53 protein-coding genes are annotated in these 48,384 nt (G+C 64.4%); 23 read left to right on the top strand and 30 right to left on the bottom strand.

Features of this window, described 5'->3' with window-relative positions:
• From MOV74_RS04015 to MOV74_RS03980, 8 genes are all read left to right on the top strand, one after another.
• A partial coding sequence (locus tag MOV74_RS04015) for a xanthine dehydrogenase family protein subunit M (RefSeq protein ID WP_246918125.1) occupies positions 1-569 on the top strand: 569 nt, incomplete at its 5' end.
• The gene (locus tag MOV74_RS04010) at positions 566-1,090 is read left to right on the top strand and encodes a 2Fe-2S iron-sulfur cluster-binding protein (protein WP_309486778.1); all 525 of its coding nucleotides are present in this window, start codon (positions 566-568) and stop codon (positions 1,088-1,090) included. The genes MOV74_RS04015 and MOV74_RS04010, both read left to right, overlap by 4 nt.
• On the top strand, positions 1,087-3,462 hold the full coding sequence (locus tag MOV74_RS04005; protein WP_246918123.1) for a xanthine dehydrogenase family protein molybdopterin-binding subunit: 2,376 nt from the start codon (positions 1,087-1,089) through the stop codon (positions 3,460-3,462). The genes MOV74_RS04010 and MOV74_RS04005 overlap by 4 nt, the downstream gene beginning before the upstream one ends.
• Positions 3,463-3,485: 23 nt before the next feature.
• Complete coding sequence (locus MOV74_RS04000) at positions 3,486-4,727, top strand: ABC transporter substrate-binding protein (protein WP_246918121.1); 1,242 nt, start codon at positions 3,486-3,488, stop codon at positions 4,725-4,727.
• Between the two features lie 10 nt (positions 4,728-4,737).
• Positions 4,738-5,613: a branched-chain amino acid ABC transporter permease gene (locus MOV74_RS03995; RefSeq protein ID WP_246918119.1), complete on the top strand. Its 876-nt coding sequence runs from the start codon at positions 4,738-4,740 to the stop codon at positions 5,611-5,613.
• Entirely contained in the window at positions 5,610-6,608 is a 999-nt protein-coding gene (locus tag MOV74_RS03990) for a branched-chain amino acid ABC transporter permease (protein ID WP_246918117.1), read from the top strand. The genes MOV74_RS03995 and MOV74_RS03990 overlap by 4 nt, the downstream gene beginning before the upstream one ends.
• Positions 6,605-7,360 carry an ABC transporter ATP-binding protein gene (locus MOV74_RS03985; protein WP_246918115.1) on the top strand — a complete coding sequence of 252 codons (756 nt, stop codon included), beginning with the start codon at positions 6,605-6,607 and terminating at the stop codon, positions 7,358-7,360. The genes MOV74_RS03990 and MOV74_RS03985 overlap by 4 nt, the downstream gene beginning before the upstream one ends.
• Positions 7,353-8,072 carry an ABC transporter ATP-binding protein gene (locus tag MOV74_RS03980; RefSeq protein ID WP_246918113.1) on the top strand — a complete coding sequence of 240 codons (720 nt, stop codon included), beginning with the start codon at positions 7,353-7,355 and terminating at the stop codon, positions 8,070-8,072. Before MOV74_RS03985 ends, MOV74_RS03980 begins: the two co-directional genes overlap by 8 nt.
• 2 nt (positions 8,073-8,074) lie before the next feature.
• Here the strand turns inward: MOV74_RS03980 and MOV74_RS03975 are convergent, their stop codons facing one another.
• The 3 genes from MOV74_RS03975 to MOV74_RS03965 form a co-directional block, all read right to left on the bottom strand.
• Entirely contained in the window at positions 8,075-10,084 is a 2,010-nt protein-coding gene (locus MOV74_RS03975) for a bifunctional diguanylate cyclase/phosphodiesterase (protein ID WP_246918111.1), read from the bottom strand.
• A 392-nt stretch (positions 10,085-10,476) separates the two neighbouring features.
• Complete coding sequence (locus tag MOV74_RS03970) at positions 10,477-10,758, bottom strand: Plug domain-containing protein (protein ID WP_246918107.1); 282 nt, start codon at positions 10,756-10,758, stop codon at positions 10,477-10,479.
• Positions 10,759-10,822: 64 nt separating this feature from the next.
• Complete coding sequence (locus MOV74_RS03965; RefSeq protein ID WP_246918105.1) at positions 10,823-12,100, bottom strand: hypothetical protein; 1,278 nt, start codon at positions 12,098-12,100, stop codon at positions 10,823-10,825.
• 199 nt (positions 12,101-12,299) lie between these two features.
• On the opposite strand from MOV74_RS03965, the gene MOV74_RS03960 reads away from it, so the two are divergent.
• Positions 12,300-12,635, top strand: coding sequence for a hypothetical protein (locus MOV74_RS03960; RefSeq protein WP_246918104.1), 336 nt, complete (start codon positions 12,300-12,302; stop codon positions 12,633-12,635).
• A gap of 61 nt (positions 12,636-12,696) precedes the next feature.
• On the opposite strand, the gene MOV74_RS03955 is transcribed toward MOV74_RS03960, so the two are convergent.
• A complete protein-coding gene (locus MOV74_RS03955) occupies positions 12,697-12,999 on the bottom strand; it encodes a hypothetical protein (protein WP_246918102.1) in 303 nt (100 codons plus the stop codon).
• Positions 13,000-13,161: 162 nt separating this feature from the next.
• Between MOV74_RS03955 and MOV74_RS03950 the strand changes: the two genes are divergently transcribed.
• The gene (locus MOV74_RS03950; protein WP_246918101.1) at positions 13,162-13,971 is read left to right on the top strand and encodes an extracellular solute-binding protein; all 810 of its coding nucleotides are present in this window, start codon (positions 13,162-13,164) and stop codon (positions 13,969-13,971) included.
• Here MOV74_RS03950 and MOV74_RS03945 read toward each other — a convergent pair.
• The 3 genes from MOV74_RS03945 to MOV74_RS03935 all read right to left on the bottom strand — a co-directional run bounded on the left by MOV74_RS03945 (position 13,945) and on the right by MOV74_RS03935 (position 16,181).
• The gene (locus MOV74_RS03945) at positions 13,945-14,643 is read right to left on the bottom strand and encodes an ABC transporter permease (protein WP_246918100.1); all 699 of its coding nucleotides are present in this window, start codon (positions 14,641-14,643) and stop codon (positions 13,945-13,947) included. The genes MOV74_RS03950 and MOV74_RS03945 overlap by 27 nt on opposite strands.
• A gap of 239 nt (positions 14,644-14,882) precedes the next feature.
• Positions 14,883-15,938 (bottom strand): phosphate ABC transporter substrate-binding protein PstS, encoded by a 1,056-nt coding sequence (pstS, locus tag MOV74_RS03940; RefSeq protein WP_246918099.1) that lies wholly within the window; start codon positions 15,936-15,938, stop codon positions 14,883-14,885.
• Positions 15,939-16,028: 90 nt separating this feature from the next.
• Positions 16,029-16,181 carry a hypothetical protein gene (locus MOV74_RS03935; protein ID WP_246918098.1) on the bottom strand — a complete coding sequence of 51 codons (153 nt, stop codon included), beginning with the start codon at positions 16,179-16,181 and terminating at the stop codon, positions 16,029-16,031.
• Positions 16,182-16,340: 159 nt separating this feature from the next.
• Between MOV74_RS03935 and MOV74_RS03930 the strand changes: the two genes are divergently transcribed.
• From MOV74_RS03930 to MOV74_RS03915, 4 genes are all read left to right on the top strand, one after another.
• Positions 16,341-17,192: a 3-hydroxybutyryl-CoA dehydrogenase gene (locus tag MOV74_RS03930; protein ID WP_246918096.1), complete on the top strand. Its 852-nt coding sequence runs from the start codon at positions 16,341-16,343 to the stop codon at positions 17,190-17,192.
• 267 nt (positions 17,193-17,459) lie between these two features.
• On the top strand, positions 17,460-17,924 hold the full coding sequence (locus MOV74_RS03925) for a group III truncated hemoglobin (protein ID WP_246918094.1): 465 nt from the start codon (positions 17,460-17,462) through the stop codon (positions 17,922-17,924).
• 263 nt (positions 17,925-18,187) lie between these two features.
• Positions 18,188-18,841 carry a ubiquinol-cytochrome c reductase iron-sulfur subunit gene (locus MOV74_RS03920; protein WP_246918092.1) on the top strand — a complete coding sequence of 218 codons (654 nt, stop codon included), beginning with the start codon at positions 18,188-18,190 and terminating at the stop codon, positions 18,839-18,841.
• A gap of 130 nt (positions 18,842-18,971) precedes the next feature.
• Positions 18,972-20,699 carry a methanol/ethanol family PQQ-dependent dehydrogenase gene (locus tag MOV74_RS03915; protein WP_246918130.1) on the top strand — a complete coding sequence of 576 codons (1,728 nt, stop codon included), beginning with the start codon at positions 18,972-18,974 and terminating at the stop codon, positions 20,697-20,699.
• Between the two features lie 257 nt (positions 20,700-20,956).
• Here MOV74_RS03915 and MOV74_RS03910 read toward each other — a convergent pair whose 3' ends face one another.
• From MOV74_RS03910 to xoxF5, 7 genes are all read right to left on the bottom strand, one after another.
• Positions 20,957-21,220: a hypothetical protein gene (locus MOV74_RS03910; RefSeq protein WP_246918091.1), complete on the bottom strand. Its 264-nt coding sequence runs from the start codon at positions 21,218-21,220 to the stop codon at positions 20,957-20,959.
• A gap of 54 nt (positions 21,221-21,274) precedes the next feature.
• Positions 21,275-23,587: a molybdopterin cofactor-binding domain-containing protein gene (locus MOV74_RS03905; RefSeq protein ID WP_246918090.1), complete on the bottom strand. Its 2,313-nt coding sequence runs from the start codon at positions 23,585-23,587 to the stop codon at positions 21,275-21,277.
• Position 23,588: 1 nt separating this feature from the next.
• Positions 23,589-24,041, bottom strand: a complete 453-nt coding sequence (locus tag MOV74_RS03900) for a (2Fe-2S)-binding protein (protein WP_246918089.1) — start codon at positions 24,039-24,041, stop codon at positions 23,589-23,591.
• Between the two features lie 633 nt (positions 24,042-24,674).
• A complete protein-coding gene (gfa, locus tag MOV74_RS03895; protein WP_246918088.1) occupies positions 24,675-25,238 on the bottom strand; it encodes an S-(hydroxymethyl)glutathione synthase in 564 nt (187 codons plus the stop codon).
• Between the two features lie 33 nt (positions 25,239-25,271).
• On the bottom strand, positions 25,272-26,381 hold the full coding sequence (locus MOV74_RS03890; protein WP_246918087.1) for an S-(hydroxymethyl)glutathione dehydrogenase/class III alcohol dehydrogenase: 1,110 nt from the start codon (positions 26,379-26,381) through the stop codon (positions 25,272-25,274).
• 64 nt (positions 26,382-26,445) lie between these two features.
• Complete coding sequence (locus MOV74_RS03885; protein ID WP_246918086.1) at positions 26,446-26,976, bottom strand: c-type cytochrome, methanol metabolism-related; 531 nt, start codon at positions 26,974-26,976, stop codon at positions 26,446-26,448.
• A gap of 71 nt (positions 26,977-27,047) precedes the next feature.
• Entirely contained in the window at positions 27,048-28,853 is a 1,806-nt protein-coding gene (xoxF5, locus tag MOV74_RS03880; protein ID WP_246918085.1) for a lanthanide-dependent methanol dehydrogenase XoxF5, read from the bottom strand.
• Positions 28,854-29,367: 514 nt separating this feature from the next.
• Between xoxF5 and MOV74_RS03875 the strand changes: the two genes are divergently transcribed.
• Entirely contained in the window at positions 29,368-30,336 is a 969-nt protein-coding gene (locus MOV74_RS03875; protein WP_246918083.1) for a helix-turn-helix domain-containing protein, read from the top strand.
• A 64-nt stretch (positions 30,337-30,400) separates the two neighbouring features.
• Here the strand turns inward: MOV74_RS03875 and MOV74_RS03870 are convergent, their stop codons facing one another.
• The 6 genes from MOV74_RS03870 to MOV74_RS03845 all read right to left on the bottom strand — a co-directional run bounded on the left by MOV74_RS03870 (position 30,401) and on the right by MOV74_RS03845 (position 36,298).
• A complete protein-coding gene (locus tag MOV74_RS03870; RefSeq protein ID WP_246918081.1) occupies positions 30,401-30,826 on the bottom strand; it encodes a hypothetical protein in 426 nt (141 codons plus the stop codon).
• A 126-nt stretch (positions 30,827-30,952) separates the two neighbouring features.
• Entirely contained in the window at positions 30,953-31,954 is a 1,002-nt protein-coding gene (locus tag MOV74_RS03865) for a tripartite tricarboxylate transporter substrate binding protein (RefSeq protein WP_246918079.1), read from the bottom strand.
• Between the two features lie 108 nt (positions 31,955-32,062).
• Entirely contained in the window at positions 32,063-33,076 is a 1,014-nt protein-coding gene (locus tag MOV74_RS03860; RefSeq protein WP_246918077.1) for an FUSC family protein, read from the bottom strand.
• 263 nt (positions 33,077-33,339) lie between these two features.
• Complete coding sequence (locus tag MOV74_RS03855) at positions 33,340-34,269, bottom strand: ABC transporter substrate-binding protein (RefSeq protein ID WP_246918075.1); 930 nt, start codon at positions 34,267-34,269, stop codon at positions 33,340-33,342.
• Positions 34,266-34,610 (bottom strand): c-type cytochrome, encoded by a 345-nt coding sequence (locus MOV74_RS03850; RefSeq protein ID WP_404979110.1) that lies wholly within the window; start codon positions 34,608-34,610, stop codon positions 34,266-34,268. The genes MOV74_RS03855 and MOV74_RS03850 overlap by 4 nt, the downstream gene beginning before the upstream one ends.
• 23 nt (positions 34,611-34,633) lie before the next feature.
• Entirely contained in the window at positions 34,634-36,298 is a 1,665-nt protein-coding gene (locus MOV74_RS03845) for a methanol/ethanol family PQQ-dependent dehydrogenase (RefSeq protein ID WP_246918074.1), read from the bottom strand.
• A gap of 329 nt (positions 36,299-36,627) precedes the next feature.
• Between MOV74_RS03845 and MOV74_RS03840 the strand changes: the two genes are divergently transcribed.
• The 5 genes from MOV74_RS03840 to MOV74_RS03820 all read left to right on the top strand — a co-directional run bounded on the left by MOV74_RS03840 (position 36,628) and on the right by MOV74_RS03820 (position 39,179).
• Complete coding sequence (locus tag MOV74_RS03840) at positions 36,628-37,020, top strand: EF-hand domain-containing protein (protein ID WP_246918073.1); 393 nt, start codon at positions 36,628-36,630, stop codon at positions 37,018-37,020.
• A 135-nt stretch (positions 37,021-37,155) separates the two neighbouring features.
• Positions 37,156-37,491 carry a hypothetical protein gene (locus MOV74_RS03835; RefSeq protein ID WP_246918072.1) on the top strand — a complete coding sequence of 112 codons (336 nt, stop codon included), beginning with the start codon at positions 37,156-37,158 and terminating at the stop codon, positions 37,489-37,491.
• A 228-nt stretch (positions 37,492-37,719) separates the two neighbouring features.
• The gene (gene pqqA / locus MOV74_RS03830; protein ID WP_008562446.1) at positions 37,720-37,800 is read left to right on the top strand and encodes a pyrroloquinoline quinone precursor peptide PqqA; all 81 of its coding nucleotides are present in this window, start codon (positions 37,720-37,722) and stop codon (positions 37,798-37,800) included.
• A 24-nt stretch (positions 37,801-37,824) separates the two neighbouring features.
• Positions 37,825-38,727, top strand: a complete 903-nt coding sequence (locus MOV74_RS03825; protein WP_246918070.1) for a hypothetical protein — start codon at positions 37,825-37,827, stop codon at positions 38,725-38,727.
• A gap of 242 nt (positions 38,728-38,969) precedes the next feature.
• Positions 38,970-39,179: a hypothetical protein gene (locus MOV74_RS03820; RefSeq protein ID WP_018320724.1), complete on the top strand. Its 210-nt coding sequence runs from the start codon at positions 38,970-38,972 to the stop codon at positions 39,177-39,179.
• 9 nt (positions 39,180-39,188) lie between these two features.
• On the opposite strand, the gene MOV74_RS03815 is transcribed toward MOV74_RS03820, so the two are convergent.
• The 4 genes from MOV74_RS03815 to MOV74_RS03800 are packed head-to-tail and all read right to left on the bottom strand — an operon-like array spanning position 39,189 to position 42,026.
• The gene (locus tag MOV74_RS03815; RefSeq protein ID WP_246918066.1) at positions 39,189-39,542 is read right to left on the bottom strand and encodes a hypothetical protein; all 354 of its coding nucleotides are present in this window, start codon (positions 39,540-39,542) and stop codon (positions 39,189-39,191) included.
• 46 nt (positions 39,543-39,588) lie between these two features.
• The gene (locus MOV74_RS03810) at positions 39,589-40,299 is read right to left on the bottom strand and encodes an ABC transporter ATP-binding protein (protein WP_246918065.1); all 711 of its coding nucleotides are present in this window, start codon (positions 40,297-40,299) and stop codon (positions 39,589-39,591) included.
• Entirely contained in the window at positions 40,289-41,026 is a 738-nt protein-coding gene (locus MOV74_RS03805; protein WP_246918064.1) for an ABC transporter permease, read from the bottom strand. Before MOV74_RS03805 ends, MOV74_RS03810 begins: the two co-directional genes overlap by 11 nt.
• Before the next feature lies 1 nt (position 41,027).
• The gene (locus MOV74_RS03800) at positions 41,028-42,026 is read right to left on the bottom strand and encodes an ABC transporter substrate-binding protein (protein ID WP_246918060.1); all 999 of its coding nucleotides are present in this window, start codon (positions 42,024-42,026) and stop codon (positions 41,028-41,030) included.
• Positions 42,027-42,113: 87 nt separating this feature from the next.
• Between MOV74_RS03800 and MOV74_RS03795 the strand changes: the two genes are divergently transcribed.
• Entirely contained in the window at positions 42,114-42,473 is a 360-nt protein-coding gene (locus MOV74_RS03795) for a hypothetical protein (RefSeq protein ID WP_212081008.1), read from the top strand.
• Positions 42,474-42,570: 97 nt separating this feature from the next.
• Here MOV74_RS03795 and MOV74_RS03790 read toward each other — a convergent pair whose 3' ends face one another.
• Together MOV74_RS03790 and MOV74_RS03785 are read right to left on the bottom strand one after the other, a co-directional pair.
• Positions 42,571-43,389: a quinoprotein dehydrogenase-associated SoxYZ-like carrier gene (locus MOV74_RS03790; protein WP_246918057.1), complete on the bottom strand. Its 819-nt coding sequence runs from the start codon at positions 43,387-43,389 to the stop codon at positions 42,571-42,573.
• A gap of 54 nt (positions 43,390-43,443) precedes the next feature.
• On the bottom strand, positions 43,444-44,370 hold the full coding sequence (locus MOV74_RS03785; RefSeq protein ID WP_246918055.1) for a quinoprotein relay system zinc metallohydrolase 2: 927 nt from the start codon (positions 44,368-44,370) through the stop codon (positions 43,444-43,446).
• Positions 44,371-44,497: 127 nt separating this feature from the next.
• On the opposite strand from MOV74_RS03785, the gene MOV74_RS03780 reads away from it, so the two are divergent.
• Both MOV74_RS03780 and MOV74_RS03775 read left to right on the top strand, forming a co-directional pair.
• Positions 44,498-45,379 carry a substrate-binding domain-containing protein gene (locus tag MOV74_RS03780; protein ID WP_246918053.1) on the top strand — a complete coding sequence of 294 codons (882 nt, stop codon included), beginning with the start codon at positions 44,498-44,500 and terminating at the stop codon, positions 45,377-45,379.
• A gap of 10 nt (positions 45,380-45,389) precedes the next feature.
• Positions 45,390-45,947 carry a PQQ-dependent catabolism-associated CXXCW motif protein gene (locus MOV74_RS03775; protein WP_246918051.1) on the top strand — a complete coding sequence of 186 codons (558 nt, stop codon included), beginning with the start codon at positions 45,390-45,392 and terminating at the stop codon, positions 45,945-45,947.
• 222 nt (positions 45,948-46,169) lie between these two features.
• Here MOV74_RS03775 and MOV74_RS03770 read toward each other — a convergent pair whose 3' ends face one another.
• The 4 genes from MOV74_RS03770 to MOV74_RS03755 all read right to left on the bottom strand — a co-directional run.
• A complete protein-coding gene (locus MOV74_RS03770) occupies positions 46,170-46,469 on the bottom strand; it encodes a copper-binding protein (protein WP_246918049.1) in 300 nt (99 codons plus the stop codon).
• Between the two features lie 117 nt (positions 46,470-46,586).
• Positions 46,587-47,195: a hypothetical protein gene (locus MOV74_RS03765; RefSeq protein ID WP_246918047.1), complete on the bottom strand. Its 609-nt coding sequence runs from the start codon at positions 47,193-47,195 to the stop codon at positions 46,587-46,589.
• Complete coding sequence (locus MOV74_RS03760; RefSeq protein WP_246918045.1) at positions 47,192-48,040, bottom strand: ABC transporter permease; 849 nt, start codon at positions 48,038-48,040, stop codon at positions 47,192-47,194. Before MOV74_RS03760 ends, MOV74_RS03765 begins: the two co-directional genes overlap by 4 nt.
• Positions 48,037-48,384, bottom strand: a 348-nt coding sequence (locus tag MOV74_RS03755) for an ATP-binding cassette domain-containing protein (protein ID WP_246918042.1), incomplete at its 5' end; no start/stop codon positions are given. The genes MOV74_RS03755 and MOV74_RS03760, both read right to left, overlap by 4 nt.

Here is a 48,384-nt window from a genome sequence, read left to right as displayed (position 1 = left end):
CGCCGGTCGTCGCGCATCCGGCCATCCGCAACCGCGGCACGTTCGGCGGCAGCGTCGCGCTGGCCGATCCGGCTTCCGAATTTCCGGCCATGACCTTGGCGCTGGGTGCCGAGATCGAGATCGCCGGCCCCGCGGGTCATCGTCGCGTGAAGGCCGACGATTTCTTCATCGACCTGTTCGAGACGGCGTTGCAGCCCGGCGAGCTGATCACCGCAATCCACGTTCCGCTGTTCAGGGCAGATCAGCGCTTTGCCTTCGACGAGCTGGCGCGGCGGCGCGGGGATTATGCGCTGGCCGGCTGCGGCATGCTTGCGACCTGTGCCGGCGCGCGCATCGACGACATCCGCATCTCGTTCTTCTCCGTCGGCAATACGCCAACGCGGGTGAAGGGGGTTGAAGCCACCTTGATCGGCGCGCGTCTCGACGCGGAACGCATCGCCGCCGCGCAAGGAGCGCTTGAAGGCGATCTCGCGCCGCCCGACAGTGACGAGGTGCCCCCGGCGATGCGCCTGCATCTCGCCCGCGTGTTGCTTGGCCGCCTGCTCGGACGTCTCGGAGAGGGCGCGTGAGCGGCTTCGACGAAACTCTGCTGGGTGAGGCCGACGAGACGGTGCGGGTCCGCTTCGTCGTCAACGGCCGCAAGGTTGCCTGCGAGGTCGCACCGCGCGACACGCTGGTCGATTGCCTGCGCGACAAGCTTGAGCTGACCGGCACGCATGCCGGCTGCGAGATGGGCGCCTGCGGCGCCTGTCTGGTGCAGATCGACGGCCGCGCCGTGCATTCCTGCCTTGTCTTTGCGGTGCAGGCCGATGGTGCAACGATCAACACCATCGAAGGCCTCACCGAGAGCGGCGTGATCGCCGATCTCCAGGCCGAATTCCATCGACGCAACGCGCTGCAATGCGGCTTCTGCACGCCGGGCATGCTGGTCAACGCCCACGAGTTGCTCTCGCGGGTGGCGCAGCCCGGCCGTGACGAGATCCGCGACGCGTTGTCGGGCAATTACTGCCGCTGCACCGGCTATGAGGCGATCGTCGACGCCATCGCTGCGGTGGCGAAAGCGCGCAGCGAAAGCGGAGGTGCGCCATGAGTGCGCCGCTGACCTCGCTGGACCGCCCGAATTCCTATATCGGCCGTTCGCTGCCGCGGCCCAACGCCAAGCGGCTACTGGCGGGGCGGGGACGCTATGTGAGCGATCTCAAGCTGCCGCGCATGCTGTATGCCGCGTTCCTGCGCAGTCCGCATGCGCATGCGAAGATCGTTGCGATTAATACCGAAGAGGCCCGTGCGCTCGAAGGCGTGCATCTCGTCGCCACGGGCGCCGATCTCGCCAAGATCTGCACGCCCTGGACCGGCACGCTCGATCATTTCAAGGGCATGACCTCGGCGCCGCAATGGCCGCTGCCGCTGGATCGCGTGGTCTGGGCCGGGCAGGCCGTGGTCGCCGTCGTCGCCGAGAGCCGCGCGATCGCCGAAGATGCGCTGGAGTTGATCGAAGTCGACTACGAGGATCTTCCCGTCGTCGTCGATATCGACAGCGCGCGCGAGGCCGGTGGTCCGCTGGTCAACCCCGGCACCGCCAACAATACCTGCTTCCGCAGCCAGCTCGACAGCGGCACCGTCGACGACGCTTTTGCGCACGCCGCCCACGTGGTGGAAGAAGAGTTCACCTTCGGCCGCCATACCGCGGTGACGCTGGAGCCGCGCGCCATCGTCGCCGATTACGATCCTTCCGCCGGCATGCTCACCGTGCACCACGGTACGCAAACCCCGTATCAGTTTCAGGACCTCTATTCACGCCACTACAACATCCCGGAGGCCCGCGTCCGCGTGATCGCGACAGATATCGGCGGCTCCTTCGGGATGAAGCTGCATGTCTATCACGAGGACATGGCGGTGGTCGGCCTCTCGATCCTGCTCGGCCGTCCCGTGAAGTACGTCGCCGATCGCTTGGAGTCCTTCGTCTCCGACATCCACGCTCGCGACCATCGCGTTCGCGCCCGCATGGCGCTCGACGCCAGGGGCGAGATCCTGGCGATGGATGTCCTCGATTTGACCGCGATCGGCGCGTTCTCGACCTATCCGCGCACCAGCGTGGTCGAGGGCAACCAGGTGATCCGCCTGATCGGCGCGCCCTATCGCTTTAGGAATTACCGCGCCACGCTGGAGGTAATCTTCCAGAACAAGGTGCAGACCAGCCAGTATCGCGCCGTCGGTCATCCCATCGCCTGTGCCGTCACCGAGCGGCTGGTCGACATGGCAGCAAGCAAGGTTGGCCTCGATTCCTTCGCCATCCGCGCGCTGAACGTCATCCCCGACGACGCCTATCCGCAGACCTCGCCGACCGGCTACCGCTTCGAGGCGCTGTCGCATCAGGCCTGCCTGAAGCGTCTGCACGAAATCATGGACTACGACAGCTTGCGTGCCGAGCAGGCCGACTTGCGCGAGCGCGGCGTCTATCGCGGCATCGGCATCGCGGCCTTTGTCGAGATCACCAATCCCAGCCCCGCGTTCTATGGTGTCGGTGGTGCGCGCATCTCTTCACAAGATGGCGCGATCCTAAGCCTGACGCCGTCGGGCGAGGTGCGCTGCCTGATCTCGGTCACCGAGCAAGGCCAGGGCACCGAGGCGATCATCAGCCAGATCGTGGCTGATCAGCTTGGCCTCGCGCAGGAGCACGTCAAGGTCATCACCGGCGATACCGAGGTGACGCCGCATGGCGGCGCCACCTGGGCCTGCCGCGGCGCCGGCATTGGGGGGGAGACCGCGCTGCAGGCCACACGCGCGCTCAAGCGCAACATCCTTGAGATCGCCGCACTCATCCTGCAGCAGCAGCCGTCGGCGCTCGACATCGTCGATGGCGAGGTGGTCGACGCCGCGACGCGCAAGGCCCGCTTGCCGATCTCCGAGATCGCGCGCATCGCCTATTTCCGCTCCGACACGCTGCCGCCGGGTACGCAGGCGCAGCTCACCGTGAGCCATCATTTCGCGCCGCAGGGCTATCCCTTTGCCTTCACCAACGGCATTCAGGGCTGCTTGCTGGAGGTCGATGTCGAGACCGGTCTCATCAAGCTCCTGAAGCATTTCATCGTCGAGGATTGCGGCCGCGTCATCAATCCGATGCTGGTCGACGAGCAGCTCCGCGGCGGTATCGTGCAGGGGCTTGGCGCGGCGCTGTTCGAGGAATGCCGTTACAGCGAGACCGGCCAGCTCGTGAACGGCTCGCTCGCCGACTACCTCGTGCCGATGCCGATGGAGATGCCCGACATCGTCATCGCCCATGTCGAGACGCCGACCGCCGACACCGAGCTTGGCGCCAAGGGCGGGGGCGAGGCCGGCACGGCGGCGGCGTCCGCCTGCGTGCTCAACGCCGTCAACGACGCGCTCGCGCCGTTCGATGCGACGATCAATTCGATTCCGATCACGCCCGCCAAAGTCCTGAAAGCCCTGAAGCAATTCTAGAAAAAAGACCATTGGAGGAAATCATGCCCAAATCCGGTTCGACCCCGAGAATATCCCGCCGCACCGCGCTCGCCGGCCTTTCGGCCAGCGCGGCGCTGCTTGCCATGCCCCGGATCGGCCGCGCGGCCGACGAGACGATCCGCATCGGTTTCCCGACTCCACTGACCGGCCCGTTCGCGGCGGAAGCGCGCGATCAGGTCAAATGCGCCGAGCTCGCGGTGAAGCTCGTCAACGACAAGGGCGGGATCGGCGGCCGCAAGGTCGAGCTCCTCGTGCGCGACGACAAGCTCAACGCCGGTGAAGCCGCGACCCGCACGCTCGAGCTGATCGAGAAGGACAAGGTCCATGCCGTGGTCGGCGCGCTCTCCAGCGCGGTGCAGCTCGCGGTCAACGAGGTCACCCGCGCCCGCGGCGTGATCTACGTCTCGATCAGCCAGTCCGACACGATCAACGAAGCCAAGGATTTCAGCAAATATACTTTCCATGAAGCGCTCAATCCGCACATGACGACCGCAGCGGTGGCGCGGCAGACCCTGAAGAAGGGCATGAAGGTCGCCCATCTCGCTGCCGACTATGCCTATGGGCATGAGATGCTGCGCGGCTTCAAGCGTGCGCAGGCCGCGATCGGTGCGGACAATGTCGGCGAGATCCTGCATCCGTTCGGTGCGGCCGACTATTCCACCTTCATGCCGCGCCTGATGTCGATGCGGCCGGACGTGCTCTGCATCTCCAATTTCGGCCGCGACCAGGCCAACGCGATCAAGCAGGCGGTGGATTTCGGCGTCAAGCAGCAGATGAAGATCGTCGTCCCCGTCATCCTGCACAACCAGCGGCTCGCGGTCGGACCCGACGTGTTCGAGGGTGTGGTCGGCGGCGCCAACTATTATTGGGGCTTGGAGTCGCAGAGCAAGTCGGCAGCCGCCTTCAATGCGGCATTCAAGGCCGCCAATGGCGGCGCGATTCCGACCGATTACGGCGCCTATGGCTATTCCGGTGTCGGATCGTTGCTGGCGGCCATGCAGACGGCCGGCGGCACCGACACTGATAAGGTGGTCGATGCACTGGAGAAGCTGCAATATGATCTGACCAAGGGCCCGCAGCACTACCGCAAATGCGACCACCAGTCGGTGCAGTCGGTGCTGGTGCTGGAGTCCAAGAAGAAGTCGGCCATGGCGGGCGAGAACGACCTGTTCGCCGTTGTCGCCAACGAGGCCGGCTCAGACGACATGCTGCGCAGCTGCAGCGAGCTCGGCCACGCCACCTGAAGCCTGACCGATGGACCTGTCGCTGATCATCATGCAGCTTCTCTCCGGGATCGCCCTTGGGGCGGTCCTGGTGATCACTGCGCTCGGACTGACGATCGTGTTCGGCATGCTCGGGGTGGTGAATTTCGCCCATGGCGCGCTGTTCATGATCGGGGCTTATGCGGGACTGTATCTGGCATCGCTCACCGGGAGCTTCTGGTGGGGGCTGCTGCTCGCGCCCATCCTGATCGGCGCCTTCGGCATGCTGATCGAGTTCGTCCTGATCCGCAGGCTCTATGGACGCTCGATCGACGATCCGCTGCTGCTCACCTTCGGCCTCAGCTATGTCCTGGTCGAGGGCGTGCGTATCGTGTTCGGCAGCGATGGCATTCCGTTTCCAACCCCGCCGCAGTTGATCGGCGTGCTCGATCTCGGCATCGGCTTCTTCCCCCGTTACCGCCTGTTCGTCATCGCGCTGGTGGCGGTGGTGCTGCTGGCGCTCTGGCTGGCACTGGAGAAGACCCGCGTCGGCCTGATCGTGCGCGCCGGTGCGCGCGATCCCACCATCATGCAGGTGCTTGGTGTCGACATCGGCCGGGTCTGGCTTGCGATCTTCGGGCTCGGGGTCGGGCTCGCCGCGCTGGGGGGCGCGCTCGCCGGTCCGATGCGGAGCGTCAATCCGGAGATGGGCTCACTGGTTCTGGCCGAGGCCTTCGTCGTCACCGTGATCGGCGGTCTCGGCTCGATCGTCGGCGCGGTCGTCGCCGGCCTCATGGTCGGCATTTCCATCAGCATGGTGGCGCTGTTCGCGCCTGAAATGGCGACCATCGTCATGTTTGCGCTGATGGCGGTGGTGCTTCTGATCCGCCCGCAAGGCCTGTTCGGCGTGAGAGGGAGGACGGCGTGACGCAACCTTCTGGCGGCGAGGTTTTCGCCAAACCTGCGCCGAGCGGGCTCGACCGGATTCTCGACCATCGCGTGCTGCTCTCGATCGTCGTGCTGGCCATATTGCCCTGGCTGCTGCCGTCCAAGGCGCTGGCCGTCAACGTCCTGATCTACGGCGTCGTGGTGATGGGCTACAATCTGCTGTTCGGCTACACCGGGCTATTGTCGTTCGGTCAAGCGGCGTTCTTCGGTGCGGGCGCCTACTTCACCGGCATTGCGATCGGCCGCTACGGCGTACCGTGGTTTGCCGCGGTTGCCGTTGCCGTGCTGCTCAGCACCTGCCTCGCGGCCGTGATCGGCATCATCTCGACGCGCACCCGCGGCATCTACTTCTCCATGGTGACGCTCGCTTTGGCGCAACTGGTCTACTACGTCGCGCTCCAGGCGGCCTCCTTCACCGGCGGCGAGAACGGCCTGCGCGGCTTCACCGTCGACCGCATCAGCCTGTTCGGCCTCCAGGTCAATTTCCTCGACCCCGTCAACAAATACTACGTGCTGATGGCCTTCGCGGCGCTGGCGATGTGGTTCCAGTCGCGCATCCTGAACTCGCCGTTCGGAGCCGTCATCGAGGCGATCCGCGAGAACGAACAGCGCGCGCGGGCCTGCGGCTATGATGTCGAACGCAGCAAGCTGGTCGTGTTCATGCTGTCGGGCGCGATCTCGTCGCTCGGCGGCTGCATGCTGGCGCTGCATCTGTCGATCGTGCCGCTCGACATCCTGCACTACCAGACCTCGGGCATGATCGTGATGATGGTGCTGCTCGGCGGCGCCCGCAGCTTCTTCGGGCCCTTCGTCGGCGCGGCGAGCTTCCTGATCCTGGAGGATGTCATCTCGCTCTGGACGCCGCATTGGCAGATCTTCGTCGGCGCGATCTTCGTCCTGTTCGTGCTATTCCTGCCCAAGGGCATCTGGGGAACGCTGCTGGACGCTCTCGGCATCGGAAAGGCGCGGCCGTGAGCAACGAACTGCTTCGCGCCGAAGGTATCGGCAAGCGCTTTGGCGGCTTCGTCGCGCTCGAAGGCATCACGGTGTCGTTCGCGGCCGGCCAGCTCACCTCGATCATCGGGCCGAATGGCGCCGGCAAGAGCACGTTCTTCAACATCCTGTCTGGTGCGCTGACGCCGACGTCGGGCACGCTGCATTTCAGGGGGCAGGAGCTGAACGGCCTGCCGCAGCACCGCTTCGTCCATCGGGGCATTTCGCGCTCGTACCAGATCACGAACATCTTCCCCGACCTGTCCGTGCATGAGAACGTCCGCGTCGCGGCCCAGGCGCTGACCGTGAGCTACGACATCTGGCGCAACCGCACCCGGCTGTCCGAGTTGAATGCGCGCGCCGATGCCGCGCTCGACGCGGTCGGCTTGCTCGGCAGGCGTGGCGAACTGGCAAAGTTCCTGGCGCATGGCCAACAGCGCGCGCTGGAGATCGCGATCGCGCTGGTCTCCGAGCCGGAGCTGCTGCTGCTCGACGAGCCGACCGCCGGCATGGGGCCGGAAGAGACCAAGGACATGGTCGCGCTGCTGGAGCGGCTCGCGGACAAGCGCACCGTGCTCCTGGTGGAGCACAAGATGAAGATGGTGCTGGGCCTGTCCAAGCGCGTCGTGGTGCTGCATCACGGCCGCCTGCTCGCGGACGGCGCGCCGGACGAGATCAGGAGCAATCCGGAAGTCCGCCGGGTCTATCTCGGACAGAGTGAAGGCTATGGCTGAGACCGCATTGCTCGAAATCACAGATCTCCACGCCTGGTATGGCGCGAGCCACGTCCTGCACGGCATCTCGCTGCACGTGAAGGAGGGCGAGGTGGTTGCGCTCGTCGGCCGCAATGGTGCCGGCAAGACCACGACCTTGCGGGCGATGATGGGCCTGATGCCGAAGGCGACGGGCCGCGTGCACTTCGCGGGCAGGGAGCTCCTGCCATTGCGCGCCCATCAGCGCTTCCACCTTGGTCTCGCCTACGTGCCCGAGGAGCGACGCATCGTCCCCGGTCTCTCCGTGCGCGAGAACCTCCGGCTCGGCCTGGTCGCCGCCGGCAGCGACATTGAGGAGCGCACGGCGATCGATGAGATCGCCGAGACCTTTCCGCGCCTGAAGGAGCGCCTCGACCAGGAGGGCGTGACGCTGTCCGGCGGCGAGCAGCAGATGCTGGCGATCGCGCGGGCGCTGATCGGCAGGCCCAGGATGATCCTGCTGGATGAGCCCTCCGAAGGCATCATGCCGGTGCTCGTCGAGGAGATGGGCACTCTGTTCCGCCGGCTGCGCGACGAGGGCAAGACGCTGCTGCTGGTGGAGCAGAACGTCGAATGGGCGCTGCGGCTGGCCGATCGCGCCGTGATCATCGATCAGGGTGAGGTGGTGCATCAGAGCAGCGCTGCGGCGCTGCTCGCGGACAAGGACATCCAGGAGCGCTACTGCGCGGTGTGACGTCAGGCCACGACCTTGGCCCCGGCGCCGTCGAGGCGAAGTCGTTCCTTCGCCAGATAGTCGCCGATCGCATCGCCCGGCATGGGCCTTGCGAAATAATAGCCCTGGATGAAGTCGCACCCCAGGCGGCGCAGGGTGTCGAGCTGGGCGCGGGTCTCAACGCCCTCGACGACGCAGGCGATCTCCATGTCGTCGCACAGGCCCGTGAGCGACTTGATGATCTTGTAGCTCACGGGATTGTCGTTGATGTCGGAAACGAAGCTGCGGTCGACCTTGATCTTGTCGAGCGGCAGCCGGTGCACGTGGCTCAGTGAGGAATAGCCGGTGCCGAAATCGTCCAGCGAAACGCCGCATCCCATCGCCTTCAGCGTCGCGATCGATTGCTGCGCGCGCACGAAGTCGAAAGTGACCGCAGTCTCGGTGATCTCGAAATCGATCCGGTGCGGCGGCAGCCCACTCTTCTCAATGATGGAAATCAGCGGCAGGATGCCTTCGGCCGCACAGACGTCGTGGGCGGAGAGGTTGAACGACAGGCGGATGTGATCGGGCCAGGTTCTGGCGGTTGCGAGCGCGCGAGCCAGCAGGGCCTGCGTCAGCGGCCGGATCAGGCCGATGCGTTCGGCGGCTGGAATGAAGTCGGCCGGCGAGACCTGGCCGAGGCGGGAGCTGTGCCAGCGCGCCAGGACCTCGAAGCCGGCGGTGTGCTCGCTCATGGCGTCGACGATCGGTTGGAACACCAGGTCCATCTCGGTGCTGAAATCGGTGCTGCGAAGCAAATTCTCGATGACGCCGCGGCTGCGGATCTCGGCCTCGAGCTCGCTCGAGAAGATCACGGTGCGGCCGCGAAGATGGCGCTTGGCGTGGTAGAGCGAGTAGTCGGCACATTCATAGAGGGCTTCCGACGTCGTCGCGGAGTCCGGGAACAATGCGAAACCGATCGAGCAGGACAGCCCGGTATGCGCGGTGTCGAGCTGGTAGGGCAGCCTGACCTGATTGCCGATGCGCTCGCCGAGCCGCATCAGGTCCGCGTCCTCGGGATCGCCGCAGACGACGAGACCGAACTCGTCGCCGCCGAGCCGGGCCAGCTCCACGCGCTGCGGGCCAAAGCCCTCGCAAACCTCGCGGATTCGCCGGCCCGCTTCGATCAGGACGCGGTCGCCGACCGAGTGGCCGTAATTGTCGTTGATCGGCTTGAAGCCGTCGAGGTCGATGATCCCGACCGCGACCCGGACGTTCCTGCGCTCGGCGTCGGCAAAGGCGCTCGACAGCTCGGCGAAGAAGCGGCGGCGGTTCGGCAGCTCGGTGAGGGAATCGAGATTGGCAAGGCGGAAGTTCTCGTCCGAGAGCGCCTGCGTCGCCGCCTGCTGTGCAAGCAGCGACTTGCGGTTCGCAACGAGATCGGCGAAGTCGCGGTAGTAGATGAACAGCACCGTCACCATCGCGCCGGAGACCAGCAGGTTGTTGACGGCGATCGCCTTCAGCGTCGGCTCGCCCGTAGCGAAGAAGAACAGCACATAGGGCACGTCGACGATCAGCGTCACGATCAGCGCCGCCGAGCGCAGATGCATCAGCGAGAAGATGCAGCCGATCACGGTGACCGCCATGTAGAAAGCGACCTGGCTCTTGGCGAAGGGATCGCCGTAGGGGTAGAGCGCGAAGGACCAAGCGGTGAAGCCGGCTCCGATCGGCAGGGTCAGCCAGTTGGTGGCGCGCAGATTGCGCAGGATGTAGGCGTCGCTGCGCACGAGGTGGCGCTGACGCAGCCACCAGAATGTGCGCAAACCCGCGAGCACGGTCAGGACGCTCGGCACGATCATCGTGAGCCAGTCCGGCGCCACGTTCACATAGGTGTAGGCGACCGCGATGGAGTTGCTCATGAGCAGGAAGTAGAGCAACGGAACCTGCTTGGAGAAGGCGTCGAACTGCGCGCGCGTCAGATCCGGGTTGTCGGCCGGCACGCGAAACAGCCGCATTGAGGCGGCGACATGAGACTTCAAATTCGTGACAGGCATTGCAATACGAGCCCTGGATCCCTTCAAACCGGGCGATCTTGCATAGTGCGGGTAAAGGTCGCGTTAGGTGGGTTCCGCGGAAAAGGCTGGCCCAGGTTGCACGCTACCGCGTCACTTTCCGGCCGCGTGCATTGGTGATGCGCTGTTAAGGATACGCGACGGCAACGACGGGCGTTTCGGCACTGTCGTGCCGTTTGCGGTTACGTCCTGCTAACCATGCGCATCCGCGCAGTGCATCGCCGAGGGCGCGAGCCGGCACGCGAGATCACCTCTCCCCGTCGAGGAGAAGGTGAAGGCAGCATCCGATGCGTTGCGGGCAACTGGTTCGTATGAGGAGAATTCATGTGCCGCGCGGGAATGGCGGCGTGTCGGCGGAAAGCCGCGCGGGACGCCTAGCGCCCGATCGTCACGCCGGCGGTCGAGCGCATGGCGCCTTTCAGGCTGGTCGCGTTCATGTCGTCGAGCACCTGTCGCGTAAGCACGGTGGTCTGGCCCGGCGTGTCGAGGATCCGCTCTCCGCGCGAGGAAGAGAGCCTGTCGGCCTTGTAGGACGCGGCCGGATCGGTGGCGGGAACGGCAGCGACCGCATGACGTGGCCGTTTGCCCGCAGCGGTGGCTGTCTGCGAGACGCAGAAGGCGGCGATCACGACCAGAAGCAACGAGCTTGCGCGCATATGCGATCTCCCATGTCGGGGATATCAGCCTAGCACATCATGACAGTGATCGCGGAAGAAAGGACTAGGCGAGGGCGGCCTGGCGTTCCCGCGCCGGTTCGCGGACGCGCTCGATTTTCGAGGGCTCGGCGAGCCGCGTGAAACTGCGATGGCTCGCCTGCGCAGGCGCCTCGACGATGACGCCTTCACAGACGATCTGTCCGCCGAGCATCTTGAATTCCAGCTTGTCGTAGCGCGGCATCGTCTCGCCGGGCTCAGGCGGCAGCAGCCCGACGCTTCCCTGGATGTTCAGCGTGGCTTCGCCGGTGCCGTGCAGCCGCGGATTCCACATCCTGATGCCGGTTTCGGCCCAGCGCTGCCGGATCAGCGCGGTGCGATCGGCAGGTTCTGCGGCTCTTGCGCGAACTTTCGGTGCGCTGCGGCTCTCGGGAGAAGGAGACACGAGTGCCGGAGCCGGCTCGATGTCGGTGACGACGCTGGCTGTGTCGGCAGAACATTGCGCGGCTGCCGCTGTGACGGGTGCAGCAACGTCCGCCGCAGCCGGCTCGATTGCCACCTCGGCGCTGGGGCAGGGATCGCTGTCGAAGCGAGTCTCAGGGGCTGGCTCTGCCAGGACTTCGCTACCGACAGACGTGACACACGGCTCGCTTACGGTCGCCTCAACATCCACGATGACGTCAGGGGAACGGTGGTCGTTGACGACAAGAGCGGGGGCATCGACCGGAGCGCTCTCGACGCCGATGGAAGACGACGGCGATGCCTCCTCCGCGACAACGAGCTCAGCGTCGGCCGGAAGTGCATCGCTGCAGATGACGAGTTCGGCGTTGACCGACTCGCTGACGATGTCGACCGCGACCGGCTCCGCGTCGACGGCCTCGACGTTCGCCACGATTTCAACAGCCGGGTCATTGCTGGCGACGGGCTCGGGAACATCGGCTGTCGCGATTTCGATTTCGATGGTCGAGACCGAAGCCTCCTCCACGATGATCGGCTCGATTTCCGACGGCGTCTCCTGCAAGGAATCGTCGGTGCCGCTGGCATCGGCGGGCGCTGCCGGCGGGCTCTCCGCCTTGGCAGCGATCGCGGTATCATCCTCGGCGGACGAAGCCGCGCCTGCGCTCTCGGTATCGTCGCGCGCTGACGCCGTGCCGATATCGGTGATTTGAGCCGAAGTCGTTTCCGCGGTGTTCTCGGCCGCGACGTCCTCGGCGATGACAGGCGAGACGTCTGCGGCGACCGGAGTGACATCAATGCTGCCGCTATGCGGCACGGGCCGAAGCCCGGTGAATGCCCATTTCACCACAGGGATGCGGCGCAGCAACGATATCAGTTTCGAAAGCACTAGGAGTTGTCCAAGAGGTACTCGGCGTGAGGCAATCGCTGATTCGCCAGCAATGTGAAAAACTGCCCCGGCCGTCACACCCCTGTCAATCTAGGTGAGATCAATTGCAGAACATCCGCAGTTTGGCGCGGTGTGACCACAACCACAGTGCACGCGACCGAAATGGATAGGCTTCCTTCGAAAGCAAAGGAGAGGGAACGTGATCCGCAAAATCTGTCTGGCTGCGGCCCTTGCCGCATTCGTGGGCGCGCCGGCACTTGCGGACGATCTCACGGCGAAAATTGCCGATCACCTCATTCCGCCCAATGCGGAGATCCACATATCCTGGACCAGCCCTGCGTCCGACCCGCAGGGCCGCTCGATCGAGGTGGTCTGCGGAGAGGTCACGGTTCGCAATGACAGAGGCTTCTCGACATCGACGTTTGCTTATGTCGTCGACGACGACAAGCTTTGGCTGGCCTGGAAGATCGAGTGGTTGAAGGAGCCGGAGTCGCTGGGCGTCCGCCGGGTGATGAGATATTGTCCCGGTCGTTGATTGGCCCCGTAGGTCCGTGCGAGGGGGCGACGATCCCCTCCCGGAATCTCCGATCTTCCGACTATTTGCCGGAGCCAGCACCGCTGCCGGAGCCCGCAGCACCGCCCGAGCTGCCGCCGGCCTGGCTGCCCATGTTGTTGGTGTTGGTGCCGCCGGCCGACGGATGCTGCGCACCCTTGCTGTCGCTGGCCTCGTTCTGCATGTTCGACGAACGTCCGGTCGTCATGCCCTTGGTGGCGGGGCCTCGTGATGAGGGGCCGACGTCGCCCTGGCCGGAGGCGGCCGGAGCGGGTTGTGTCTGCGCGACGGCGCCACCGGTCGCCAGCGCCATGATGCATGCGGATGCCAAGATGATCTTCTTCATCGGATTCTCCTTGACTTTACATCCCAGACAATCCGCCTGCTCCAACGACGTTCCTGCCGCTTTGCAGCCACCCGTTCAACTCTCTGCGGCCTAACGTCGGGGTTCCCGTCTTCATCGACAGCGGCTATTCAGGACCGTCCATTGTTGGTTGAGGAACGGCGCATGAGGAAGATTGTCACCCTGGGAGCGGTTCTGCTCTGGTCCACCATCGCGTTCGCGCAGGATCGCACCATCACGGTAGCTTCGACCACGTCGACGGAACAATCAGGCCTGTTTGGCCATCTGCTGCCGCTGTTCACGAAGGCCGAGGGCATTAGCGTGAAGGTCGTCGCCGTCGGCACCGGCCAGGCGCTGGATATCGGACGGCGCGGCGACGCCGACGTGGTGTTCGTCCATGACAGGCCTGCCGAAGACAAGTTCATGTCGGAAGGACAAGGCGTGAAGCGCTTCGACGTCATGTACAACGACTTCGTCATCGTCGGCCCGAAAAGCGATCCCGCAAAGATTGCCGGCGGCAAGGACGTTGCGGACGCCCTGCGCAAGATCGCGGCGGCGAAGGCGCCGTTCATCTCGCGCGGCGACAAGTCCGGCACGCATGCCGCCGAGCTCCGGCTTTGGAAGGACGCGGGCGTCGACCTCGGCGCGGCAAAGGACAATTGGTATCGGGAGATCGGCCAGGGCATGGGCCCGGCGCTGAACATGGCCTCGTCGTCGAACGCCTATCTGCTGTCGGACCGCGGCACCTGGCTGTCGTTCAAGAACCGCGGCGAACTCGCCATCCTGACCGAAGGGGACAAGCGACTGTTCAACCAGTACGGCGTCATGCTGGTGAATCCCGCCACGCATCCGAACGTGATGGCGAAGGACGGGCAGGCCTTCATCGACTGGCTCGTCTCGCCGAAGGGGCAGGAGGCGATCGCCGGGTACAAGGTCGGCGGCGAGCAGCTATTTTTCCCGAACGCGTCCCACTAGCAGGAAGGCGACGGTCGACACCGCCACGCTAAGCGCGAGCAGAATCAGCCCGAGCCCGAGCGCCAGCGGCAGGTCGCCCTTGCTGGTCTCCAGCGCGATCGCGGTCGTCATCGTGCGCGTGAAGCCGCGGATGTTGCCGCCGACGATGATGATGGCGCCGACCTCGGCGATGGCGCGCCCGAATGCCGCGAGAAACGCCGTCAGCAGCGAGGTCCGGCCGAGCGCGAACAGAAGCGCCATGCTGCGGAAGGCCGAAAGGCCGTCGATCCGGGCCAGATCGCCATACTCCGCCCACAGCAGGCTCGCGGGACGGTGCACCAGCGCCACCACGATCGGGGTCGCCAGCAGCGTCTGCGCGATCACCATGGCGGCCGGGGTGAACAACAGTCCGGCCACCCCAAGCGGGCCGGACCGCGACAGCAGAAGATAGAGCGCGAGCCCGACCACGACCGGCGGAAGGCCAAGCAGTGCATTGGTCAGCACGATGATGACCTGCCGCCCCCGGAAACGGGTGATCGCTAGCATGGCCCCGAGCGGCGCACCGATCATGAGCGCGATGAAGCTTGCGGTCAGGCTGACACGCACCGAGAGGGCGACGATGCCGAGCAGCTCGGCGTCGGCTGCGCCGATGAGCGTGAAGGCGGCCGCGATGGATTGCGCGAAGTCGTTCATCCGAGTCTGGACGTCGGCGCCAGCCGGAGTGCCTCGGGGGCGTCGGGGTCGGGACTGCGAAGGCGTTTCACGTAAAATTCCCTGCGAGGATCCTGGTGCAAGGCAGCCGCGCGGTCGCTTTCCGCAGGCACCTTGTGGCTTCGCCTGCCGCTAGGGAGGGGTTTCCCGGCGGCAGGCCGATCACAGAATACTCACATGGAGCGGTTTTGAAACCGGATTTCGCCGGGTCGCGTTCGGCCTCAGCGTTTGACGCTTGCCGATGCCGAAACCGTCGAGGCTGCCCCAATGCTCTCCCGCCAATAGCGTTCGATCTGGTCGATCAAGGCAGGCGGGAGCGGGACGTAGTTGAGCGTCTCGGCCTGGGACTTGCCGTTCTCCAGCGACCAGCGGACGAAGTCGATGGCGGCTGCGGAGCGCTCCGGATATCTGGGGCTCTTCGGCATCAGCACGAAGGTCGTCGCCGTGATCGGGTAGGCGTCTTCACCGGGCGCGTCGGTGAGCACGAGGTGGAAATCCTTCTCCGCCTTCCAGTCCGCGCTGGAGGCCGCGGCCTGGAAAGACGCGGCGTCGGGGACGACGAAATTGCCGGCGCTGTTCTGCACGATTCCGAAGGAAATCCGGTCGAGCCGCTGCAGCGCGTAGGTGTATTCGAGATAGCCGATCGCGCCGGGAATAAGACTGACGAGCGAGGCGACGCCGTCATTGCCCTTGCCGCCGAGGCCAAGCGGCCACTCGACCGAGGTGCCTTCGGCCACGCTCGACCTCCATTGCGGGCTGACTTTCGAGAGATAATTCGACCAGTTGAACGTCGTGCCGGAGCCGTCGATGCGATGGATCACCGTGATCGGCACGTTCGGCAAGCTGATGCCCGGATTGATCGCGTGGATCGCCGTATCGTTCCAGGCTTTGATCCTGCCGAGATAGATGTCCGCGAGCACCTGCCCGGTGAAGCGAATCTGGCCGGGCTTGACGCCGTCGATATTGACCACGGGGACGACGCCCCCGATCACGATCGGAAATTGCATCAAGCCGAGCTTGTCCAATTCCTTGGGATCGAGCGGCATGTCGCTTGCGCCGAAATCGACTGCTTCTTTCTTGATCAAGCCGATGCCGATGCTCGAGCCGACCGCTTGATAGCTGACGGCGTTGCCCGTCTTCGCCCTGTAGGCGTCGATCCATTTCGCCATCACGGGCGAGACGAAGGTTGAGCCGGCTCCTTTGATCTCGGCCGCCAGACTTTGCGTGGCGACGAGCAGAGCGGTGAGGATGATTGGTAGTCCAATATGTTTTTTCATCTGCGCAAAGCTAACAGGTGGGGCACGAAGCCGACGTGGTCCATGTCACAATTGCATCGCGAGGCGTTCGCGATGGCGATTGCGCATCGGTTACAGCACACCGTCAGCCTGTGCCGCATCATCCGATTGGCGTAGATCGAGGGTGATCCGTGCCGGGCCCAGCCGTCCGTCCGCCTGCGAGGCGGCGGGCAGGAAGCTGGCGCCCAAATTCGAGGCGACCGCCTGCCAGGTCGCCAGATTCATGCCGTTTCGCGACCGAAAGCCGGCTTTATTCCGGCCATGGATGCTTTAAGGAAGGGGCAGGATCAGGTCGCAGCCGCCCGGTGGCGGTGCTAGACCCTGGTACAGGAACAATGGCCGTGCCGTGCCGGCGCGGGCCGCTAGGATGAAGGATATGAGGCAATGATCCAAACCGTTGGCATCATCGGGGCAGGGACCATGGGAAACGGCATCGCGCAAATCTGCGCGGCAGCCGGGCTCTCGGTCGTAATGGTCGACATTTCCGATGCGGCGGTGAACCGCGGGATTTCGACCGTCGGCGGCAGCCTCGAGCGCCTGGTCAAGAAGGAGAAGATGTCGGCGGCCGATCGCGACGCGACGCTCAAGCGCATCAGCGGCACCACCGACCGGGCGAAGCTGTCGGGTTGCGATCTGGTGATCGAGGCCGCGACCGAGAATGAAGAGCTCAAGGTCAAGATCCTGAAGGATCTCTGTGCGACCTTGTCGCCGCGCACGCTGGTCGCGACCAACACCTCGTCGATCTCGATCACCAAGCTCGCCGCCGCGACCGACCGTCCCGACCGATTCATCGGCATGCACTTCTTCAACCCGGTGCCGGTGATGGCGCTGCTGGAGCTCATCCGCGGCCTGCAGACCTCGGACGACACCCACGCCAAGGCGCTCGATTTCGCCCAGCGCGTCGGCAAGGTGGCGATCACGGCAAAGAACAGCCCGGGCTTTGCCGTCAACCGCATCCTGTGTCCGATGATCAACGAGGCGATCTTCGCGCTCCAGGAGGGGATTGCGACGGCGGAAGAAATCGACGCCGGCATGAAGCTCGGCTGCAACCATCCGATTGGCCCGCTGGCTCTGGCCGATCTCGTCGGGCTCGACACCATGCTTTCGGTGATGGAGGTCTTTTACAAGGGCTTCAACGATCCTAAATATCGGCCAGCGCCACTGCTGAAAGAGATGGTCGATGCCGGCCATCTCGGCCGCAAGACCGGGCAGGGCTTCTACAGCTACGGTACGTAATGACTTAGCCGGGTGCTAAGGACCCGCAGTGCCGTAGGGTGGGCAAAGCGAAGCGTGCCCACCATTGTCGCATTTGGAGAGAGATCGTGGGCACGGCGCAAATGCGCCTTTGCCCACCCTACGATTGTGGTCGAGGTGCAGGCGCCGGGCTCGAAACGCCCGCCGCCCAATCCCGCAATTTGCGCTACGACAAAGACGGATGTAGCGATTGGCCCGACAATGTCGAACGGGCGGCCTGCGGGAACAACGGAACGGATTACGAAGGGTATGTCGGATCGACTGAAGGCCGAGCGCGAGGCGGCGGCTGCGCGGCGGAACCTGTTGACCCAGGATGCGATCGAGCGCACCGGGATCACCGAGGAGATGATCGGGGAACTCGTAACCCGCTTCTACGGGCGCGTGCGCGAAGATGCAAAGCTGGGCCCGGTGTTTGGGGTCGTGCGGAACTGGGACGAGCATCTCGCCAAGCTCAAGGACTTCTGGTCTTCGGTCGTGCTGATGAGCGGCCGTTATCACGGCTCGCCGATGCGGGCGCATCTGCCGCTGAGCCTGGTGGGCGATCATTTCGACCGCTGGCTCGATCTGTTCGAGCAGACCGCGCGCGAGGTCTGCCCGCCGCCGGCGGCTGCGCTGTTCATCGACAAGGCGCGTCGCATCGCCGACAGTTTTGAAATGGCATCGGCGACCGTCGCTGGTTCTATCGCCGCGCCGCGCCACGTGCTCAGGTCCTGACGACGACCGACTGCCTGCAGAGTGTGCAAGCATGTCGCGCTGCGCTTGCGCAGCGCGAGCGATAGCGCGCCGCACCAATTCCGACATCATCGGTCTGATCTGCAAAATCATCATGCCGATCGCGCGGCGTGACGTTGATTTTGCGAAAACGCGTTTGAACGCGTTCATTCTCGTTCAATCAAAGCGAGTGAAGCCATATTGATGCACTGCGGTGCCAATTCTTCGCCTTGTTTTCGGCAGAGTTCCAGCGCCTGCTTGTGGACATGTCCCGCGCATCGTTCACGACCGACTCCTCATCGTCCGGGAACTCCACGGAGCCGAACGCCGACGCGTGCACCGAGCAGACGCGGCGAACTGTGCTGCTCGGTGCGCTCGCCACCACAGCCTGCCTCGGCTGTTCCGCGCATGCGCGTGCGGATGAGGATCCGCCCGGCTCCGACGAACGACCTCAAAAGGGCGATGTGCTCGTCTTCTCCGAAGGCGACAAGGAGGGAAAGCTCGTCACCGCGGCCGACCTGCCTGCTGGCGGACCGCCGGTGCATGCCTGGCCGAAGGATCCCAAGACATCGGTGGTGCGCAGTGCCTCCCGGCTCAACGAGATCCTGATTATCCGGCTCGATCCCGCCGAGCTCGACGAGAAGACCCGCGCGCGCGCCGTCGAGGGCATCATCGCCTATTCGGCGATCTGCGCTCATGCCGGCTGTCCCGTCACCGCCTGGGTGAAGAGCGATGTCGGCGACAAGGAGGTGTTCAAGTGCATGTGTCACAACTCCGAATATGATCCTCGTGCGGGCGCACAGGTCGTGTTCGGGCCGGCACCGCGACGGCTCGCGGCGCTGCCGTTGGCGCTCGCTGACGACTCGCTCAGCGTCGCCGGCAACTTCATCGGAAAGGTAGGTGGCGCGCAGCCGGGATGATGGACAGTGCGGGCCCGCGCCCGCGTCACGAGAGGCCGCATCCGCCGATGGGCGGACGGCGGGACGAACGACAAGAATTCAACACAAGAATTCAAACGGATGAAAAAGGGGAACGTCCATGAAAACTTCCATGACCAGGAAGCAATGGTTATTGTCCGGCTTTGTCGCCTTCACCTGCCTCGTTTCGACCGCCGCCGTGTCGGGCCCGATCGAGAATTACGCACCGGTCACCGCGCAGCGCCTGGAGAATCCGGAACCAAGCAACTGGATGCTTTATCGGCGCACCTATGACGGGCACGGCTACAGCCCGCTCGACCAGATCAACACCTCCAACGTGAAGAACCTCACGCCGGTCTGGACCTTTGCCACCGGCGTCGTCGAAGGCCACGAGGCGCCGCCGATCGTCAACAACGGCGTGATGTTCGTGGCGACCCCGATGGGGCAGGTGATCGCTCTCAATGCCAAGACCGGCGACGAATACTGGCGCTACAAGCGGCAACTTCCCGACGATCTGTTCCAGCTGCATCCGACCAGCCGCGGCGTCGGCCTCTGGGAGGACAAGCTCTTCCTCGCCACCACGGACGACCACGTCGTCGCGCTCGATGCCAAGACCGGCAAGGTGGTGTGGGACACCAAGGTGCAGGACTACAAGAAGGGCCAGTACATGACCCTGATGCCGCTGATCGTCGACGGCAAGGTCATCGTCGGCGGCTCCGGCGGCGAGTTCGGCGTGCGCGGCTATATTGCCGCCTACGACGCCAAGGACGGCAAGGAGCTGTGGCGAACCTTCACCATTCCGGGCGAAGGCGAGCCGGGCCATGACACCTGGCAGGGTGACGACTGGAAGAACGGCGGCGGCTCGGCATGGATGACCGGCAATTACGACAAGGAAACAAAGACGATCTATTGGGGCGTCGGCAACGCTGCGCCATGGCCCGGCGAGACCCATCCCGGCGACAATCTCTACACCTCCTCGGTGCTCGCGCTCGATCCCAACACCGGCAAGATCAAGACCTATCACCAGTATCACCAGAACGATTCCTGGGACTGGGACGAGGTCGACGCGCCGATGCTGATCGACCTGCAACGCGACGGCCGCAACATCAAGAGCCTGGTCCATCCTGGCCGCGACGCGATCTTCTGGATACTCGAACGCACGCCGACCAAGATCAACTATGTCGCCGGCTGGCCGTTCGTTTCCACCGACGTCTGGAAGGGGATCGAACCCGAGAGCGGCAAGCCGATCGTCGACCCCGCGCACAAGCCGGTGATCGGCAAGCGCGTCGAGTTCTGTCCGTCGCTGTGGGGCGGCAAGGACTGGCCGTCGGCGGCCTATAGCCAGAAGACAGGCCTCGTCTACGTGCCCGCCAACGAGAATTTCTGCGGCGGCTTCACCGGCGAGAAAGTCGCGCTCAAGCCAGGCGAGCTCTGGCTCGGCACCAAGCCGGAGGACATCGGGCTGAAGACGAAGCCGGGCGCGGATCATTTCGGCGAACTGCAGGCCTGGGATCCCGCGACGGGAAAGAAGGTGTGGCAGCACAACTTCCCGAAGTCGCAGCTGTTCGGCTCGGTGACGGCGACCGCGGGCGATCTCATCTTCGTCGGTGGCACCAATGACCGCAACTTCCGGGCCTTCAATGCCAAGAGCGGCGAGCTCCTCTGGGAGCAGAAGACCAATTCCGGCATCATGGGCATGCCGGTGTCCTATGAGATCGACGGCACGCAGTACATCGCGATCCAGTCAGGGTGGGGCGTGGACGCGCAGCGCATCCAGGATGCGCTGGTGACCAACAACATCGGGATCGAAGCCAACGTGCCGCAAGGCGGCGTCATTTGGGTGTTCGCACTGAAGAAGTAGCTCCGCGGGCGGATCGAAAGAAGCGGAGCAGCAGGGGGGTGGCGAATGCGGCGGACGGCAACGTCCGCCGCATTTTTGTTGGGGGCTGGGATTGCCAGCGCGCCACGTATTCGTCGTCAAGCCCGGGCTCGTCCCGCCTGCGCGGCCGAAGCCGCTTCGGCGAGGCGAAGGCCCGGGCATTCACGTTGTTCGTGCCGCGGCCAAGGCTGTGGGTGGCCGGAATAAGCCCGGCCATGACGGCATGAGGTGCGCAAGGCTCACTTCCCCTGACGGTCGACCTTGTCCTTTTCCTTCTGGTTCATCTCGCGAATCTTGGGATCGGGATTGTGCTGCCCGGTGGTCTGCGTGGTCGAGGCGGGCGGGGCGCCGGCGTTGGGAAGCGAGTTCTGGTCCGGCGCGGTGGGGCGCGTCGCCGTTGTCGGCGGCGTCGTATTGCTCTGGGCGAATGCGCCCGCCGCGGCTGTCAAAAGAAAGGCGCCCGACAGCAGCGAGACTGCGAGCGCCCTGGAGATGTTGGTCATCGATCTGCTCCTGTCAGATCGATGGAAACGGCGGGAGACCGCTTGTGTTCCGACTCAGGCCTCCAATTGCTTGCCGATCGGTAGCGAGCGGATACGTTTTCCCGTCGCGGCGAAGATCGCGTTGATCAGCGCCGGCGCGAATGGCGGCACGCCGGGCTCGCCGACGCCGCTGGGCGGCGTGTCGGGCCCGGGCGGCACGATGTAGACGTTGGTCACGACAGGAGATTCGTCGATCCTGACGACCTGGAAGTCGTCAAAGTTCTTCTGCTCCACCTTGCCGTCCTTGAAGCTGATCTCGCCGTATTTGGCGAGGCTCAGCCCCATGATCGCGGCGCCCTCGATCTGCGAGGCGATGCGTTCGGGGTTGACATAGGTGCCGCAGTCGATCGCCGTGTCGACCCTTGGCACCGTCAGCTTGCCCTTGTCGTCGACGGCCACCTCGACGATGGTCGCGATGTAGCTGACGAAGCTGCGATGCACCGCAATACCGAGACCGTGGCCCTTCGGAACCTGGCGACCCCATCCGCCCTTCTCGGCGACCAGCTCGACGACCTTGCGAAGGCGCGCAGTGTCGATCGGGTAGCTGTCCTGGGGCTCGCCATAGTTCCAGAGGTCCTTCACGTCAGGCTTGACGATGCGGGGCGAGCCGATCAGCTCGAGCAACATGTCTTTCTGGTCGCGCCCTGTCGCCTGCGCGATCTCGCCGACCATCGACTGCACCGCGAAAGCGCGCGGAATGTTCGAGACCGAGCGGAACCAGCCGATGCGGGTATGCGCGGCGGCCTCCGGATTCTCGCACGAGATATTGGCGATCTCGAACGGCATGTCGACGAGGCCCATGCCGATCTCGAACGGCGCTTGATGCACAGTGCCGGCGGCGAAGGTCGAGGCGATGCTGGGAGCCACGCTGCGGTGGCGCCAGGCAATCACCTTGCCGCTCTTGTCGAGGCCGGCCTCGATCCGCTCGACCGAGACCGTGTGCAGGAAGCCGTTATGGATGTCATCCTCCCGCGTCCACTGCACCTTGACCGGTGCGCCGAGCTCCTTCGACAGCAGGGCGGCCTCGAGTGCAAAGTCGCATTTCGACTTGCGGCCAAAACCGCCGCCGAGCAGGGTCACGTTGACGGTGACGTTGCCTTCGGGAATGCCGAGTGTCTTGGCGACGTCTTCGCGGGTGCCGCCCGGGCTCTGCACCGGCGCCCAGATCTCCGCCTTGTCGCCCTTGACGTCGGCGACCGCCACCGGCGGCTCCATGCTGACATGGGCGAGATGCGGGAGGTAGTACTCGCCGACGATCACCTTGTCCGCGCCCTTCAGCGCAGCATCCGCATCGCCCTCCTTGCGCAGCACGAGGCCGGGCTTGCGCGAGGCCTCCTCGAGCTCCTTGCGGTAGGCGACCGAGTCGTATTTGCCGTTGGCCCCGTCGTCCCAGACCAGCTTCAGCGCATCGCGGCCCTTGATCGCCGCGCCGGTGTTGCGCGCGATCACGGCAACGCCGCCGAGCGGCTGGAACTTCGACGGCCACGGCCAGCCTTGAACCTTCATCACCTTCTCGACGCCGGGGACCTTCAGTGCCGCGTCCGGATCGAACGAGACCAGCTTGCCCCCGGTCACCGGCGGGCGCGCGATCACGGCATATTTCATGCCCGGCAGCCGCACGTCTGCGCCGTAACGCGCCTTGCCGGTGGTGATGTCGTGGAGGTCGACCATGCCGACCTGCCCCTTGGTGAGATAGCGGAAAGCCCGGGGGTCCTTCAGCTTGAGCCCTTCGATGCTGGGCACCGATTCCTTGGCGGCGTCGGCGGCGAGCTCGCCGAAGCCGAGCTTGCGGCCGCTGGCGCTGTGGACGACCTCGTGATTGACCGCCTTGACCTCGGTCGCCGGCACGCCCCAGCGCTTCGCGGCGGCCTGCTCCAGCATGGTGCGGGCCGAAGCGCCGATCTGGCGCATCGGCATCAGATAATGCCGCGTGCTGCGCGAGCCGTCGGTATCCTGGTTGCCGAACTTCACCTCGTCGCCATGGGCCTGCTGCACCTTGACCCTGGACCAGTCGGCTTCCATCTCCTCTGCCACGATCAGCGGCAGGCTGGTGCGCACGCCGGTGCCCATTTCCGAACGGTGCCCGACGATGGTGACGATGCCGTCCGGGCCGACCGAAACGAACACGCGCGGATCGACCACGACGCCATGCGGCATCTTGCCGGCACCGGTCTCATAGGCAAGCGCCTGGCGCGACATCACGGGCGCGGCGAGCACGAAGCCGCCGGTGACGCCGAGCCCCTTCAGGATACTGCGGCGCGAGACCTTCTCGACCCTGACGTGCTTCTCGAAACCGCGAAGCTTGCGGGGATTGTCGATGAAATTCATGTCACACTCCCGTCGATGCGAGATGGACCGCGTTCTCGATGCGTTGGTAGCAGCCGCAGCGGCAGATGTTGCCGGACATCGCCTCGCGGATCTGATCATGCGAGGGCTTTGGGTTCTCCATCAGAAGCGCGGCGGCCTGCATGATCTGGCCGGCCTGGCAGAAGCCGCATTGGGGCACGTTGACCTGGCGCCAGGCCTTTTGCACCGGATGATCGCCGTTCGGATGCAGCCCTTCGATCGTGGTGACCTCGCGGCCGGCGACGTCGTTCACCGACGTGACGCAGGCCCGTACGGCCTCCTTGTCGACGATGACGGTGCAGGCGCCGCACAGTGCCTGGCCGCAGCCGTATTTGGTGCCGGTCAGCCCGGCCTCGTCACGCAGGAACCAGAGTAGCGGGAGATCCGGGTCGCCGTCCCAGCTCTGTTCCTGGCCGTTGATCTTCACCTTGATCATGATCGTCCCTCGCTCTTCATAAGCATGCCAAATTGAGAACCCGCCGACGCCAGTCGGCTCAATGCCAGTTGCGTCGCGTCGTCACATTCCGGCCCAGGATCCTGCACGGGCAGATCCCGGCAGGGGCAGGAACGCGAATCTCGATGTCTGGATGTGTTCGATACCTCCCGTTTTTGTTCTTAATTGATTGCATTTCGCGCGGCATCGTGACGGCGCGATCGTAACAGGGATCGCGCCGGCCCGGCGTTCACAGCCGGGTGTTCTCACCGGGAAAAGATTGTATCGATGGTTTGTCAAAAGCAGGGCGTGTCATCGCGCCGCGTGGACCGCGCGTTCGCAAACAGGCGGTGCAACGAAAAAAAGCTTCGTCCGCCAGAAAGACTGCGCGGACGAAGCAGGATGCCTCAGTCGAGGGAGGGAGAAACGCAGGGCCGGGACTTCAAGACGGAAGTTGGCGGCGCCGCGCAGTCATTCAGAGACCAGGACTGAGGGAGCTAGTCACCCTCGTATACGCGTAGATTGCAGAGGCTGCGGCAGCGCCGCGATCGTCCCGGGGCCGGAGCCCGTCCGGTTCGCTGGCACTGGTCGAGGCCAGCGAGCGGACGGGGTTCGGCGAACGTCTGGCGGCCTTGCTTAAGCAGCTTTGGCTTTGGCAACGTGGGTCGCGAGCGCGTCCATTAGCGCCGGTGACAGGCAATCATAGGGCTCGAGCCCGATTTCCTTCAGCCGCGAACGGATGCCAGCCATCTGCTCCGGCTTCACGCCCGCTTCGATCACCGAGGAGACGAAGGCGGCGAATTGCGGCGCCTGCGAGCCCTGCTCCTGGAACAGCTCGGGATGGATGAAGTCGAGACCGTAGAACGCGTGGCCCGTGTTTTCGATGCGGCCGTACAGGTGCGTGCCGCAGGCCTTGCAGGCGTGACGCTGGATCACCGCGGAGGGATCGACGACCTGGAGCTTGTCGCCGTTCTCGAGCACGGTGACGTTCTGGCGCGGCACCACGGCGACGACGGAGAACATCGCGCCCTGCGGCTTCCAGCACTTGGTGCAGCCGCAGGCGTGGTTATGCGCGACGTCGCCCTTGATGCCGACCTTGACCTGGTGGTCCTTGCATTTGCAGGCCAGCGTGCCGCCGGCGAAGCTGCCGCTGCCCTGTTTGAGGCCGTTGTCGATCGTAGGGTGGAGTGCAACAGTCATGGGTCGATCCTCCTTGGGGGTGACGCTTTCGAGCTAGAACACGACGACTGAACGGATGGATTTGCCCTCGTGCATGAGGTCAAAGCCCTTGTTGATCTCCTCGAGCTTGAGCACGTGGGTGATCATCGGATCGATCTGGATCTTTCCGTTCATGTACCAGTCGACGATCTTCGGCACGTCGGTGCGGCCGCGCGCTCCGCCGAAGGCCGTGCCGCGCCAGTTGCGTCCGGTGACGAGCTGGAACGGGCGGGTGGCGATCTCCTTGCCGGACTCGGCAACGCCGATGATGATCGAGGTGCCCCAGCCGCGATGGCAGGCTTCCAGCGCCTGGCGCATCACCGTGGTGTTGCCGGTGCAATCGAAAGTGTAGTCGGCGCCACCGTCGGTGAGGCCGACGAGATGCTGGACGATGTCGCCGGTAACCTTCTTGGGATTGACGAATTCAGTCATGCCGAACCTGCGGCCCCAATCCTCCTTGGCGTCGTTGATGTCGACGCCGATGATCTTGTCGGCGCCGGCCATCTTGGCGCCCTGGATCACGTTGAGGCCGATGCCGCCGAGGCCGAACACGACCACGTTGGAGCCTGGCGTGACCTTCGCGGTGTTGACGACGGCGCCGACGCCGGTGGTGACGCCGCAACCGATGTAGCAGCTCTTGTCGAAGGGGGCGTCCTCGCGGATCTTGGCGACCGCGATCTCCGGCAGCACGGTGAAGTTCGAGAAGGTCGAGCAGCCCATGTAATGGTAGACCGGCTTGCCCTTGTAGGAGAAGCGGCTGGTGCCGTCGGGCATCACGCCCTTGCCTTGCGTCGCGCGGATCGCGGTGCAGAGATTGGTCTTCTGGCTGAGGCAGCTTTTGCACTGCCGGCATTCCGGCGTGTAGAGCGGGATGACGTGGTCACCCGGCTTCACCGAGGTCACGCCGGGACCGATCTCGCGGATGATGCCTGCGCCCTCATGGCCCAGGATCGACGGGAAAATTCCCTCGCTGTCGAAGCCGTCGAGCGTATAGGCGTCGGTATGGCAGATGCCCGTCGCCTTGATCTCGACCAGGACTTCGCCGGCCTTCGGGCCTTCCAGATCGAGCTCGACGATCTCGAGCGGCTTCTTGGCCTCGAAAGCGACGGCTGCACGTGTCTTCATCGTAAACTCCTCAGATTCTCGTGGGGCGCCAAGAGGTCGTCTCGGCAGTCCTCGTAGCGTAGCTTCACTTCTTGCCCATGCAGGCGTCTTCCGCCTTGGTGTAGGCCTCTGTCTTCTCCTCCTTCTTGGAGGGACGCTGCCGGCCCCATGCTTCGGTGGAGCGGGCGCGCAGATAGACGTACAGGTCGTCCATGTAGCAGGCGACGTTCGGATTATCGCCGAAGGCCGGCATGACGTTCTCCTGCGCGGTCGAGATGTTCTTGCGACCCGAGGCGACCACGCCGAGGAAATCGCCATAGCTCATCGTCTTGACGGAATCCTTGAGCGCCGGCGCGTAGGTGGAGCCCATGCCGTCCGGGCCATGGCAGACGTGGCAGTCGGAGTGATAGCGGCGGTATCCGGAATAGGTGAACCAGTCCACGGTGCCGTCCGCCGAAATCTTGTAGGTCGGGATTCCTTCCTTATCGAGCCACTTGCCGTCGTCTTCCTTCTTCACGGCGGTCGGGTCGCCCGGATCGTCCGCGACCGCAATTCCTCCGGACGCAACCAAGATCGTCACAGCAATGACAGAGCAGATTTTACGCAAGAGATTCATCCTCGAAGGAACCCGGGGGAGACGAGCCGGCGCGTGGAGTTAATCCACGCGCCGGAGCGATGCTGATGGGCCTAGTTCGGCAGCGCGAACACGGTCAGCGTACCGCCGAGTGCCGTGTAGTTGCTGAGGGCCGCGTAGCCACCGACTGCGCCGAGACCTGCGGTCGGATCGGTCAGACCGGCCGCCAGACCGATGCCGGCCCAGCCGCCGACGCCGGAGAGCACTGCGACATACTGCTTGCCGCCGTTCTCATAGGTCGTGACGTTGCCGATGATGCCGGAGGGAGTCTTGAACTTGTAGAGCTCCTTGCCGGTCTTGGCGTCGACCGCCTTCAGGTAGCCTTCGAGCGTGCCGTAGAACACCACGTTGCCGGCGGTTGCGAGCGCACCCGACCAGACCGAGAACTGCTCCTTGTTCGACCAGACGATCTTGCCGGTCTTGCCGTCCCAGGCGATGAAGTTGCCCATGTGGCTTTCACCCTGCGGCGGATACATCGAGAGCGTCGCGCCCACATAGGGCTGGCCCGCGGTGTAGCTCACCTTGAACGGTTCGTAGTCCATGCAGACGTGGTTGGTCGGAACGTAGAACAGTTGCGTGTCCGGCGAGTAGGCTGCCGGCTGCTCGTCCTTGGTGCCGAGCGCGGCCGGGCAGATGCCCTTCACGTTGTGGTCCTCGCCCGCCTTGTCGGTCGAAGCTGCGTCGAGCACCTTCGGACGGCCGTAGGTCGGCGAGTTCTTGTCCATGTCGACGCCGGAGGTCCAGTTCACCTTCGGATCGTACTTTTCGGCGACCAGAAGCTCACCGTTAACGCGATCGAGGGTATAGGCGAGGCCGTTACGATCGAAATGCGTCAGCAGCTTGCGCGGCTGGCCGTTGATCGCCTGATCCGAGAGGATCATCTCGTTGACGCCGTCATAGTCCCACTCGTCGTGGGGCGTCATCTGATAGACCCACTTGGCAACGCCGGTATCCGGGTTACGCGCCCAGATCGTCATCGACCATTTGTTGTCGCCGGGACGCTGCTTCGGATTCCAGGTCGAGGGGTTGCCCGATCCGTAATAGACCAGGTTCAGCTCGGGATCGTAGGAGATCCAGCCCCAGGTGGCGCCGCCGCCGATCTTCCACTGATCGCCTTGCCAGGTCTTGAGGCTCGAGTCCTTGCCGACCGGCTTGCCGAGCGCGGTGGTCTTCTCGGCGTCGACCAGAATCTGGTCATCCGGGCCTTCCGAATATCCGCGCCATGCCAGCTTGCCGGTCTTGATATCGTAGGCCGACATATGAGCCTGGACGCCGAACTCGCCGCCGGAGATGCCGATCAGCACCTTGTCCTTGATGACCATGGGCGCCGACGTGCCGGTCTCGCCCTTGCTGGGGTCGCCATTCTTGGCGGTCCATGCGACCTGACCGGTCTTGACATCGAGCGCGACGAGGGTGGTGTCGGCTTGATGCAGGAAGATCTTGCCGTCGCCGTAGGCCAGGCCACGGTTAACCGTGTCGCAGCACATCACCGGGATAACGTTCGGATCCTGCTTCGGCTCGTACTTCCAGACGATCTTGTTCTCCTGCGAAAGGTCAATAGCGTAGACCTTGTTTGGGAACGGGGTATGGACGTACATCATGTTGCCGATGATCAGCGGGCCGCCCTCATGGCCGCGCAGCACGCCGGTCGAGAAGGTCCAGGCAACCTGGAGCTTGCCTACGTTCTGTGCGTTGATCTGGTTGAGCTTGGAATAGCGGGTATTGGCGTAGTCACCGGTCGGCATCACCCAGTCTTTCGGGTTCTGCGACATCTTGATCAGCTCGTCATTGGCCGACGCGCTCCCGACGGCGAGAGCCGCCGCTGAGCCAAGAAAGGTCGCCAGTAGCACCTTGCGCATAGTCATTCCTCCGTTGGTCTCGTTTATTGTTTCCGAAGCATTAGTGATTCACCGGGCTTCTCGTCCGGCGTCTGCTCGTGCAGGGCGGTCACGTTTGGGACCAGAAACGATGCTGGGCTGTCTCCTCCTCCTGATGAGAGCCACGGGTCCGCGTGCAGCGCGGCCCGTTCTTATTGTTCCTGCCGCAATCCCTAACGACTTCGTCATCGGGAAACTTGCCCAAGAGAGAAGCCGGTTTGCTTGACAGCGCACGGAGGAAAAGATTTTGATTTTGCAGTAGCGAATTCAGCGGCTTCCGCGCGGCATCGAGGCCGCTTTCAGCGGTCAGGTTCCCCTTGACGGCGCTGCAACTAAGGCGGAGGATTAACTTTCAAGGGTGGCAATGGAACGATGGCGCTCGTGCCAAGAGACCGCTCAAATTCGAGGTAAACGTCACGCAATCACGGCTGAGGGCTCCGGCAGCGCTGGTCGCGATTCGCGTCGAATCTCCGGATCCAAACCAGTGGCTGGATTAATGTCCGACACCATTCACACGCTCTCGACGACCGGTATGACGCCGAAGCGCCAGATCCAGAGCTGGATCGACGGGCTGACGAGCCTGTGTGGGCATTTCGACGTCGATCCGCTGGAGGCGTCCTCGCTCGAAGGCCGCATCGACTACACGAGCGTCTCGCGCCTCAAGCTCTGCCAGATCGAGGTGAGCCAGCATCGCATCGCGCACACGCTGGCGCGCGCCAAGGCCAATGAACACCCCTACATCAAGATCCACTTCCAGACCTACGGCGTGTCCTATTTCGAGCAGGAAGGCCGTCACATCGAAATCAACCCCGGCGATATCATCGCCTATGACGTCTCCTGCCCGCATTCGATCATCAGCCCGGCCTTCACGCGTCACGACGTGGTGATCGTGCCGAAGGCGCTGCTGCGCGACCGCGGATTCCCGTCGCAGCGAATGCCCGCCTGCAAGCTGTCGTCGAAGACGGGCACGGGGCGGATCGCACACGATTTCGTCCATGCGACCTTCGACGAGGCGGCCAAGCTGTCGGCGAACAGTGCGGTCGGCGTCGCCGATTCGCTGATCGACCTGTTGCTGCTGCCGCTGCGCGAAGCCGACACGATGTTCGACCGGGTCGGGCCCGAGGCGATGTATGTGCGCGCGCAGTTCTTCATCCGCGAGCACCTGCGCGATCCGGATCTGTGCATCGACCAGATATCGACCGAGCTCGGCTGTTCCAAGCGCTATCTGCACATGCTGTTCTCGGAGCGCGGCACCACGGTGAGCGACTACATCTGGCAGGCGCGCCTGCAGAACTGCCGCCAGGAGCTCGAGGCTCACGCCGGCAAGACCATCACCGACGTCGCGTTCTCCTGGGGCTTCTCCAGCTCATCGCATTTCAGCCGGGTGTTCCGGAAATACTTCGGCGTGGTGCCGTCCTCGATCCACAAGGCCCAGCAGGGCGCGGCGGCCTCGGGCGAGCATTAGGCGCTTTTCGAGCGCATGCTCTAGGCGGTAATAGTCGGCGCGGTCGCGCGGCTGTGGCGCTATTTCACGCGGACGTGGCGATATAGGGAATGCCGGCCACGAGGGCGACGAGCACCACCGCGTTCCCCAGCATTCCGCTCCAATGCAGCCGGCGCAACCGACGCGGGGCGTCGGCATCGCCAGCGTCCCTCGCGCTGAGCTGGTCGTCCACTCTTTGCATGAACCAGCGGCGTCCCCCGATCGCCAGGGCAGCGATCATGCCTACGCCCAGCGCGGCAAGCAGGCGGCCGTCGACGAGGAGGGCCACGGTTCCAATGACGCCGGCGACGCGCATTACCAGAAAATGGGCGTTGAACATTCCGCGCAGCAACTGGGCGACGGGCTGAATATCGAGCCTCACCAGCAGGAAGGCGGGCGAGGCCAGGGTGAAATAGCCCATCGGAAAAAGCAGAATGACCATAACGGCAACGGCGACTGCATCCGGTGTCATGCGATCGGCCCTTCTCGTCCACAGAGGTGCGCAATCATAGCGGGAAAGTGTGCTTGCGACACTAGGCTTTGGCCGGACTCCGGGTCGGAAAGGGAGCAACCGGCGCGCCGGCCACGGCTCGGAAGTTTAGGCCGGCTCGAGGCCGAGCGACTTTGCGCTCTCGATCCAGATCGGCAGTTCGCGCTGATACAGTTCGTTGGTCTCCTTGAAGCCGATCGCGGGTTCGAGCACGAAAGTGGCGAGAACCTCCTTCACTTTCGGATCGCTGTTGGCCGCGACGCAGAGCTCCGCCAGGCGGTCGACGATCGGCTTCGGCGTTGCCTTGGGCACGGCCCAACCCGAAAAGCCGCTCACGGTGAAGAATTTCGAGGTGGCGCCCTGCTCCGGGAGGGTCTTGATGGCAGGGATCGCGTCGACCTTCTTCGAATGCACCGCGAACACGGTGCCGCGGTCGCTTTGCAGGACCGACTGCGCCGCCGTGTAGCTGCCCATCGCGGCATCGAGCGTGCCTTCGAGCATTCCCGTCCACATCGGGGCCTCGCCGCGGTAATGGACCGGCTCGATGTTGAGGCCGTACTGCTTGTTGAGCTCGTGGATCGTCATGTGCGGGGCCGAGCCGGCGCTATAGGTGCCGAAGTTCACCCTGCCGCTCTTGCGCGCGAAGGCGACGAAATCCTCCAGCGTCTTGACGCCGGTCTTGGGGTTCGCGACCAGCAACAGGCCGGCGCCCGGGATGACGCTGACGAGCGTCAGATCCTTGTCCATGTCGTAGCCCGGATTCTTCATCACCACCCGGTTCATGATGTAGGTGGTCGAGATCGAGCACAGCATTGTGTGGCCGTCGGGCTCGGCGCGGGCGACCTCCGCCGTGCCGATCGCGCCGGAGGCGCCCGGCTTGTTTTCGACGACCACGGTCTTGCCGACCTGCTTGGAGATGAATTCGCCGTAGGCGCGCGCAAGAAGGTCGGTCTGCCCGCCGGCGGGATAGCTGCAAATCATGCGAATCTGTCGCGCCGGCCAAGTGCCTTGGGATGCAGCTTGCGCCGAGGCGCCGCGCGCAACGAAAGGCATCGTGAATGCGCCGGCTCCGGCGGCGATGAAGTGGCGGCGATCGATTTTTGTGGACATGATTCTCTCCCGGTTCCGGGCAGGGTACTGCACCTGACCGGCGCTGCCATGGGCGTCAGGCGAGACAGATTGGCGCATTCGAAAGGCTGTGCTGCGTCTGTTCGGGCGTCATCCGGACGATCGCACCTTTCGCATGACACGCTGCCAGACGATTTCGGTCAGGGCCACCGCAATCAGGCCAAAGGTGCCGCCGATCAGCACGTTGGCGATACGCTCCTCCGCGATTCCGCTGGCGCCGCCGGCGAAAGAAGCGGCCAGCGCAATGAAGAAGCAGCGCAGGCCGAAGCCGACGATGTAGCGGGAGAAAGAGATCAGCGTGAGGGTGGCGGCGAGAACCGCGAGGGCATAGCCGACCCGGCTTTGCGGCAGCACGATTCCGGCGAGGAAGCCAAGCGGCACGCCCACAAGCGCGCCGATCGCGCGCTGCTTCAGCTTGTCGGTGGAGGCAGCGAGATCGCCGACCACGACGCTCGCGGCCGACCACATCACCCATTGTCCCTGCGCGAGGTCAAGGATCTCGACCAGCACCGCCGCGGCGAACACCGCCATGGCCGTTGCCGTCGCAGGGAGAAACCATCCGGCGGCGGGCAACCCGAACGAGGTCGCCGCGCCATCGCGTTGCTGGTCGTAGATCCGGATACCGCAGACCAGCGCCAGCGCAATCGGAGAGGACGCGATGATCAGGCCGGCGTGGCGCAGCGCTTCCGACGCGCTTGCGCCCTCCCGCACCTCGCAGGCGAGATAGACCGCGGGGATGAATACCCAATTGCCCAGTGTGCGGAAATGCTCGCCATGGCGCGTCGCCGCCACCGCGAGGAAACCGGCGAGCGCCGTCAGCACTGCGAAGAGCGGCTTGACAGGGCTTGCGAGGAAAAGCGCGGCAAAGGTGACGAGGATGGCGAGATAGTGCCAGGCGATGACCTTTGGCGGCAGCTTCAGCCGGAGCGCCGGAATGAGCAGGGAGACAGCGACCAGCCCGAGATTGAGCAGTGCCGTTTCACGCGCGATGAAATAGGCGCCGACCATCGGGCCGACGACGATCAGCGCTCGCGACAGTTCGCCGGGCTTGAGCTCGCGGGAGAGGACGTCGCGCAGGCCTGCGGCGGAGGTTGGCGAATTCACAGGGCACCAAAGGGCGAAATGAAACCGCAGGCATCTTACGGTTCGCCGCATGGCCAGACCAGCTTGGAGACGTTGGTCTTTGCTCCGTCATTGCGAGGAGCGAAGCGACGAAGCAATCCAGGGTCTCTCCGCGGAGAGATTCTGGATTGCTTCGCTGCGCTCGCAATGAGGATGGAGAGGCAGTGCGAGCGCCGTATCTCGCTCTTCTTCCCCGGCTCTGCGGAGCGTCACTGCGCGCCGCACCGCGTCCGGACAAGAGAGCCTCACCGCTGAATGATCTTCGTCCAGACGTCGCCCAGAATCGCCGGCTCGCGCGGCGGCAGATAGGTGAGGCCGGCCTGTCTGCCGAATTCGGCGATCCTGCCCTCGGCCGCGAGGGCGCTCAGCGCCTTGTTGACGGCATCGATCAGCGCGCCGTCGCGGGCAAGCCCGACATAGCCGCGATTGGCACCGATCGGGTAGTAATAGCCGGACGCCGTGAGCGCACTGTCGGGGTGCGCGGCGCGATGGGCGTCGAAGCGCGCAAGGTCGATCAGCGTCGCGTCATGGTCGCCGCGCTGGAGCGCGCCGAGGAGATCGTCGCGGCCGGGGACGAGATGGGTGATGCCGTCGATCAGCCGCCCCTTGTCGAAGGTCATCAGGATGGCGTCGCCGAGCGAGCCGCTTTCGATGACCAGACGAAGCCCAGTGAGATCGCCGATGTCGCCGATCTTGCGGCCGCTTGCCTTCGGCCCGAGCACCACCGTCATCGGCGAATAGACGTAAGGCTGGCTCGGCGCGAGCACGCCGAGCGCGACACGGCGCCGCCGATCGTCGCGCGTGGCCCCGCCGAAGTCAGGCAAGCGCGCCGTCTTCATCCCGGGGACGACGAGCGAATCCTGCGTCAGCGCATAGCCGCCGACGAGAGAGCAGCGTCCATCCGAGAGCAGCGCGTTGGCCTCGAGCTGCGGGCTGGAATCCTCGTCCAGCTTGCTCTCGAACCACTGGATCGCCAGCGGTCGTCCGAGCCGCTCCGCGATCGCCTGTGCCAGCAGCACGTCGAAGCCGGCATCCGGCTTGCCGCGCTGATGCATCGAGAGCGGCGGCCGGTCCTCGTCGAGGCAGATCTTCAGGGGATCGTCGGCCGCAAGCGCGACCGACGCCATCGTCGACAGAACGGCAGCGAGGCTCCATGCTGCATGCCGGCCCCTCATGGTTTTCTCCGGCTGGAGATGAAGGCCCAGAGATCGCCGATCTGGTCGTCGCTGAGGATGTCGCCCCAGGGCGGCATCTTGTTGTTCTTGCCGTTCTTTACCGTGGTGACGAAGCGCGTCTTGTCGTCGGGGAAGACGCGCAGATCCGGTGTGATGGTCCCGGAGTTCATCAGGTTCGGGCCATGGCAGTGCGAGCATTTCTCGGCATAGGTCGACTTGCCGTGGTCGATCTGCGCCTGCATGGGATTGCTGGTTGGCTCGTCGGCGGCACGAACGGTCGCCGCAAGCGCGACCGTCAGCACCAGGGCGGCGGCGAAGATCGCCGCCGCCCTGTCAAACATGTCTCTCAGCATCATGCCGCGGATTACTGCTTGACCGCAAAGACCCACAGCGAGCCGCCGGGCGGCACCTTGGCAAGCCGCTCGTCGCCGGAGAACAGCGAGTAGACACCGCCATAACCGCTGGTCACCGCGACATACTGCACGCCATCCTGCTGCCAGGTCACCGGCTGGCCCTCGATGCCGGACCCGGTCTGGAACTGCCAGAGCTTCTTGCCGGTGTCGGCGTCGAAGGCCTCGAACTCGCCGGTCAGTGCGCCCGAGAATACGACGCCGCCCGCGGTCGACAGCACGCCCGAGAAGCGTGGAATGTCGCTCGGCGCTTCCCACTTCGACTTGCCGGTCATGGGATCGATCGCCTTGAGGTGACCGCGCGGTCCGTCCCCGAACTCCCAGGGATCGGTCAGGTCCATGCCGAGATACCATTCACCCTGCTTGAAGGTGACGGGCTCGGCCTTGTACCTGCCGCCGAAGGCGAGCGTGTTGGCGTAGGCAAGGCCGGTCTGCGGATTGAACGACATCGGCTCCCAGTTCTTGCCGCCGAGGATGGAGGGATAGACCGTCACCTTCTTGCCCTCGCGCGCCTCCTTGGCGACGTCGGTCTCGATCGGACGGCCCGTCTTCATGTCGACGCCGGTCGCCCAATTCACCTTCACGTAAGGATTGGCCGCCAGCAGCTTGCCGTTGGTGCGGTCGAGCACGTAGAAGAAGCCGTTGCGGTTGGCGTTCATCAGCGCCTTGGTCGGCTTGCCCTCGACGTTCACGTCCGCGAGCACCATCTCGGCGACCGCGTCATAATCGAACGGATTGTTCGGTGAGAACTGGTAGTGCCACTTGATCTTGCCGGTCTTGGGATCCATCGCCAGCACGGAGCAGGTGTAGAGATTGTCGCCGGGGCGGACTGCCGAATTGAACGGGCCGGGATTGCCGATGCCCCAATACACGGTGTTCAGCTCGGCGTCATAAGAGCCGGTGATCCAGGTCGAGCCGCCGCCGAGCTTCCAGGTGTCGCCCTTCCAGGTGTCGCCGCCGGGCTCCTCCTGCGAGGGAATGGAATGGGTGCGCCACAGGTGCTTGCCTGTCGCCGGATCCCAGCCGTCGATGAAGCCGCGCGTGCCGAACTCGGCGCCGGAGATGCCGGTGATGACGACGCCGTCGGCGACCAGCGGGGCCACCGTCATCGAATAGCCTTCCTTGATGTCGGCGGCCTTCTGACGCCACAGCTCCTTGCCTGTCTTTGCGTCAATCGCGATCACGTTGGCATCGAGCGTCGTACGAAACAATTTGCCATCGTGGATTGCGACGCCGCGATTGATGATGCCGCAGCAGACGATTCGGGGCGTCTCGGCGGGATATTCGATCTTGCTCTTCCAGATCTGCTTGCCGGTCTTGGCATCCACCGCCATGGTCGCATTGTGCGAGGTCACGTAGATCACGCCCTGATAGACTATGGGCTGCGATTCCTCGCTGCGATCGTCGTTGAAAGAGTAGTTCCAGACCGGGACAAGGTTCTTGACGCTGTCCTTGTTGATCTGATTCAGCGTCGAGAAGCGCTGCAGATTGTAGCCCATCCCGTAATTGAGAACGTTCGATGTATCGGTCGCGCCTTTGACCAACTGCTCGGTGGTCTGTGCGCTTGCACAAGTCGATGCAAGCATAACGAGGCTCGCGGCCATCGCAAAGCGTTTCATCCGTTCCTCCCAATATGCGCGCCTTTTGACGCCGCGGAAGCAAATCTCCGTCGGAAACCAAAACGCGTCAATACGAAAGTCGTAAGTGTCGTGCCGATATCGCTGACGCGATTGCCGGTCACCTCATGGAAACCGGCTCCACTTGCGCGGAGACGCTGGGAAATTCCGCACCACGAAGCAGCTCCGGTCAAAGTGGTCTGGGCGAGCGGTCGGGTTTCGCGCGTTGTGACGCGCGCAAGTTGCATTCCGGACTTGAACCCGGAGCCGCTTGTGGATTTATCTGGTTGCTGACCCGCTTCGCACCGGGGATCTTTGTCTGGGAGGTCTTGATGATTTCGCGTCGCTCAATTGCGCTTGCGCTCACGATTGCACTGGTGTCCGGTCCGGCATGGCCGGCCGCCGGCAACGCGGTCAAGCTGTTCGATACCGACAATGACGGCACGCTCGATCTTGCCGAGGTGAAGAAGGCGGCCGCCGCATTGTTCGCAAAGCTCGATCCCGATCATGACGGCACGCTCGATGCGCGCGAATTGCGCGGACGGTTGACGGCGAAAGAACTCGCCGCCGCCGATCCCGACCGGGACGGGACCCTGACGCTCGACGAATATTTGTCCGTGGTCGAGCAGCGCTTCAATGCAGCCAATCCCGACAAGGATGGAACGCTGGATGCGAAGGAGCTGAACTCGCGCGCCGGCCGCGCGCTGCTGCGATTGTTGCGGTGAGCGCAACGGAGCAGGCGTGAGGCGGGCGGCTTTTGCGAGCATTTCCGCTCCGACACTCGGAACATCGGGCAGTTCGGCCTGTTCTCTTCGCGATGTCCTGCCAGGCGCCGGGGCTGCGCCGCGGGAGAAGAGGAGATGCAGATGAACACGAAACGTTCCGTTCTTGCCGCCTGCGCGATCCTGACGTTGAGCGCCGGCGTCGCCATCGCCGGCCCATGCAACACGGGCAGCGCCAGCACTGACAAGGATGCTGGTTCTGGTCCGGTCACCGTAGGCTCGGCGCAGTCGCATTCGTCCAGCTCAGCGGGCGACAGCAGCCAGCATCCGCCCACCAGCACGATGAATCGTGCGAGCGGTGAAACGCCGGCGTCATCCGAAGATGCGCAGCGGCAGATGCAGAGCCAGCCGACGGCGGCTCAGCGAGCCGACGGTGCTAAGCCGGACGCCGCAATGGCCGACAAGGGCTGCTGACGGCGCGGCGCCATTGGTGTCGATTCGACGCGCGGTGCGTCGCACAAGGCAGCGTCTTGGAGGTCGTGTTTGACCAAGAGGGAACTGGCTTTGTCCCAGAGAGAAATGCAGTCGCGAAGAATCGACACAGACGCGCTCGGCAACCGAATCGAGGCTTGAACTGCACCTGACGCAGCCCTAGGTTTTGCGCCGCGCGATGTCGCGCTCAATACCTTGGGGAGACCCCGAATGGCTTGGAAAGCTCCGAAGATCGTGGAAGTGCCGGTCGGCATGGAAATCAACATGTACGCCTGCGCTTCGCGCAAGTAAGACTGACGACCTGCCACGGCTTCGATGGCAAACGCCGTCGAAGCCGTGGTAGTGTCAGGAATGCGCGCGAGAGCCAACAGCCTCTGGACTATTGCTGCCTGTACGGTCGCGCTTCTACCCGCATGCGTCAGCGCCGAAGAGAGCTTCGATACCGAGCACATCTTCGGCTTCATGATCGGTACCGATGTCGGCAATCCCGGCGAGCGCGAATTCCAGACCCAAACGACAGGGCGCTTCGGCAAGGGCGGCACATATCGCGCCCTCGAGCACGAGTTCGAGATCGAAGTCGTGCCGCTGCCGAACTTTCGCGTCGAGGTCGGCGGCACGGCCAGCTTGCACGACATCACCGGCGTCCCCGATATCGACGACCGCCGCCAGCTCAACTTCCAGGGGGCTTCGCTAGACCTGCGTTATCGCCTGCTCGGCCGCGAGCGCGCGCCGTTCGGTCTCACCATCGCCGCCGAGCTCCATGGCGACCGCATCGACGAGACCAGCGGCGCGAAAGGACGGATGTACGGCACCGAATTCACCCTCGCCATCGACCGCGAGCTCATCCCGAACTTCGCCATCGGCGCGCTCAACCTGATCTATCAGCCGGAATGGGCGCGCTTCGAGGTGACGGGGCAGTCCGAGAAGAGCTCGACGATCGGAGCGGCGTTTGCCGGCCTGGTGCGCGTGCGGCCCAATGTGCTGCTCGGCGGCGAGCTGCGCTACTTCAGGCAGTATGAAGGCATCGGCCTCGGGGAGTTTTCAGGCCAGGCACTGTTCGTCGGCCCGACCGCTTATTTCCAGCTGTCCGAGCGCTCACGGCTCACCCTGAGTTGGAGCATGCAGGCCTGGGGCCGTCCGGCTGGGTCATCCGCAAATCTCGACCTCGTCAATTTCGAGCGCCACCAGGCCCGGCTGGTGTTCGGCGTTAACTTTTAGGTCGGGAGGTCGTCGTGCCCGGGCCTTGTCCCGCGCATCCACGTTCTTGTACTGCGAGGCAAGGCGCGGGATGGCCGGGGCAAGCCCGGCCATGACGACGTGGAGACCTCGGCGTTCTGCTTCATAGCAAGGAGACGAGAGGCAGTTCCCGGCCCATTCTCGCTCACCCAGACTTGAAACTTCCCCCTCCGCGGAACGTAACCTTTCGTGCTAATCTCGATTGCCCTTGCAAGGATCCCGGCATGAACCCGATTGATCTGGTGGTGACTGTGTGTGCGGTGCTCTCGCCTGCGACCTGCGAGGAGCAGCATCTGATGTTCAACTATGGTGGGTCGCCGCGGCAATGCGCGATGGCCGCGCCGCCCTATATCGCGCAATGGGTCGGCGACCATCCGAAATGGCAGGCCGTGCGGTGGCGCTGCGAATATCCGCACCCGAACGACAAGGCGTAAGGCGTCCCGCTACTTGGTGCAGTCCTTCAGATCCTTGTCGGCGATCGAGAACACCGCATCCGCCCTGATCTCGATGTCGCGAACGACGCACTGCCGTGCGTTGGGATAGCTGACCTTGGCGTCGTAGCGGCCCGGCTCGACGCCGGTGATGCGCAGCCGCTCGTCGTGATCGACCTCCTTGTCCTTGTCGTTCAAGCACTGGTTCGGGCCCCAGTCGGTCTTGCCGGCGGGTGAGAGCTGGAAGCCGGAGATCGTCTCCGTCGTCAGGTTCCAGAGCCTGATGCCCTTGCCCTTGGTTTGCGCCAGCGCCACGCCCGGCACCGCGACCAAGAGGATGCCGATCGCAATCAGCCTACGCCGCATTGGTGAACCTCCCTCGATGACGTTTGGTTCAGTTGACCACGAGTTTTCATTTCGATTCAAGCTGCAACGCCGCGAGCTCCGCCCTGATCCTGCCGAGTTCGCCCTCGCTGCGCATCGCGCGCGGAACGGCAATCGGGACTTCCTGCACGATGCGCGCGGGGCGCGGCGACAAGAAGAACAGGCGATCGCCGAGCCGGATCGCATCGTCGAGACTGTGGGTGACGAGCAGCGTCATCACCGGACGGCTCGCCACCAGCGTTGCGATCTCGTCGCGCAAGCGGCCGGCGAGCGCGTCATCGAGCGAGGCGAGGGGCTCGTCGAGCACCAGCAGATCAGGCTCGACGGCGAAGGCGCGGGCGAGCGCGACGCGCCGGGCAAGGCCGAGCGACAACTCGCCGGGAAAGTGGCTGCGATGCGCCTCCAGCTCCAGAATCCTGAACAGCTCCGACAGCTTCGCCTCGGTCACGTCGGGCGCCGCCAGCCGCACATTCTGCTCGACCGAACGCCACGGCAGCAGCCGCGGCTCCTGGAACACCATTCCGATCCGTGCCTGTGGTGGACGCGCGACGTGGCCCCTGAAATCACCATCGAGCCCGAGGATGATGCGCAGCATCGTGCTCTTGCCGCAGCCGGACGGACCGATGAGCACGCCGACCTCGCCGGCGCAAAGCGCGAATTTGAGCGGCGCGAGCACTTCGTGCGTTTCGCCCGCGGCACTCCTGAACGTCTTGCCTGTGATATCGACCTCAAGCCGCACGGGGCCGCCACCGTGTTGCGCGGGCTTCGAACGGCTGCACCAGCAAGGTTTCGATCACGAGCACGACCGCGGCGAATGTCAGCGAATAGGCGAGCAGTCGCGGCGTGTCGAACAGCTGAAAAGCGACGCCGATCTCGAAGCCGACGCCGTTCGGACGCCCGAGCAGTTCGGCGACCAGCACGATCTTCCATACCAGCGACAGTCCGGAGCGGGCCGCAGCGGCGATGTAGGGTGCGAGCTGCGGCAGCACGACATGGCGGAACGCGCGCCAGCGCGGCATCGCGAACACGCTCGCCATCTCGTCGAGCGAGCGGTCGAGCGCGCGGGTGCCCTCGCGCAAGGTGACGACCGCGGTCGGCAGCTTGTTGATGGCGATTGCCGCGATCGCTGCGGTCTCGGTCAGGCCGGCCCAGATATAGGCCAGCACGATCACGACGAGCGCAGGCAGGTTGAGCAGCAGGATCAGCCAGGGATCGCCGAGCCGGTCGGCTAGCCTGACCCGTCCCATCAGGTAGCCGATGGCGCTGCCGAGCGACATCGCGAGCACGAAGGCGAGGGTGACGCGCGCCAGCGTGACGCCGAGATGCAGGAACAGCGCACCCGATGAGGCTTCCGCGATCATCACCTCGAGCACCGCCGGCGGGGAGGGCAGCTTCGCGCCGCCGACGAACAGCGCGGCAATCCACCAAATCGCGAGGAACATGGCGAACGACAGAAGGCGCAGCACCTCAGTCTCCAGGCACGGCGTGATAGAACGTGCCGGGATCGAGCTCGGCGGCGGGGCCGACGAGGTCGCGGCCGCCGGTCTCGGCCAGCACGCGGTAGAGCACACGCGCGTCTTTCTCCTCGTCGTCGACGCTCCGGCGCGGGATGCCGTCGCGATAACGGTCGCGATAGGTCTTCAGCAGGGTGGCATCGCTGGTGCCGGTCAGCGGCGCGATCTTGTCCCAGGCCGCATCCGAGCTCACCAGCAACTGCTTGGCCTTGCGGGTCATCGCGATGAAGCGCGCCACCGCTTCGCGATGGCTTGCGGCCCAGCTCTCGTCAAAGACATAGCCGACCGCAGAGACCGCGCCCTTGGCGCCGAGCTTCGGCAGGATGTCCTCGATGCCGGCGAGGCGCCTAAAACCCTTGGCTTCGAGCTGGGCGCAGAAATTCCAGAAGTTGAGGCTCGCATCCATCTCGCCGTCGAGTGATTTGGCGGCGATCAAGGGCGGGGCGCCATAGACGATGGTAGCCTCCGACTTCAGGTCGATGCCGTCCTGCTTCATGCGCGCCTGGAGCAGCAGCCAGCTCTTGTCGATGGCTCCGCCGGCGACGGCGAGCTTGCGGCCCTTCAGGTCGGCGAGCGACTTGATCGGCGACGAGGCCGGCACCATCACCGCGCCGAGCGCGCTGGAGTAGGGATAGAACGTGAGCTTGGCGCCGAGCGCCCGCTCGCGCGACACCCACAGCCAGTCCGACAGGATGATGTCGGCGCTGCCTCCGCGCATCGCGATCTTGCCGGCCTCGGGGCTCGCTAGCTCGGTGACTTCCAGCGAGAGGTCCGCTTCCTTGTCGAGACCGCTCGCACGGATCGCGGCCAGCTCCCAGGAGAATGTTCCGGTCTTCTGCACCGCAAGGCGGATCGTATCCGCGGCGCGGACGGGTGCGGCGAGCGTCAGCGCCAGCGTCGTTGCGAGCGCCAATGTCCGACCAAGTGCCCTTATCACACCGAGTGCTCTCATCACCTTGTGAGCCGTTTCCTCTGACAGAGTGCTTTTCAGGACAATACGCATAGCATAGCTTTGCTCGCAACCAGCGGGAGGATGCGCATGAAACTGGCCGGACAGCTACGACCGATTGTCGCCGCATTGACGGTGCTGGCGGCGACGGTGTGCGTGGCGCGGGCCGAGGAAGCCAACGATTATCCCACGTCTGCGCGCGCGGAGTACGTCTATGGCTGCATGAAGGCCAATGGCGAGAGCCGGCAGTCGATCGAGCAATGTTCCTGCTCGATCGACGTGGTGGCCTCGATCGTCCCCTATGAGCGCTACGTTACCGCGGAGACCGCGCTCAGCATGTCGCAGGTGCGCGGCAATCTCGGCGTTCAGTTCCGCACCTCGGAGCAGGCGAACACGGCGGTGAATGATTTAAGGCGGGCGCAGGCGGAAGCTGAGGTGAGGTGTTTCTAGTTTGCTGCGGTCATTCCGGGGCGCGCGAAGCGCGAACCCGGAATCTCGAGATTCCGGGTTCGGTCCTGTGGACCGCCCCGGAATGACGGTGTGACAACTACGTCCCCGGCTTCTCCACGTCCCACTCATTCCGGAACACGTGTCCGTCCGTGTCCTTGGCTTCCGCGCGGAAACGCTTGGCGCCGTTGGAAACGTAGGTGAAGCGCAGGTTGGGATCTTCCGAGATCGAGATGCCGCCTTCCATCGAGAGCACGGGGCTGTCGTCCTGCGTCAGCTTCAGCTGGTTGATGAAGAACGCGGGAATGTAGAGCTGCGTGACCTGGTCCATCTGCAGGCCGGAATTGTTGGGATGGCCGACCATGATCTGCGCTTCGCGGATACGGCTCGCCGGCGCCTCCTCGCGCGCGAACTGCCGGTAGCGCATCTTGCCGAGCTTGCTGTTGGCTTCCTCGGCGTTCTTTCCGGCCGGCGCCGAGCAGCCGCCCGAGGCCTTCACATAGACTTTCGAGACATAGAGCTGGCCGTCGCTGAGCTCGGCCACCGCATGGACATCGGTGTAATTGTTGACCCGCACGCGCGTCGAGATTTCGGTGACATTGGCATCGGAGCCGAGCTCGAACTTCGCCGCCATCGGCGCCGGGTTGCGGTCGATCACGAGCGTAATCGAGCGGATCCGGCGGCTATCTGCGGGCGACAGTTTGCTGCGCAGAGTCACCGGCACGATCGCCGCGTCCTCAGCGCGATACGGCATCTCGATGCCGACGACGGCACTGCCGTCATTCATCGGGCGATTGTTGAAGATGTCCTGCACCAGGCCCGGCCAGGGATCGTCGGCCTCTTCAGCCTGCGCCGGCATGGCAAAGGCGATGCCGAGCAGCGCGGCGATCAGGGGCAGGCGGCGTGTCCATCTGGTCATGATCATGGTCCCGGAGTCAGCGAAGCTGATCTCTTGCTCATGATAGCGCGCCCGCTACTCCCATTCAATTTCCGAAAATGCTGCAGTTGCGTTCCGGGCATTGTAATCGCCGAACAGCTCCCAACGCGGCTGCTCCTCAGCCGCAGCCTTATTGGCGGCGGCTCGGATCGGTTCGCCGTTCTTATTCAGTGCACGTACGTCGGACAGCAGCGTTGACAGGTAACGCCGTTCATCGGCCAGCGCGGCAGGCCAGTCGCTCACGGGGCCGTGACCGGGAACGACGCGTCGCGCCGGGAGGGCCTCCAATTCCTTCAACGTGTCGAGCCAGCCGCGGATGCTGCCGTCCATGACCGGAATGTGGCGAAGAAAAACGAGGTCGCCCGTGAACAGGGTTTTGGTCGTCTCGTCGTACACGGTCACATCGCTGTCGCTGTGCCCGGTCCGCCAGGCGCGCAAGGTCAGTCGGCGCGAGCCGAGATCAAGCGTCATCGCGTCCGAAACCAGCAGGGTGGGAGCAACGATCTTCACGGGATCTATCAACTCGTTGCCCATGATCCGGCGAAAATTGTCGAGATAATAGGGCCCGCGCGTGGCGAGCGCCTGCGGCAGCTTGCTATGGCCGACGAAGCTCGTTTCTGCGGTGGCGAAGGCCGCATTGCCGAAGACATGGTCGGGATGGCCGTGGGTGTTGATGACATAGCGGATCGGCTTGGGCGTGCGGGCCCGCACGGCGGCCAGCAGGGCCTCGCCTTCGCGGAGGCTGCCGCCGGTGTCGATGACGGCCACGGCATCATCGCCCACGATGAAGCCGACATTGGCAATGTCGCCCTCGTTCTCGCGGGTCATCAGGGCAATGGCCCCGGAGTGTACGAAGATTCCCGGTGCGACTTCGCTCACAGGCAATTCGGCCGCCCCGGCCCGTGCTAGCGTTGCTATCCCCAGCAGGGACAAGGCTGCGATTACTCGAGCGATGCGAAACACTTTTCCGCCTCAGTTTAAAGGGCTTGCTGCATTGCACTGCAACAAAGCGAAGCCAGCGAAGTCTGGCAAAACATGGCGCGTCATGCGTTGCATGGATAGCATTCAAACAAAACGAGGAGGAAGCGCGATGACGGAGGCCGGACGACATCGTCGCTGGTTGTTTTCAATGTGGGTCCTGGTTGCGTCCTGCGGGCTCGGCGACGTTGCCGTGGCGCAGACCAATGACAGCGGCGACCTCTCGTTCGAGCTGGTCGACCCGCACGTGCTTCGTGTCTGCGCCGATCCGCGCAATCTGCCGTTCTCGAACGAGAAGGGCGAGGGGTTCGAGAACAAGCTGGCCGAGCTCTTTGCCGACAAGCTCAAGAAGAAGCTCGATTACGTCTTCTTTCCGCAGGCCACCGGCTTCGTGCGGATGACGCTGGGTGCGCATCGCTGCGACGTCATCATGGGCTTTCCGCAAGGCGATGACGTCGTGCAAGGCACCAATCCCTATTATCGCACGAGCTATGCACTGGTCGCCAAGGCCGGTAGCGGGCTGGAGGACGTCGACACGCTCGAGGATCCGAAGTTGAAGGGCAAGCATGTCGGCATCGTCGCGGGAACGCCGCCGGCGACCAATATGGCCATTGCCGGCCTGATGAGCGACGCAAAACCCTATCCGTTGATGATCGACACGCGCTACGACAATTCGGCGCAGGCCATGATCGACGACCTCGCCGCCGGCAAGATCGACGCCGGCGTGCTGTGGGGACCCATGGCCGGCTACTATGCGAAGAAGGTCGGCTCGCTTCACGTCACGCCGCTGGTGAAGGAAACCACGGGGCCGAAGCTGGTCTATCGCATCGGCATGGGCGTGCGCCCCGCCGACCAGAACTGGAAGCGGCAGCTCAACAAGCTGATCCAAGAGAATCAGGCCGAGATCAACAAGATCCTGGTCGACTTCGGCGTACCGCTGCTCGACGAGAGCGATCGGCCGCTCAGTGCGGCGACGGCCAAGAAGACGCCATGAGGTAGACGCCATGAGGCGGCTTCGTGCCGGTGCGCTCGTCGCTGCCCTGCTGGCGGCGCCGGTTCTGGCGCAGCAGCAGGAGCCGTTCGAGCCCGAGAATTATCGCGCCGACAATTATCGCGCGCCGGTACCGGCGACGCTCGCCGGCGCGCGCGTGCTCACCACAGTGGAAGCCGAAGCGATCTGGCGCGCCAGAAGCGGTGCCTTCATCGACGTGCTGCCGCGCCCGCCGAAGCCGAAGAACCTTCCGGAAGGCACGGTGTGGCGCGATGCGCCGCGCAGAAACATTCCGGGCAGCATCTGGCTGCCCGATACCGGCTACGGCAATTTGCCGCCGGCGATGGGGGATTATTTCCAGCGCGGGCTCGCGCGTGCCTCTGGCGGCGACAGGGCCGCGCTGGTGGTGATCTATTGCCTCGCCGACTGCTGGATGTCCTGGAACGCCGCCAAGCGCGCGCTGGCCTATGGCTATTCCAACATCGCCTGGTACCCAGACGGCACCGACGGCTGGGAGCGTGCAAAGCTTCCCACCGAAGAGGTGCAGCCGGAGCCGCGGCCGGAACAGTAAGCGACTCGGCTCCGCAGTTGCGGCGTCAGAAAAAGGCTCAACTCCCTCCACGTCATTGCGAGCGCAGCGAAGCAATCCAGAATCTTTCCGTGCAGGGATTCTGGATTGCTTCGTCGCAGGGGCTCCTCGCAATGACGATGTGGCGCAGTATCGCCTCGATCGACGTGGGGTGAGCTCGCGGAAGGGCACCTCTCCCTGCAAGAGGAAGAGGCGATCTAAGCCCTACTGCTTCTGCAGCTTCGTCAGCGTGCCGGTGCCGTTATTGTCGGTCGCGGAATAGTTCACCCTGTCGCCGGCATGAACGGCGTCCAGCATCGCGGCGTCCTTGGCCTTGTACTCCTGGAGCGCGCCGGCGCTGCCGGTGCTGGCGCCGACCGTACCCTTCTGCGTCTGCTGGATCGAGATCGTGCCGTTGAGCCGATCGATCCGCATGACCATTCCGGTCAAATCGTCAGCAAGAGCGCTGGTTGCGAGCATGCTGAGGGCCGCAGCGCCCGCAAAAATGAATCTTGTAGTTCCCATCGAGGCCTCCCGACGTCTTGGAGTTCACTTCGACAAGCCATCCTAGATCGATTTGGTTCCGGCAGATAGCAGGGCAAAGGTTAACGATGCTCGGGAACCCATCGGGAGTGCAGGGCGCTATTCCATTTCCTGCTGGATCACGCGGCCGAGCGCGAACAGGCGCTGGTCGATCGTGGTTGGAACCTCGCAGACGAATCGCACCACCTTGTTGCGGTCCTCGAAAATCCGGGTCTTCCAGATCAGCTCGTTGCCGAGCGTCTCCACCTTGGCCTCGTCACGCGGGGTGGCACCCTGAAGCGCCTGGAGCTGAATTGTCTCCTCGCGGATCTTGTCGGCGGCCTCCCGCTGCTTGCGGCTGACGCGCTCGAGCCCGCTCATGACCTGGGAGCGCTGGGCGTTGAGCGTGTCGAACAGGCCGGCGAACAGCAGCTTGGCATTCGCAGTCTTGTCGGCGGAAGAGGCGGCCAAAAAGTCTTTCACCGACTTCTCGGCCTCGTCCATTGGCGTCTTGCGCGCCGACAATTTTGCGACCAGTGCGGTGATTTTCGTGTCGTTCTTCCACTTGGTCTCGGCGTCGTCGAGCGCAGGACCAGCCCAGACGGCCGCGAGCGAGATCTCCGGCACCTTGGCCTGCGTGCAGGGCCAGTTGGGGTAGCGCGGATCGGCCGCACGGGTGGCCGTGCCCGACAGCGCGAGCACTAGTGCAGCCATCGCCAGAACCTTCATCCTTCGCCTCCTGCAGGCCCCCGTCGCGCCAGCCCACGCGAGGGATCATAGGCCCAAATCGCGCCGATCATGAAGACGATTGTGCAAGCGGCGACCACCGCCAGCGAGACCCAGTTGATCTGTCCGTACAGCGCAAACCGGATCAGCTCGACCGCATGGGTGAACGGATTGGCCTCACAGAGATAGTACAGATAAGGGCTGCCCTCCTGCACCCGCCAGAGCGGATAGAGCGCGGAGGAGGCGAAGAACATCGGGAAGATCACGAAATTCATCACGCCGGCGAAGTTTTCCAGCTGCTTGATGCCGGAGGAGATCAGCATGCCGAGCGAACCCAGCATCAGCCCGGACAGGATCAGCGCCGGCAGTACGGTGAGATAGCCCGATGACGGCGGGGTGATGTCCCAGAACCAGGCGATCAGGAGGAACGCATAGACTTGCAGCAACGACACCGCGGTGCCCGCCAGCAGTTTGCAGAACAGGAGAAAGCCGCGCGGCAGCGGGCTCACCAGCAGCGTGCGCATGTTGCCCATTTCGCGGTCATAGACCATCGAGAGCGAGGATTGCATGCCGTTGAAGAGCTGGATCATCGCCATCAGCCCGGGCGCGATATAGACCTCGTAGAGGATGTAGGTCTCGTAAGGCGGGATGATGGAAATGCCGAGCACCTGGCGGAAGCCGGCGGCGAAGATGAACAGCCACACCAGCGGCCGCACCAGCGCCGAGACGAAGCGCTCACGCTGATGCAGGAAGCGCAACCCCTCGCGCCAGACGATGCCGGTGAGGCACGTCATGTATTCGGCGGCCGAGAAGCCGCGCGGCGCCTCACGCGTGGTGATGCTGCTCATGCGCCGCCTCCCGGCATGGTTTGCGCGCCGGTCAGGCGCATGAAGGCGGTGTTGACGTCCTGCGCGCCGGCTTCGGTGATGACGCGGCTCATCGGTCCCCGCGCCAGCACCTTGCCCTGATGCAGCACCACGAGGTCGTCACTGGGCATGATCTCGTCGAACAGATGCGTGGCCCAGAGCACGCCGATGCCTTGGTCCGTCACGAGCTGGCGGACCTGGCTGATGATGTCGGCGCGCGCCTTGACATCCAGGCCGACGGTTGGCTCGTCCAGCAGCAGCAGGCGCGGCCGGTGCAGCAGCGCGCGGGCGATCTCCAGCCGCCGCATCTGCCCGCCCGAGAGATC

This window comes from Bradyrhizobium sp. SHOUNA76 (assembly GCF_023006445.1).
Classification (GTDB): domain Bacteria; phylum Pseudomonadota; class Alphaproteobacteria; order Rhizobiales; family Xanthobacteraceae; genus Bradyrhizobium.
This window is presented reverse-complemented; position numbering and strand designations above follow the sequence as displayed.

Coding starts and splice junctions, on each gene's coding strand:
- MOV74_RS03840 (WP_246918073.1), top strand. CDS start 36,628: ATGATTTCGCGTCGCTCAATTGCGCTTGCGCTCACGATTGCACTGGTG.
- MOV74_RS03920 (WP_246918092.1), top strand. CDS start 18,188: ATGTCCCGCGCATCGTTCACGACCGACTCCTCATCGTCCGGGAACTCC.
- MOV74_RS03930 (WP_246918096.1), top strand. CDS start 16,341: ATGATCCAAACCGTTGGCATCATCGGGGCAGGGACCATGGGAAACGGC.
- MOV74_RS03825 (WP_246918070.1), top strand. CDS start 37,825: ATGGCAAACGCCGTCGAAGCCGTGGTAGTGTCAGGAATGCGCGCGAGA.
- MOV74_RS03905 (WP_246918090.1), bottom strand. CDS start 23,587: ATGAATTTCATCGACAATCCCCGCAAGCTTCGCGGTTTCGAGAAGCAC.
- MOV74_RS03975 (WP_246918111.1), bottom strand. CDS start 10,084: ATGCCTGTCACGAATTTGAAGTCTCATGTCGCCGCCTCAATGCGGCTG.
- MOV74_RS03935 (WP_246918098.1), bottom strand. CDS start 16,181: ATGAATCTGGCGACCTGGCAGGCGGTCGCCTCGAATTTGGGCGCCAGC.
- MOV74_RS03855 (WP_246918075.1), bottom strand. CDS start 34,269: ATGAGGGGCCGGCATGCAGCATGGAGCCTCGCTGCCGTTCTGTCGACG.
- MOV74_RS03850 (WP_404979110.1), bottom strand. CDS start 34,610: ATGTTTGACAGGGCGGCGGCGATCTTCGCCGCCGCCCTGGTGCTGACG.
- MOV74_RS03910 (WP_246918091.1), bottom strand. CDS start 21,220: ATGACCAACATCTCCAGGGCGCTCGCAGTCTCGCTGCTGTCGGGCGCC.
- MOV74_RS03945 (WP_246918100.1), bottom strand. CDS start 14,643: ATGAACGACTTCGCGCAATCCATCGCGGCCGCCTTCACGCTCATCGGC.
- MOV74_RS03765 (WP_246918047.1), bottom strand. CDS start 47,195: ATGAAGGTTCTGGCGATGGCTGCACTAGTGCTCGCGCTGTCGGGCACG.
- MOV74_RS03815 (WP_246918066.1), bottom strand. CDS start 39,542: ATGCGGCGTAGGCTGATTGCGATCGGCATCCTCTTGGTCGCGGTGCCG.
- MOV74_RS03970 (WP_246918107.1), bottom strand. CDS start 10,758: ATGCGCGCAAGCTCGTTGCTTCTGGTCGTGATCGCCGCCTTCTGCGTC.
- MOV74_RS03835 (WP_246918072.1), top strand. CDS start 37,156: ATGCAGATGAACACGAAACGTTCCGTTCTTGCCGCCTGCGCGATCCTG.
- gfa (WP_246918088.1), bottom strand. CDS start 25,238: ATGACTGTTGCACTCCACCCTACGATCGACAACGGCCTCAAACAGGGC.
- MOV74_RS03875 (WP_246918083.1), top strand. CDS start 29,368: ATGTCCGACACCATTCACACGCTCTCGACGACCGGTATGACGCCGAAG.
- MOV74_RS03995 (WP_246918119.1), top strand. CDS start 4,738: ATGGACCTGTCGCTGATCATCATGCAGCTTCTCTCCGGGATCGCCCTT.
- MOV74_RS03820 (WP_018320724.1), top strand. CDS start 38,970: ATGAACCCGATTGATCTGGTGGTGACTGTGTGTGCGGTGCTCTCGCCT.
- MOV74_RS03980 (WP_246918113.1), top strand. CDS start 7,353: ATGGCTGAGACCGCATTGCTCGAAATCACAGATCTCCACGCCTGGTAT.
- pqqA (WP_008562446.1), top strand. CDS start 37,720: ATGGCTTGGAAAGCTCCGAAGATCGTGGAAGTGCCGGTCGGCATGGAA.
- MOV74_RS03795 (WP_212081008.1), top strand. CDS start 42,114: ATGAAACTGGCCGGACAGCTACGACCGATTGTCGCCGCATTGACGGTG.
- xoxF5 (WP_246918085.1), bottom strand. CDS start 28,853: ATGCGCAAGGTGCTACTGGCGACCTTTCTTGGCTCAGCGGCGGCTCTC.
- MOV74_RS03955 (WP_246918102.1), bottom strand. CDS start 12,999: ATGAAGAAGATCATCTTGGCATCCGCATGCATCATGGCGCTGGCGACC.
- MOV74_RS03890 (WP_246918087.1), bottom strand. CDS start 26,381: ATGAAGACACGTGCAGCCGTCGCTTTCGAGGCCAAGAAGCCGCTCGAG.
- MOV74_RS03900 (WP_246918089.1), bottom strand. CDS start 24,041: ATGATCAAGGTGAAGATCAACGGCCAGGAACAGAGCTGGGACGGCGAC.
- MOV74_RS03950 (WP_246918101.1), top strand. CDS start 13,162: ATGAGGAAGATTGTCACCCTGGGAGCGGTTCTGCTCTGGTCCACCATC.
- pstS (WP_246918099.1), bottom strand. CDS start 15,938: ATGAAAAAACATATTGGACTACCAATCATCCTCACCGCTCTGCTCGTC.
- MOV74_RS03845 (WP_246918074.1), bottom strand. CDS start 36,298: ATGAAACGCTTTGCGATGGCCGCGAGCCTCGTTATGCTTGCATCGACT.
- MOV74_RS03915 (WP_246918130.1), top strand. CDS start 18,972: ATGACCAGGAAGCAATGGTTATTGTCCGGCTTTGTCGCCTTCACCTGC.
- MOV74_RS03800 (WP_246918060.1), bottom strand. CDS start 42,026: ATGAGAGCACTCGGTGTGATAAGGGCACTTGGTCGGACATTGGCGCTC.
- MOV74_RS03790 (WP_246918057.1), bottom strand. CDS start 43,389: ATGACCAGATGGACACGCCGCCTGCCCCTGATCGCCGCGCTGCTCGGC.
- MOV74_RS03770 (WP_246918049.1), bottom strand. CDS start 46,469: ATGGGAACTACAAGATTCATTTTTGCGGGCGCTGCGGCCCTCAGCATG.
- MOV74_RS03925 (WP_246918094.1), top strand. CDS start 17,460: ATGTCGGATCGACTGAAGGCCGAGCGCGAGGCGGCGGCTGCGCGGCGG.
- MOV74_RS04000 (WP_246918121.1), top strand. CDS start 3,486: ATGCCCAAATCCGGTTCGACCCCGAGAATATCCCGCCGCACCGCGCTC.
- MOV74_RS03885 (WP_246918086.1), bottom strand. CDS start 26,976: ATGAATCTCTTGCGTAAAATCTGCTCTGTCATTGCTGTGACGATCTTG.
- MOV74_RS03870 (WP_246918081.1), bottom strand. CDS start 30,826: ATGACACCGGATGCAGTCGCCGTTGCCGTTATGGTCATTCTGCTTTTT.
- MOV74_RS04005 (WP_246918123.1), top strand. CDS start 1,087: ATGAGTGCGCCGCTGACCTCGCTGGACCGCCCGAATTCCTATATCGGC.
- MOV74_RS03865 (WP_246918079.1), bottom strand. CDS start 31,954: ATGTCCACAAAAATCGATCGCCGCCACTTCATCGCCGCCGGAGCCGGC.
- MOV74_RS03775 (WP_246918051.1), top strand. CDS start 45,390: ATGAGGCGGCTTCGTGCCGGTGCGCTCGTCGCTGCCCTGCTGGCGGCG.
- MOV74_RS03780 (WP_246918053.1), top strand. CDS start 44,498: ATGACGGAGGCCGGACGACATCGTCGCTGGTTGTTTTCAATGTGGGTC.
- MOV74_RS03760 (WP_246918045.1), bottom strand. CDS start 48,040: ATGAGCAGCATCACCACGCGTGAGGCGCCGCGCGGCTTCTCGGCCGCC.